Source organism: Streptomyces griseofuscus (assembly GCF_014673495.1).
GTDB lineage: Bacteria > Actinomycetota > Actinomycetes > Streptomycetales > Streptomycetaceae > Streptomyces > Streptomyces murinus.
Window position 1 is genome coordinate 7,750,317 of the sequence record NZ_CP051006.1, and the last position, 56,252, is coordinate 7,806,568.

Consider the following 56,252-nt stretch of genomic DNA (forward strand, 5'->3'; position numbering starts at 1 on the left):
CGCGCCCCCGGGTACACATCGAGCGCCTGCTCAAGGAACTCGATGCCGTTCATCTGCGGCATCCGGTAGTCGGCCAGGATCACCGCCACGAGATCGCCGCGCAGCTTCAGTTCCCGCAGCGCGTCCAGCGCGGACGGCCCGGACTCGGCGCGCACGATCCGGTACGAGGCTCCGTAGCGGCGTCTCAGATCGCGGGCGACGGAGCGGGAGACCCCCGGGTCGTCGTCCACGGTCAGAATGACGGTCCGCGTCGCGTCGGCGGCCGGTGTCATCGGGGCCTGTGTCCTGGGCGCGGCCTGTGTCATGGATCTCCACCCCGAGCGTCGGAATCCCGCGGCGCGGTGGCACGGGCGCCACCGCACCGGTACGCGCCCATCGTATGTTCGATCGCCCGGCTTCGCCCCGGTGTCCAGGCCCGCCCGCGCCCCGGAGGGCCGGGGTCCGGCCGGGGCGCACCGTGTCCGATAGTGGGCATCAGCAGCATGAACGGGCGGTACGACGAGGAGGCCACGGATGACACGGGCGATCACGGCAGGGCTCGACGGCACGGAGGAGAGCCTGGCCGCGCTGGACTGGGCGGCCAGGGAGGCCGTACGCCGGGGGCTGCCCCTGCGGGTCCTGCACGCGTGGCACCACGCCGAGAAGCTCGCCGGGGCCGACCGCGACACCCAGCGGGGCTGGGCCGAGGAGGGCGTCGCACAGGCGGTGCGCCAGGTCGCCGAGCGGCATCCGGAGCTCACGGTGAGCGTCGAGGTGGTCGAGGAGGACGCCGCCCCGGCGCTGGGCCGCGCGGCCCGGGACGCGGAGATGCTGGTGCTGGGCTCGCGCGGGCACGGCCCGGTCGTCGGCTTCCTGCTGGGGTCGGTGGGCCGGCAGGTGATCGCCGAGGCCACCAGGCCCGTGGTGCTGGTGCGCGCCGGCGACCGCCCCGCCCTGGAGGCCGCCGGGCGCGAGGTGGTGGTCGGCCAGCACGGCGACGCCGAGGACAGCGCGGCCGCGCTGCGCTTCGCCTTCGAGACGGCCGCGGCCCGCGGCGCCACCGTGCGTGCCGTACGGGCCTGGACCCTGCCGCCGGTCTTCGCCTACAGCCCCGGCTCGCTCAGGCTGCTGGACGAGGCCGGGGGCCTGGAGCCGTACGAGAAGCAGGCGCTGGCCGACGCGCTGCGGCCCTGGCGCGAGCGGTTCCCCGGGGTGCCGGTGGCCGAGCAGGTGGAGATGGGCAGCGCGGGACAGGTGCTGCTGTCGCTCGTCGGCCGCGCCCAGCTGATGGTCGTCGGCCGCCGGGCCCGCCGCACCGCCGTGGGCGCCCGGATCGGCTCGGTCGCGCACGGGGTGCTGCACCACGCCGACTGCCCGGTGGCGGTGGTCCCGCACGACTGACCGGCGTCAACTCGCTTTCGACGTACGGGCCTTGCGGGTGGCCCGGTCCCGGGCCTGTTCGGCGGCGGCGCGCACCGCGCCCCGGTGGACCGGACCGTGACCGGGCAGCAGGGTGTCGCCGTCGAGCGCCGCGATCAGATCGAGGGAGGCCACGACCCGGCCGCGGTCATGGTCGAAGAAGCCGGGCAAAAGCTGCGGCCCCTTGGTCCAGGAGACCGCGTGCCCGCTGACCAGGGCGTCCCCGGAGATCACGATGCCGGCCGCGGGCAGGTGGTAGACGCAGTGCCCGTCGGTGTGGCCGGGGGTGTGCACGGGCACCGGGCGGCCCGGCAGGTCGAGCGCGCCCTCCCCGGGGAACGGCTCGGGCGCGGTGACCGGGTTGTGCTCCATGCCGCCCACCTTGATGACATGCGCGGCCCACGGCAGCATGCCCGGCCGCCAGACATTGCGGACGACATCGCCGAGGGTGGCCTGGTGCAGGAACTCCCGCCGGGCGTGCGGGACTTCGGCCGGGTGGAGGTAGATCGGAGTGCCGTAGGTGGAGCGCAGGTACTCGGCCGAACCCAGATGGTCGTTGTGCGCGTGGGTGATCAGCACGGCGGAGACCGCCTCGGGTGAACCGCCCACCGCCGCAAGGGACTCCAGGATTCCCGGCCGGTCCCCGGGATACCCGGTGTCGATCAGGGTGAGGTCGTCCCCGTCCTTCAGGATCACCCAGTTGACGTTGTTGCCGTGCACCAGGTAGGTGCCGTCGGCGACTTGATGTACCTCTGCCCGCATGGTTTCTCCGCGCCCGAGTGCCAGTGATCTTCGGGGGACAGCCAACCAGATCCGTCACCGTGCGGCGCAAGGGGGCGGCGAGAGGTCTCAGCGCACGCCGTGCGGGCGGAACTGCACGCTGATCCGGGGCCCCGCCGCCCGTGCCGTCTTGGGCACGCAGTGCTCCCAGGTGCGCTGGCAGGAGCCGCCCATCACGATCAGATCGCCGTGCCCGAGCGGCCGCCGTACGGTCCCGCCGCCCCCGCCGGCCGGGCGCAGCAGCAGATCGCGGGGCTCGCCCACCGAGAGGATCGCGACCATCGTGTCCTCGCGGGCGCCCTTTCCGATCCGGTCGCCGTGCCAGGCCACGCTGTCCCGCCCGTCGCGGTAGTAGCACAGCCCGGCGGTGGCGAACGGCTCGCCCAGCTCCTTCGCGTAATGCCGGGACAGGGCGGCGCGGGCCTCGTCCAGGACGGGGTGGGGGAGGGGGTCCGCGGCGCCGTAGAAGGCCAGCAGGCGGGGTACGGCGACGACGTTGTCGTACATCTTCCGCCGCTCGGCGCGCCAGGGGACCTCCGCCGCCAGCCGTTCGAACAGGGTGTCGGCGCCGGTCAGCCAGCCGGGCAGGACATCGATCCAGGCGCCGGCGCCGAGCACGGTCCGGCGCAGTCCGCGCAGGGGGCCCAGGCGCAGCTCGTCGGTCTGGTCGAACAGGGAGCCCTGGAGGTGCGTGGCCATGGAGCCAGCGTACTCCGTATTCGAAAATTCGTTCCCATTCGATCAGTGCTTCGAGCGCTGCCGTGCCTTGTGAGCCCTTTCGATACATCGCTGTATCGGATACATTCCTGTATCGAACGGGAGGAGCCGTCATGCAGGAGACCGCCAGACGCGTCACCCGGCGCCGCGCGGAGACCCGCGCCCGGCTGCTCGACGCCGCGTTCGGGGTGTTCGCGGCCAAGGGGTTCGGGCGGGTCTCCATCGAGGAGGTCTGCGAGGCGGCCGGGTACAGCCGGGGCGCCTTCTACTCGAACTTCGCCACCCTGGACGAGCTGTTCTTCGCCCTCTACCAGGAGCGCGCCGACCTCATCGCCGCCCAGGTCGCGGACGCCCTCGCCGAGGACGGCCCCGGCCTCGACGTACCGGCCGCCGTGGACCGCGTCACCGAGGTGCTGCTGCTCGACGTGGACTGGCTGCTGGTGAAGACCGACTTCCTGGTGCACGCGGCCCGCGACCCGGAGGTCGCCCGCGTCCTGCTCGGCCACCGCGCCCGGCTCCGCGAGGCCGTCGCCGACCGCCTCTTCCGGGCCAGGGGCCACACCGAGCTGCCCGCCGTGCTCGGTGACACGGCCGGCGCCGCGCACGCCGTGGTCGCGGCCTACGACGGTGTCACCACCCAGCTGCTGCTGGACAAGGACGTCGAGCACGCGCGGAGCTGGCTCAAGCAGCTGCTCACCGCACTGCTCACGGACGGCGGCGCGCCGGCCGCCCCCTCGACAGCGCACTGATCCTCCCGACAACGCACTGAGGAAGGAACCTCCACGCCATGGACGCGGACGTCATCGTCGTCGGAGCGGGCCTCGCCGGCCTGGTCGCGGCTCATGAACTCACCAGCCGGGGACGCCGGGTGGCCCTGGTCGACCAGGAGAACGCCGCCAACCTCGGCGGCCAGGCGTACTGGTCCTTCGGCGGCCTCTTCCTCGTTGACTCGCCCGAACAGCGCCGCATCGGCATCAAGGACTCCTTCGAACTGGCCTGGAGCGACTGGCGCGGCAGCGCGCGCTTCGACCGGATCGAGGACGAGGACTCCTGGGCGGTGCGCTGGGCCCGCGCCTATGTGGAGTTCGCGGCCGGCGAGAAGCGGTCCTGGCTCCAGGGGCACGGCATCGAACTGCTGCCCACCGTCGGCTGGGCCGAGCGCGGCGACCTCAGGGCCGACGGGCACGGCAACTCCGTGCCCCGCTTCCACATCGCCTGGGGCACCGGCACCGGAGTGGTCGAGCCCTTCGTCCGGTACGCCCGGGGGGCCGCCCGGGACGGACTGCTGACCTTCTACCACCGCCACCAGGTGGACGAGCTGGTCATCGAGGACGGCACCGCGCGGGGCGTGCGCGGCACGGTGCTCGCCCCGGACGACGCCCCGCGCGGTGTCGCCTCGGGCCGCGACCGCGTCGGCGACTTCGAACTCACCGCCCAGGCCGTCGTCGTCACCACCGGCGGCATCGGCGCCAACCACGACATCGTGCGCCGCTACTGGCCCGAGCGGCTCGGCACGCCCCCCGCGGAGATGGTCACCGGCGTCCCCGCCCATGTGGACGGCCGCATGCTCGACATCAGCGCGGCGGCGGGCGTCCGGCTGGTCAACCGCGACCGGATGTGGCACTACACGGAGGGGCTCCAGAACTGGGACCCCGTCTGGCCCGGCCACGGCATCCGCATCCTGCCCGGCCCCTCCTCCATCTGGCTGGACGCGCTCGGCCGCCGGCTGCCCGACCCCTGCCTGCCCGGCTACGACACCCTCAGCACGCTCAAGTACCTGCGCACCACCGAGGACATCGCGGGCTACGACCACTCCTGGTTCATCCTCACCCGGAAGATCATCGAGAAGGAGTTCGCGCTCTCCGGCTCCGAGCAGAACCCCGACATCACCGCCAAGGACCGCAAGGCCGTGGTGCGCAACCGGCTCGTCGGCAAGGGCGCGCCCGCACCGGTGCAGGCGTTCCTCGACAAGGGCGCCGACTTCGTGACGGCGGACAGCCTGGAGCGGCTGGTGGAGAAGATGAACGGCCTCGCCGGGCAGCCGCTGCTGGACGCGGCCGGGGTGCGCCGGCAGATCGAGGCCCGCGACCTCCAGATGGCCAACCCGTACAGCAAGGACTCCCAGGTCCAGGGCATCCGCAATGCCCGCCGCTACCTCGGCGACCGGCTCGGGCGGGTGGCCGCGCCGCACCGCCTCCTGGACCCGGCCGCGGGCCCGCTGATCGGCGTACGGATGCATGTGCTGACCCGCAAGACGCTCGGCGGCATCCAGACCGACCTCGACTCACGCGCCCTCGGCGCCGGCGGGGCACCGATCGAGGGGCTGTACGCGGCCGGTGAGGTGGCCGGGTTCGGCGGCGGCGGGGTGCACGGCTACAACTCCCTGGAGGGCACCTTCCTCGGCGGCTGCCTCTTCTCGGGACGCGCCGCGGGCCGGCACGCGGCCCGGCACACCGGCTGAAGCTCAGCCGCCGAGCAGCTCCAGGAGCACCTGGGCGTGGCTGCGCTCCGGGGTCTTCGTCGCCGTCAGCAGGGTCACCGGGCCCTTGCGGACCGACTCCCGCAGGCCGTCGAGCAGCTCGGCGGCCTCGGGGGCGTCCAGCTCCGTCTCGTAGCGGGCACGGAACTCCTCGTACGACCCGCCGCGGTGGAACCAGGTGCGCAGCTCCGCCGAGGGGGTGAGCCCCTTGGGCCACTCGTCCACATGCGCGGCCTCCTTGGCCACGCCCCGCGGCCACAGCCGGTCGACCAGCACCCGCAGCCCGTCATCGGGCTCGGGCGATTCATAGATCCGGCGCACGCGCACGCTCACGACCGGGCCTTCCCTCCACCTCGGCGGCCACTCCCGGCGAGCGTACTGCGCGTGCCACGGGCGCGCCGGTCGACGCCGCGCCCCCGGCCCGGGGCTCGTGGTACTGGCGGCGCGGGCCTTGCTGCCGGCGGTGCGGGCCTCTGCGGGATGCGCGTCGGCCGGGTGGCTCGGGCCTGTTCGGGGGTGTGGTGGCTGGTGGTTCGGGTCTGCCCGTGGCCGGTTCCAGCTGGTGGTTCGGGTCTGCTCGGGGCTGGTGCAGCGAGTGGTGCGGGCCTCTGCGGGATGCGCGTCGGCCCGGATGCTCGGGTCCTTTCGGGCTCGTGTCGCCGGTGGCTCCGTCTGTCCCGGACCCGCGCCAGACGGTAGCCCGGCCCTGCCCAGGGCTCCGTGCCGCTGACGGCGCGGTCCGTGCAGGGCTGGTGTCGGTCGATGGCTCGGTCCGACCATGTTCCGTGCCGACCGGAGCGCCGGGCCGTCGGTGTTCGACCCCGGCCCGGCCCACACCCGCCGAGCAGCGATCTCGCCACCATGTGGCCAGAATGAAACCGGAGACCCGGGGACACCGGCGCCTCTAGTCTGTGGGCCAGTCGACCACCTTCCGAGGAGTGCACGTGACGTCACCCCGCAGACAGCCCGCACGCCGTCGTACCACGGTCCTCGGCCGCAGGGCGGTGCTCGCCACCGTGCCCGTCGCCGTGGCCGCGCTCCTCGGTGCCGCAGGACCGGCCGGCGCGGGCACCACCGGCGCGGCCGGCGCGGGCGACCCCTACTTCCCGCTCAGCGGCAACGGCGGGTACCACGTGCGCCACTACGACCTGACGCTGCGCTACCAGAGCGACGGCCGCCTGGACGGCACCGCGGTCCTCACCGCCCGCGCCACCCAGCCGCTCACCCGCTTCGACCTGGACCTCAAGGGACTGACGGTCGGCGGCGTCAAGGTCGACCGCACCGCCGCGGGCGTCAAGCGCTCCGGGCAGGAAGTCGTCGTCACTCCCCGCCACGCCCTGCGCGCGGGCCAGGACTTCAAGGTCACCGTCACCTACCACGGCACGCCCAAGCCCGTCACCGACCCCGACGGCTCGGCGGACGGCTGGATCCCCACCGACGACGGCGCGTTCGTCGCCAATGAGCCCCAGGGCGCCATGACCTGGTTCCCGGCGAACGCCCACCCCAAGGACAAGTCGTCGTACGACTTCACGATCACCGTGCCCAAGGGCCGCACCGCCGTCGCCAACGGGAACCTGCTCGGACAGCGCACCGTCAAGGGCGAGACCACCTTCCGCTGGCGCGAGAGCCGGCCCATGGCCGCCTACCTCGCCACCGCCACCATCGGCGATTTCAAGGTCACGCAGTACACCACCCGTGACGGCATCCGGGTCTACGACGCCGTCGACCCCCGCGAGGCCAAGGCCGCGACCCCGGTGCTCAAGCAGCTGCCCTCGGTCCTGGAGTGGGAGAGCAAGCTGTTCGGGCCCTACCCGTTCACCTCCGCCGGATCCATCGTGGACCACGCGAAGGTCGGCTACGCCCTGGAGACGCAGACCCGTCCGCTCTACGACTCCGCGCCCGACATCCTCACCCTCGTGCACGAGAGCGCCCACCAGTGGTTCGGCGACTCGGTGTCGCTGACCTCCTGGAAGGACATCTGGCTCAACGAGGGTTTCGCGACCTACGCCGAGTGGCTCTACTCCGAGCAGCACGGCGGCGCGAGCGCCCAGAAGACCTTCGACGAGCTCTACGCCCGCCCGGCGGGCAACGAGCTGTGGGCCTACCCGCCCGGCGACCCGGGCAGCGGCGAGAACATCTTCGGCACACCCGTCTACGACCGCGGCGCCATGGCCCTGCACCAGCTGCGCAAGGCGGTCGGCGACCGGGAGTTCTTCGCGATCCTGCGCGCCTGGGCCGCCGAGCACCGGGACGGACACGGCACCACCGCGCAGTTCGTCCGGCTCGCCGAGAAGAAGTCCGGAAAGCCGCTGGACTCCCTCTTCCACACCTGGCTGTTCACGAAGGGCAAGCCGAACAAGGCCTGAGTTCTTACCAATTCCACATAACTGTCGGCCAAGCTCGACAGCATGATCGACCGCAGAACCGCTCTTCCCCTCCTCGCCTCCCCGCTGCTGCTCACCGGCTGCGGCGGGAGCGGCGGGGAGGCCGGGCACCGGACGCGGCCCACCCGGCCCGCGCCCGCGACCGGCACCACCTCGCAGGCCGAACAGAGCCCCCGTGGCATACCCGGGCTCGGCCCCACCCGGACCGCGGCGATACCGGAGCAGTGCACCCAGGCCGTCGTCGCCACCGGACGCGGCCCCAACTCCCCCCGGTGCACGGTCGTCCTGTATCAGCGCACCGCCGACGGCTGGCAGCCAGGACCGAGTTGGCCCGCGCACAACGCGCTGCACGGCTGGAGCTCCCACCACATGCTGGGCGACCTGCGCTCCCCGCTCGGCGTGTACACCCTCTCCGACGCCGGGGGACTGCTGCCGGACCCCGGCAGCAGACTGCCGTACCACGAGTCCAGCGGATTCCGCTCGCCCGGCACCGGCTTCGAGGGCGAACCCCTGGAGGGCTGCTTCGACTACGTCATCGCCATCGACTACAACCGCAGGCCCGGCACCTCACCGCTGGACTGGACCCGCCCCCTCGGCCCCAAGCGCGGCGGAGGAGTCTGGCTGCACGTCGACCACGGCGGCCCCACCCACGGCTGCGTCAGCGTCGCCAAGGCACACATGAAGGACCTGCTGCGCACCCTCGACCCGGCCCGGCATCCGGTCGTCGCGATGGGGTACGCCGACTGGCTCGCGGTCTGAGCCGCTTAGTATCCGCAACTGTGTGCGCACATGTGCTGGTCGCCGAGGACGACGAGAAACAGGCCGAACTGATCCGCCGCTCCCTGCTGGCCGAGGGACACACCGCGACGGTGGTGCACGACGGCGCGGCCGCGCTCACCACGGCCCGCCGGCTGCGGCCCGACCTGCTCGTCCTCGACCTGATGCTGCCGGTCCTGGACGGCTTCGGCGTCTGCCGTGAACTGCGCGGCGACGACGGCGAGCTGGACGTCCCGGTGGTGATGCTCACCGCCCGCTCCGGCGAGGACGATCTGCTGCTCGGCCTCGAACTGGGCGCCGACGACTACCTCACCAAGCCGTACAGCCCGCGCGAGCTGATGGCCCGCATCCGCACGGTGCTGCGGCGCAGCGGACGGGGCACCGGCGCCCGCGGCGACGACCCGGCGGTGCGGGCCGCCGGGCTCAGCGTCGATCCGGTACGGCACGAAGTGCGCTGCGACGGCGCCCCAGTGGACGTCACCCCGGCCGAGTTCCAGATCCTGCTGGCGATGGCCGCGGAGCCGGAGCGGGTGTTCACCCGGCGCCAACTCCTTCAGTGCACAAGGGGGTTCGACCGGTCTTCCACCGAACGGGCCGTGGACGTCCACATCATGAACCTGCGCCGCAAGATAGAGGCCGACTCCCGGCGTCCGGTACGGCTGCTCACCGTGTTCGGCGTCGGCTACAAGCTCAGCGGCCGACCATGAAGTCCCGTACGGGACGGGGGAGTCGGAGGCAGGGCGCCCGGCGCCGGATCCCGCTGCGCAAGCGGCTCCTGGTCCGGCTGCTGTCCGTGTCCGCCCTGATCGCCGTCTGCTCGGTGGCGGCCACCGCCTGGCTCGCGGTGACCACCACCACCAGCGCCCTCAAGGAGGAGCAGGGCCAGGACCTCGCCGCCGACAACAGCATCCTCGCCCAGCTCAGCGGATACGCGGCCACCCACTCCGACTGGTCCGGGGTCCAGCGCTCCGTGCGGGACCTGGCGGAGCGGACCGGCCGGCGGATCGCGCTCACCACCCCCGACCGGGTCCTCGTCGCCGACTCCGCGCCGCGCGGCACCCCGCTGCCGCCCCGGCCCGCCGCGAGCGTCGACCCGCTGCGCACCGACACCTACAGCGAGACCGGCGCCCAGCTCAGCGGCATCGACCCGCGCGCCGTCGGCCCCTACCGGCTGCCCGCGAAGGAGAGCGCCGCACTGGAGGCGCTGGCCACCCGGGACCGGCAGTGCTACGCCCGCTACGGCCTGCGGACCACGGTGCGGCGCACACCCGGCGGACGCCCCGTGCTCACCGGCTCCGACGGCTCCGACCCGTCCCGCTACGGCGTGGCGGCCTGCGGGACCGACGGGCTCGACGCCCCGACGCCCACCGAGACCCGGGCCCTGGACACGCTGTCCGGGCTGGCCCGCCCCTGTCTGCGGCAGGCGGGCCTCGATGTCGGCGGCGGCCCGCTCTTCCTCGCCTTCGACCCGGGAGCCGAGGACCACTTCGGCGGCGGCCCCCTGCTCGCCAAGGTCGCGGGCAAGGACCGGGAGGCCACCGTGCGTGCGGCCCAGAGCTGTGTGCTCAGCGCGCGCCGCGCCCAGCTGGAGCCCTATGTCACCCCGGCCGCCGACCTGTTCCTCGGCATCGGCGACCAGAACCCGTCCCGTTTCGACATGTCACCGGCGAACAAGTCCAAGGTGGTCTCCGCGGCCGGACTGGTCCTCGCGGTCACCGTCGCGGTGACCGCCGCCGTCGCCATCCGGCTGGTACGGCCGCTGCGCGCGCTGACCGAGGCCGCCCAGGCGCCGCCCGAGCGGCATGTCAGGGTGCCCGTGACCACCCGGGACGAGACGGGCATCCTCGCGGAGGCGTTCAATGAACTCACCGAGCGCCGCGAGCGCCTGGAGGCCCAGCGCAAGGCCATGGTCAGCGACATCGCGCACGAACTGCGCAGCCCGCTCACCAATATCCGCGGCTGGCTCGAGGTGATGCGCGACGGCGTCGTCGACCCGGACCCGGGCCTGCTGGACTCCCTGCACGAGGAGGCGCTCGTACTCCAGCGGATCATCGACGACCTCCAGGACCTGGCCGCCGCCGACGCGGGCACCCTGCGTCTGCACCGCGAGCCGCTGTCCGCGGGCGAACTGCTCGACCAGGTCACCGCCGCCCACCGGGTGGCCGCCGACGCGGCCGGGGTCGCACTGGTGACCGAGGCCGACCCGGCGGTCTGGCTCGACGCCGACCCGGTACGGATGCGGCAGGTGCTCGGCAACCTGGTCTCCAACGCACTGCGGCACACCCCGGCCGAGGGCACGGTCACCCTGAGGGCCCGCCGGGACGGCACCGACGCCGTGCTCACCGTCGCCGACACCGGCTCCGGCATCGCCGCCGAGGACCTTCCGCATGTCTTCGAACGGTTCTGGCGCGCCGAGAAGTCCCGCAGCCGCCGCACCGGAGGCAGCGGCCTCGGCCTCCCGATCGTCCGCCAGCTGCTCGCGGCACACGGGGGCACGGCACATGCCACGAGCGAGTCGGGCGAGGGCGCGGTGTTCACCCTCCGGCTCCCCGCGACGCGGGCGCCGGGGGAGGAGCCGTGGGGGGAGCCCGCCGAGAAGTCGTAGCGCTCCGGGCCCGGTTCAGCCCGAGCGCGGCCGGGAGCGGGCCCGGCGGCGGAGCCTGCGGCGTTCCAGTTCGGTGGTGCCGCCCCAGACGCCGATGCCCTGGCCGGTGTCCAACGCCCAGTCGAGGCACTCCTGTCGGACCGGGCACCGCTGGCACACCTTCTTCGCCTGCTCGGCCTGCACCTGCGCGGGCCCGGTACTGCCGATGGGGAAGAACAAGTCGGGGTCCTCGTAACGGCACTCGGCGTGTTCGCGCCAGTTCTCCATGGAAGCCTCCCGCTCGGATCGAGGTCGTCCGCGCCTGGGCGGACGCGTGTCTCGGGAGCGGGTGACCGGTCGGCGCGGCATGAAACGGCGCATGCCGCAAGAGAGGGGAATTCGGCCACGGCCCAGTGGATTTCGGCCATGACCCCATGGGATTCGGCCACCTCTCGGTCTCAGCCGCGCAGCGCCCCGGCCGCCGTCGCCGTCACCGCCTCGGCCAGCGCGGCCAGCGCCGGGGAGTCGAGCTTCCACTGCTGCCAGTACAGGGTGACGTCCATCCACTCGCCCGGTGCGAGGAGGGACAGCCGGCCGTCGGCCAGCAGGGGGTGGGCCTGGACCTCCGGGACCATGCCCCAGCCGAGGCCCGCGGCGACGGCGTCGAGGAATCCCTCCGAGGTGGGCACATGGTGACGCAGCGGGGCCGCCGAGGTGCCACCCAGCCGGCGGACATAGCCGTCCTGGAAGTCGTCCTTGCGGTCGAAGACGATCACGGGCTCCGTGGCGAGGGCCTCCGGCAGCGGGCGCCCGGCGACCCGGGTGCGGACGAACTCCGGTTCCGCGACCGGGAGATAGCGCATCCGGCCGAGCGTCCGCGCCGTGCAGCCGGGCACCGGGTCCGGCGAGGAAGTCACCGCCGCCATCACCAGGCCCTCGCGCAGCAGGACCGCCGTATGCCCCTCGTCCTCGCGGTGCAGCTCGAAGCAGAGCCCCGGCACCCGGCTCAGCGCGGGCAGGAACCAGGTCGCCAGCGAGTCCGCGTTCACCGCGACCGACACCCGGGTCGGCTCCCCGGCGCCGCTGAGCCCCAGTTCGCCCCACGCGTCCCGCTCCAGCCGGGCGAGCTGACGGGCGTAGCGCACCAGCACCGCGCCCGACTCCGTGGGCCGTACCGGCTTGGTGCGCTGGAGCAGCACCCGCCCGGTGCGCTGTTCGAGGGCCTTGACCCGCTGGCTCACCGCCGACGGCGTCACATGCAGGGCGGCGGCCGCCGCGTCGAAGGTGCCCTCGTCCACCACCGCGAGCAGTGTCCGCACCTGATCCAGGGGAAGGTCCATCACAAGCGCTAAGGATACGTAAGAATCTTTAGCTGTACTTGAGTGGCCGGATGTCCTTAGTTTCGAGCCATGAACCACACCGCCCTGACCGCCGCGGTCGCCGGCTTCGGCACCGGCCTGTCCCTGATCGTCGCCATCGGCGCCCAGAACGCCTTCGTCCTGCGCCAGGGGGTGCGCCGGGACGCCGTACTCGCCGTGGTCGGTATCTGTGCCCTGTCCGACGCGGTGCTCATCGCGCTCGGCGTGGGCGGCGTCGGCGCGGTCGTGGTGGCCTGGCCGGGCGCGGTCCGGGCGGTCGGCATCGTCGGCGGTGTCTTCCTGCTCTGCTACGGCGCGCTGGCCGCCCGCCGTGTCGTACGGCCCACCGGGACCGGTCTGACCGTGACGGGGGAGGCGGCCGGATCCCGGCGCCGGGCCGTGCTCACCTGCCTCGCCATGACCTGGCTCAATCCGCATGTCTACCTGGACACCGTCTTCCTGCTGGGCTCGCTCGCCGCCGACCAGGGCCGACTGCGCTGGACGTTCGGGCTCGGGGCCGCGCTCGCCAGCCTGTGCTGGTTCACCGCGCTCGGCTTCGGCGCCCGGCTGCTCAGCCGCCCTCTGGCCCGGCCCGGCGCCTGGCGCCTCCTGGACGGCCTGGTCGCCCTCACCATGCTCGTCCTGGGCGTCTCCCTGCTCCTCGGAGGCTGAGACCGGTCTCCCGGACCGAGACATCCCCCCCGCCGGTGCGATGAGATAGTTAGGCTCTCGAATCGAAAAGATGTAACGAGCAACCAGGACATCCGTGAACACCAGCGAGAGCAGTACCGAGACCGGCGACGACGCGCCGGCGGCCGACCCGCCGCCCCACCGCGGCTGGCGCCGCTGGGCGATGGACACCCGCCCGCTGCGCATCCCCGCCTACCGGCGCCTGTGGTCCTCGACCATCGTGACCTCCGTCGGCAGCCAGCTCACGGCCGTCGCCGTGCCCAAGCAGATCTACGACATCACGCACTCCTCCGCCTGGGTCGGCTACGCCAGCCTCGCCGGGCTCGTGCCCATGGTGCTGTTCGCGCTGTGGGGCGGCGCGGTCGCGGACACCGTGGACCGGCGCAAGCTGCTGCTGTGGACCAACATCGGGATCGCGGTCACCTCGCTGCTGTTCTGGGTGCAGGCCGCAGGCAAGCTGGACTCCGTCGTGGTCCTGATGGTGCTGCTCGCGCTCCAGCAGGCGTTCTTCGGGCTCAACTCCCCGGCCCGCAACGCCTCCATCGCCCGGCTGGTCCCGGCCGGGGAACTGCCCGCGGCCAACGCGCTCAGCTCCACCGTGATGCAGACCGGCCTGGTGGCGGGGCCGCTGCTCGCCGGTGTGCTCATCCCGGTCATCGGACTGCCCGAGCTGTACCTCATCGACGCGCTCGCGCTGTGCGTCACCGTATGGGCCGTCTTCCGGCTGCCCGCGCTGCCCCCGCTCGGCGACGCCCCCACGCGCCGCGCCGGGGTGCGCGAGATAGCCGAGGGTTTCCGCTACATATCCCGGCACAAGGTGCTGCTGCTGTCCTTCCTCGCCGACATCGTCGCCATGGTGTTCGGCATGCCCCGCGCCCTGTTCCCGCAGCTGGCCGCGCAGACGTACCACTCCTGGGGCTCGGGCCTCGCGCTCGGCGTGCTGTTCGCCGGCATCCCGGTCGGCGCGGTGCTCGGCGGGCTGTTCTCGGGCGCGTTCTCCCGTGCCGGGCGGCACGGCTGGATGGTCATCGGCGCCGTCGTCGCCTGGGGCGTGGCCATCGCCGGGTTCGGGCTCAGCGGCAACCTCTGGATCGCCCTCGCCTTCCTCGCCGCCGCCGGTGTCGCCGACATGGTCTCGATGGTGTTCCGCGGCGCGATCCTGCTGTCCGCCGCGACCGACGAGATGCGCGGCCGGATGCAGGGCGTCTTCACGGTCGTGGTGGCCGGCGGCCCCCGCCTCGCGGACGTGCTGCACGGCACCGCCGGCGCCGTGTTCGGTCCGCGCGCGGCGGTGGCGGGCGGCGGTGTGCTGGTCGTCGTACTGATGCTGGCCCTTGCGGCGGCGGTACCCGCGCTGCGGCGCTACCGGATCTGACGAGGTGCGAAGGCCGCCGCGCCGCGCGCTCTACAGCGGGCTGCGGCGGCCCAGCGCGTACTGGTCCATCAGCTTGCCGCGGGTGGTCTCCAGGCGGTGCGCGAGGATCTCGGCCACCGAGCGCACCAGGGAGAGCCCGAGCAGCGGGTCCTCCACGCACAGCGCGAGTACCGAGGGCCCGTCGAACTCGTAGGCCCGTACGTTGCTGAAGGCCACCGAGCCGAAGTCCCACTGGTAGGGCGGGAAGAGCCAGGACCAGCCGAGCAGGTCGCCCGCGCCGAGCGTGGCCACGGTCACCCGCTGCCGCGAGGTGACCTGCTGGTCCAGATGGACCGCGCCCGAGCGGATCACCCAGAACCGGTCGGCCGTGCCGCCCGCCTCGAAGATGCGGGTGTCCTCCGCGAAGGACACCTCCTTGGCCAGCTCCATCAGGCGTTCACGCTGCGCCTGGGGCAGGGCGGTCAGCAGTTTTATCGCTTTGGTCATGGCGCGGGCTCCTCGCCGGCGACGATTCGGGTGCTGCGGTGCCTCTTCTGTGGGCGGGTACGTCGCGTACCCCCATTTCAGCCGCTGGCGGCGGGCAGGGCACCTCGAAGGAGGCGGATTTCTTCGGGGCGGCCGTCGTCCGGGCAGAAAAAAGCCCTGGCTGGACGGGGGAAGCCAGCCAGGGCCGCTGAGGGTGATGGGGCAGGCTCCGAGGCCCACGCCGCCATTACGTATGGATGAACGATAAACCATTCGGTGTCTGTTCTGGTAATCGGACACTGGTCTAGGTGACCCGTCTCACGCCGTCCCCCTCCGCCGCCGGGTGCTCCACCGGCCGCGCGCCCGGCCGCACGATCTCGTCCAGCACCCGCAGCACGGCCTCGTACGCCCTCGCGCTGGCGGCGGCGTCCCGGGCGCCGTCCGGCTCGGTCGCCGCGAGGTCTCGTGCGAGGTCCGCCCAGCGCGTCCGCTCCTCGGCCGCGCGGTCCCTGCCCCGTCGGATGCGCCGCAGCAGTTCGTCCGCGTCCACGACATCGGTCATGAGGCAGGGGTACCCCGTCCCGGCGCGGTGATGACTTCCGTACACACGGTGTTTGAGGGCGCCGCGGATGGTCAGCCGAAAGGGGAGAGAGCGCGACTTGGGCACCGTTTCAGGGAGGGAAGGGATGCCGGAAACGTACTCCATATCCATCGACGAACCCCACTGCCGACCGCCGCGCCGCCCGGCCGACGCCCGCAGCACCGTACGACGTGTCGTCGCCGAACGCTGCCGGGACCGTCATCAGTCGCTCGGCCCCGGGGCCATGGACGACGCCCTCCTGGTCGCCTCCGAGCTGACCACCAACGCGATCGTGCACGGCGGCGGCATCACCGGCTTCGACGTCGACGTCGACTCCGCCGGTGTCCGGGTCTCGGTGAGCGACCGCAGCACGGAACTCCCGGTCACGCGGACGACCCCGCCCGGCCCCTCCCAGCGCCACGGCCGGGGCTGGCCGATCGTCTGCCACCTCGCCCGCGATGTCCGGGTCAGCGAACTCCCCTGCGGCGGCAAGCGCATCACGGCGGTGGTCCCGCTGGCGTGAGCCCCCCGAGCATCCCCCACTTGTCGCCTCCGTTCCCCTCTGACCTCGGCTTTCACCTCGGTCACCGGATTCCTTGCGACAAGGGTGTTTGCCCACCGGGGCGGCGGGCAGACGGAATCTCGTGCTTCGGACCGGAGGCGCAAGCCCAGCGGGTAGATCGACCGCTGGGGCCCCCTCCGGCGGGCCCCAGCATCCCCGCGGCGAACCCTGACAAGCACCGTTCGGGCCTCGACCGGGATCTCACTTCCGGCAGCGCCCAGACACCACGTTCAGGAGCGATTCCGCATGCTGACCGACATGTCGACAGGCCGTTCCGGCACCCCCGACCCCGCCACCCAGACCTCGCGCCGGAGCCACGACGACGCCCCGGAGACCGCGGAAATGTTCACCCGGCTCGCGGAACTGGACGAGGGTCCCGAGCGCGATTCCGTACGCGATGAACTGGTCGCCGCCTGGCTTCCCATGGCGCACCGCATCGCCGGCCGGTTCCGCGACCGTGGCGAGTCCGTGGAGGATCTGCGCCAGGTGGCGGCGCTGGGTCTGGTGAAGGCCGTCGACCGCTACGACCCCTCGCGCGGCGCGTTCGAGAGCTACGCCGTGCCGACCATCACCGGCGAGGTCAAGCGCCACTTCCGGGACCGGATGTGGGCGCTGCGGGTGCCCCGCCGGGTACAGGAACTGCGCAACCGGGTGCGCGTGGCCCGCCGCGAGCTGACCCAGAACCCGGGCAGCGCCGAACCCACCAACGCCGCCCTCGCCGCCCACACGGGGCTCACCGAGGAGGAGGTCGCCGCGGGCCTGGAGGCGCTGGAGAGCTTCAGCACGCTGTCGCTGGACGCCGAACTGGCCAGCGGCGACGACGGCTACAGCCTCGCCGACACCCTCGGCGCCGCCGACACCTCGTACGACGTCGTGGTCGACCGGGAGGCCGCGAAGGAGGGCCTGCGGCGGCTGCCCGAGCGCGAACGGGCCATCCTCTACATGCGCTTCTTCGAGGACATGACGCAGAGCCGCATCGCCGATCAGCTGGGCATCTCCCAGATGCATGTCTCCCGGCTGATCAGCCGCAGCTGCGCCCGCGTCCGCGACGAGGCGGTGGGCCGCCGCCCCGGCGGCGCCGCGTGAACGCTCGCCGCGTCCGCCGGGCCATCGTCCACCGCGTCGGCGTCCGCGGCGTCCACGTCCGCCGGCCGACCCCTCACCGCTGCTTCTTCGCCGGCGCTGCCTCCGGCCGCAGCCCGAGCGGGCGGGCGAGACCCGAGACCGCCTCGTCGAGACGTTGCAGATGCCGCAGCACCCGGTCGGTGACCCGGCCGTAGCGCGGGGTGCGCAGGGTTCCCGGCTCCAGCATCGAGGCGATGCTGGGGCCGGTCTCGATCTCCCCCTCCGCGCGCGGGTCCGCCACGTGCGCGGCGATCGTCTCGATGTTCCGCACGATCCGCGCGCCCGCCCCGCGCAGCCGGGGATCCGCCGCGATCGAGGGGTGCGTGGGCAGCAGCTCCGCCGTCGCCGCGAGGGACCGCCCGTGGTACGCGCAGGTCTCCAGCAGCGCCACCACATAGCGGGCGGTGTTGCGGCGGGCCCGCATCGGGGTGATGGGATGCGTCAGCGGCTGGGTGGCGGAGCGCAGATCGGCCAGCGCCTGGTCCAACTCCCGCGCCCGCTCCACCAGATCGCCGCCGAAGCCGCCGCTGAGCTGGTCGACCGCTGCCCGGGTGACCTCGGCGAGGCGGTCGAGAACCGTGACCAGCAGCTCGTTCGTACGGCGGTCGGTGTGGATCGGCAGCACCACCGCGGCCGCGATCACCCCGCAGGCCGCGCCCAGCGCCGTCTCCTCGATCCGCAGCACCAGCACGGCCGCGGTGTACGTGTTGAGCAGCGTGTACAGCAGTCCCAGCGCGGCCGTCACGAAGAACGACATCAGCGTGTACGACAGCGGCGCGGTGTAGAACATCGCGAACACCAGCAGCAGCACCAGCGCGAACGCCGTCCAGGTGTGGTGTCCCACCAGACCGGCGAGCCCGATACCGGCGATCACACCGAGCACCGTGCCGAGGAGCCGCCGGTAGCCCTTGACCAGGATCTCCCCGGTGGACGCGGTGTTGATGAACACGATCCAGCAGGTCAGCACCGCCCAGTACCAGCGCTGGCTGGACAGCAGCTCGCCGCCGAGGATGGCCAGCGAGGAGCCGACGGCGATCTGCACGGCGGCCCGGGTGGTGGGCCGGCGCAGCCCGCCCGGCTCCGTGTCCTTGGGCTCGGTCTCCTCGCTGACCTCGATCGCGGCGTCCTCCGCGTCCAGCTCCTCGCGCGAGCGGGCGGTGGCGGGGGAGTCCTCGGACTCGTCCTGCGGCCCGTCGAGCGCGAGCCGCAGGCCCAGCGCGGCGCGCGCCGTCTCACCGAGACCGCGGAAGACGTCCTGCACGGCCGGGGCGGCCTGCGGCAGGTTCTCCTCCTCGCGATAGCCGAGCAGCCGGTTGCGCACATGCGCGAGCGCGGTGCCCGCGGCCTCGCCCGCCGGGCGCAGCGCCAGCAGCCGCAGCGCCTTGAGGTCCCGGCGCAGTTCGGCCCTGGCCTCGTCGCGCACCGGCAGCTCGCCGCCCGAGGGCAGCGGGGCACCCGGCAGATGCAGGGTGAGGGTGTCGGTGCGCTCGGCACTGCGCGCCGTGAGCAGCAGCAGTCCGAGCCGCTCGGCGGCGACCTCCGCGTCCGCGATCCGGCGCTGGAGCAGCCGGGCCACCGCCTCGTCGGAGGTGCCGTCCTCCAGCCGGCCCTGGATCAAAAGCGCCGTCTCGTGCAGGCGCGCGGTGCCGGTGCGCAGCTCCTCCAGCACCTTCTCCACGTCCTCGGGCCCCGCGTCCAGCAGCTCGATCTGGGTGTCGATCAGCTGCGCGAGCCGGGCCCGGAACGCCTGCCGCAGCCGGTCCAGGGTGCCCGCCGGCGTCTGCGGCAGCAGCACGAACCGGGCCAGGGCGGCACAGCCGAACGCGACCGCAACGACGCCGTACAGCTTCGGCAGCAGGGCCGGGGTCGCGTGTACGAACAGGGAGAGGAAGTACGTCTGGAAGCCGATCAGCCCGAGTGCGTGGCCGCGGTCCCCGAACCGCCGGCTGTAGACCGCGCTGAACATGAGCGCGACGAAGAACAGGTCACCCGCGACGACGTACTGGCTCAGCAGGGTCCCCAGGGTGACCGAGACGAGCGCCACCGGCAGGCCGATGGCGAGGGTGAGGGCCTGCTGGTGGCGTTGCTTCTCGCGGATCGCGAACGTCGCGACCATCGCCGCGATCGCCCCGGCGACCAGCAGGGGCACCGGGGCGCCCAGCGCGGCGAGCACGGCGAGGGTCAGCGCGATCGAGACGACCGTGCGCAGCCCCGCGGTGAGCCTGAGCAGTCCGGGATCCCATGCCGCGACCCGGTCCCATATCCTTACCCGCCCCGACCGTCCCGCTGCCCTCACGCCGCCGCGCTCTCCCGTCCGTGCACCCGTGCCAGAAATCGATCTTTGCTCCAGCATCGCACGTGAGTCCGGTCTATCCATCCGCCCTCGGCCAAGGCCGCCGATCACATGTGCACTGATCGGCGGCCCTCGGTGATCCGGGTCACGTCAGGGGCTGTTGACGCCGCCCTCCGCGCGGGCCCGTACCTGCTCCGGCGTCAGATACGAGTCCGTGAACTCGAAGTCCTTCAGCCGGGCGGGCTTGCGGGCCTGGAAACCGGTGCGTACGAAGTCGTCCCCGGCCAGCGCGTTCAGCGTCCAGTTGGTCATCACCCGGGCCTTGGCCACGCCCGTGCGCAGCGCCGACCAGTGGTAGCCGCGGGCCACCGCCTGCGCCGCCATCCCGCGCAGCTCGATACCGAGCGGCTTGGACACCGCGTCCTTGCCGCCGAGGTCCACGACCAGGCCCAGATCCTTGTGGCGGTACGGCTGGAGGGGCTCGCCGCGCAGGGTCGCGATGACGTTCTCGGCGACCCGCTTGCCCTGGCGCGAGGCGTGCTGCGCGGTCGGCGGGCAGATCGCGCCCTCCTGGCCCTTGGCGAGATCGGGCACGGCGGCCGAGTCGCCGAGCGCGAACACCCCGTCCTGCCCCGGCACGGTCAGCTCGGGATCGACGGCGAGCCGGCCGCGGACCGTCTCCGCGCCCAGCGTGGCGATCAGCGGACTGGCCACCACACCCGCGGTCCAGATCAGGGTGTGCGTCGGCACCACCCGGCCGTCCGTGAAGGTGACCTCCTCCGCACCGGCCTTCTCGATCGACACCCCGAGGGACACATCGATGCCGCGCCGCCGCAGGATCTCCTGCGCGCTGCGGCCCAGCTTCTCGCCCAGCTCGGGCATCAGCTTGGGCGCGATGTCGATCAGATGCCAGCGGATCAGCCCGGGGTCCAGACGCGGATAGCGCCGTACCGCGGCGTGTGTGAGCCGCTGGAGGCAGGCGGCGGTCTCGGTGCCGGCGTAGCCGCCGCCGACCACCACGAACTGGAGCCGCGCGGCCCGCTCGGCCGGGTCGTCGCTGGCGTCGGCGAGGTCCAGCTGGGAGATGACGTGGTCGCGGATGTACGCCGCCTCGGCGAGCGTCTTCATGCCGAAGGCGTGCTCGGTCAGGCCCGGGATGTCGAAGGTGCGGGTCACGCTGCCCGGGGCCAGCACGATGTAGTCGTACGGCTCATTGACGATCTTGTCTGTGATGGTGCGTACGACACAGACCTTGGCTTTCAGGTCCACGCCGATCGCGCCGCCCGGCAGGATCCGGGTGCGGTACCGCCTGCTGCGGCGCAAGGAGAGCGCGATCGACTGCGGTGTCAGCACACCGGAGGCGACCTGGGGCAGCAGCGGCAGATAGAGCTGGTAGGAGACGGGCGTCACCAGGGTGACGTCGGCCTCGTCGGGGGCGAGTTTCCGCTCCAGACGGCGGACGCACTCGACTCCGGCGAAGCCTGCGCCGACCACCAGAATCCTGGGTCGTGTCACGGTGTCCATCCCTTTCCGCGGTTCCGGGCGGTGGTCCGACTCGACGCCGTTCGCCTACCCCGGAGCGCTGCGCACCAACTCCGATACCACCGCGACCCGGGCCGCTGCGCCAGTCGGGTGCGGCACGCGGTGGAGTAACCGGTTCACGCCGGGTTACACCTCGCGGGCCCTCACCAGGGCAGGAACACATGGATGTCCTTGCCCTCGTCGTGCACCACCACACTGACCTGGCTGCACAGCGTGTGCACCAGATGCCAGCCGATGCCACCGCCGCCCGTGCGCGGATGGAAGGGCCGGGGCTCCGGCCTGGTGGTGCTGGAGTCGCGCATCGTCACGTGCACCCCGTCGAAGGTGCGCCGCATCCGCAGGTCGAACGGGCCGGGCGCGTACTGGATGACGTTCGCCGCCAGCTCGGTCACCACCAGCAGGATGTCGTCCCAGTACTCGTGCTCGCCGGGCGGCGCGACCCGGGCCAGGGCGCCCAGGAAGTCCTCCGCGGCGAGCCGCGCCTCCGTGACGTTGCGCAGCTCACCCGCGAAGGAGAACTCACGCTCGTACGTCTCCTCCGAAGGCGGTGTCTCGTCCCCACGCGGCTCCGTCGTCATCTCCGCATCCCCCGGCCTCGGCCACGAGGGGCTCCTGTGCTGCCCCTGCGGCCAGGACGGTCGTCGTCGCTGATCTCTCGCTGCGCTGCGGGTTCCCACAGCCGGGCCGGATATCCGTCCGACTGATCGCCTCCTGGCACGGCCTCACCGGCTGCGAGCAGCCCGTCGCGCGGCGCGAACGGCTCCGCAGGACACCGTAGACCCTGGGACACCCGGTGCGGCACACCGCCCTGTCGGCCCGCTTCGGCGGCCCGCGGAAAGACCGGTGAGGTGGGCGCCCGCGGGGGACTCGGGGGACATGAGTCCTGACATGAGCCATGTGAGCCCCGACCCGGAACCCGAGAGCACCACCGGACTCGAACCCGGCGGCTCGGTGCCGCCCGGCGAGACCCCGCCCGCGGAGAGCAGCATGCCCCAGGCCGCGGTCCGCGAGCCGGGCGCGACACAGCGCGGCTGGGGGAAGGCGCCGCTGGCGCTGATCCTGGTCCTCGTGGTGCTGTTCGCCGCGTTCTTCCTGGTGTACGCCCTGGTCCTGATCCACTGACCGCCCCGACCCCATCGACAGCCCGGCATCGACAGCCGGCTCGGTGGGCCGGACGGATCACCCCTGTGTGTGCCGCACGCACTCCGTGACGACGTCCCGCAGGGTGCCGCCGCCCTCCATGATCCGGCGCTGCTCGCGCGCGCCGTTGCCGTGCCGGAGCAGATCCTCGACGCCCTTCTCGGCGCGGTCCGTGTCCCCGCAGGCGTCGAGCGCGTCCCCGACCGTGTCGAGCAGTGAGTACAGCACCCGCGCGGCGGGCCGGGGCCGCAGGCTCACGGGGTCCAGCAGCTTCTCTTCGAGCCCCGAACGGGCCGCCTGCCAGGAGGCGAGCCGGAGCAGGCTCACGCTGTGGTCGGGCGCCGGCCGGCCGGCCCGCCAGTCGCGGGCGGCCGTCTCCACCAGGCCCCGGGCCAGGGTCGCGACGAGCAGCGCGGTGTCCGCGGACAGACATACGTCCGAGACCCGCACCTCGACCGTCGGATAGCGCGCGGAGAGCCGCGCGTCGAAGTACACCATCGCCTCGTCCAGGATCACCCCGGTGCCCACCATGTCCGCCACCCGCCGGTGATAAAGCTCGGGCGAGCCGAACAGCTCGGTCGGTCCGGCCGACGGCCAGCGCGACCACACCCGGCTGCGATAGCTCTCGTAGCCGCTGTCATGGCCTTGCCAGAAAGGGGAGTTGGCGCTGATCGCGGTGAGCACCGGGAGCCAGGGCCGCAGCCGGTCCAGGACCGCCACGCCCTCCTCGTCGGACTCCACCGACACATGCACATGGCAGCCGCAGACCAACTGGTCCCGGGTGCCGATGCCATAGCGCTCGGACAGCCACTGATAGCGCTCGTTCACGGTGAGCGAGGGGCTCACTGGCAGCGGCGAGGTGGCCAGCGCGGCGACCGCGCAGCCGATCTGCCCGGCGTGCCGGGCCGCCTCCTTGCGGCAGCGCACGATCTCGTCGCCGAGGTCCGCCATGTCCGACTGCGGATGGGTGGCGAACTCCAGCATCTGCCCGAACAGTTCCTTCTCGAACACCTGCTGCCCGGGATCGTCCCGGTCGGCCCGTGCGAGCACGGGCGCCGCCAGCGCCTTCGGGTCGCCGCTGTCCGGATCGACCAGAAGGAGCTCCTCCTCCACTCCGACCGTGCGCACTCGATGCCGCCTCTCCGCCCTGTGACCAGGGGCAGCCAGGATTCTGTATGAACCCCGACTGCCCCTGCGGCGGGCGCCGACACCTGCGGCTTCAGCGCAGCGGGCCCAGGAACACCGTGGCCAGCGGCGGCAGTGTGAGCCGCAGCCCGCCGTCGGCCGGTTTCAGCGCCCCCGGGGCGCCGACCGGGATGCCGCCGCCCCCGTAGCCGATGTCGTCGGTGTTCAGCAGCTCCCGCCAGGCCGGGACCTCCGCGGGGACCGCCAGCCGGTAGTCCTCGCGGACCACGGGCGAGAAGTTCGACACCGCGAGCAGCGGGGTGCCGTCGGCCGCGTGGCGCAGGAACGCGAAGACGTTGTCCTCCGCCGCGTCGCCCAGCACCCAGCGGAAGCCGCCCGGGTCGGTGTCCCGCTGCCACAGCGCGGGCGTCGCCCGGTACACCGCGTTCAGGTCCCGCACCAGTGCCTGTACGCCCCGGTGGTCACCGGCGGAGTGGTAGTCGTCCGCGAGCAGCCACCACTCGGGACCCTGCTGCTCCGCCCACTCGGCGCCCTGCGCGAACTCCTGTCCCATGAAGAGGAGTTGCTTGCCCGGGTGGGCCCACATGAAGCCCAGATAGGCGCGGTGGTTGGCCCGCCGCTGCCACCAGTCGCCCGGCATCTTCGACACCAGCGCCTGCTTGCCGTGCACCACCTCGTCGTGCGAGATGGGCAGCACGTAGTTCTCGCTGTAGGCGTACACCATCGAGAAGGTCATCTCGTTGTGGTGGTACTTGCGGTGCACGGGCTCCTTCTGGATGTACTGGAGCGAGTCGTGCATCCAGCCCATGTTCCACTTCAGTCCGAACCCGAGCCCGCCACTGTCGGTCGGCCGGGTCACCCCGTCCCAGGCGGTGGACTCCTCGGCGATGGTCACCACACCCGGGCAGCGCCGGTAGACGGTGGCGTTCATCTCCTGGAGGAAGGCCACCGCGTCCAGGTCCTCGCGCCCGCCGAACACATTCGGCTCCCACTGCCCGGAGTCCCGGGAGTAGTCGAGGTAGAGCATGGAGGCGACGGCGTCCACCCGCAGACCGTCGACATGGAACTCCTGGCACCAGTAAACGGCGTTGGCGACAAGGAAGTTGCGCACCTCGATACGGCCGTAGTCGAACTCGTACGTCCCCCAGTCGGGGTGCTCGGCGCGCGTCGCGTTCCCGGGCTCGTACAGCGGATCCCCGTCGAACCGGGCCAGCGCCCAGTCGTCCTTGGGGAAGTGCGCCGGCACCCAGTCCATGATCACGCCGATGCCCGCCCGGTGCAGCGAGTCCACCAGGTACCGGAAGTCGTCCGGCGAACCGAGCCGGGGGGTCGGCGCGTAGTACGAGGTGACCTGGTAGCCCCAGGAGCCGCTGAACGGATGCCCGGCCACCGGCATCAGCTCCACATGCGTGAAGCCCATCTCCTTGACGTACGCGGGCAGTTCGTCCGCCAGTTGACGATATGTCAATCCGGGGCGCCAGGAGGGGAGATGCACCTCGTACACGGAGAACGGCGCCTCGTGCACCGGGGTGTCACCGCGGTGCGCCATCCACTGCTCGTCTCCCCACGCGTAGTGCGAGACCGTCACCACCGAGGCGGTGTCCGGCGGCACCTCGGTGCGCCTGGCCATCGGGTCCGCCTTGAGGAACCGGTGACCGTAGCGGGAGGTGATCTCGAACTTGTAGCGGTCGCCCTCGCCGATCCCGGGCAGGAACAGCTCCCACACCCCGGACGCGCCGAGCGAGCGCATCGGGTACTGCGTGCCGTCCCAGTACGTGAAGTCCCCGGCCACCCGCACCCCTTGGGCGTTGGGCGCCCACACGGTGAACCGGGTGCCGGCCACGCCCTCATGGGTCATCGGCTCGGCGCCGAGCGCCTGCCACAGCTGCTCGTGCCGGCCCTCGCGGATCAGATGCAGGTCCAGCTCGCCCAGGGCGGGCAGGAAGCGGTACGGATCGTGCACCTCCCGCTCTTCCTCGTCGTACGTCACCAGCAGCGTGTACGGCGGGATCTCCGGGTAGGGCAGCACGGCCGCGAACAGCCCGCCGCCCTCGGAGACGAGCGGGTTGGCCATCCCGTCGACCAGGACGCTCACCGCCCGCGCGTTCGGTCGCAGCGCCCGGAACAGGGTGCCGCCCGGCACCGGGTGGGCGCCCAGCAGGGCGTGCGGATCGTGGTGCGCCCCGGCCAGCAGCCGGTCGCGCTCGGCGGGGTCCAGTGCGGTGGCCGCGGCCTGGCCGGGGCCCGCGGACTCGGGCGGCGAAGTGTCGCGCAGTGCCATGCCCTCAGCCTCCCCACACCGCGAGCCGCTTGATCGCCGCCATCGGTACCGGCAGCCAGTCCGGCCGGTGTCTCGCCTCGTACAGCACCTCGTACACCGCCCTGTCCGTCTCGTGCGCGCGCAGCAGCGCGTGCTTCTTGCGTGGATCCCAGCCCGCGCGGGCCGCGTAGCCCGCGCAGAACGCCTCCCGGCAGCGGCGCGCCCACTCGGGTCGCCAGGGGCGGCGCTGCCGGGCCGCGTAGTCGAAGGAGCGCAGCATCCCGGCCACGTCCCGCACCGGGGACTGCGGGATCCGCCGCTCGGCCAGCGGCCGGGACGGCTCGCCCTCGAAATCGATGACGAACCAGTCGCGGCCCGCCCGCAGTACCTGCCCGAGGTGCAGATCGCCGTGGACGCGCTGGGCGGGCGGCCCGGTGTCGCAGGTGGCGAGCGCCCCGAACGCGGCCCGCAGCCCGGGCACGAAGGGCTTGAGCCCCGGCACGGCGTGCGCGGCGGCCTCCAGACGTGCGCACATGGCGTCGGCGGTACGGCCGTTCTCGCCGGGTCCGGCCGGCGGGAACGCCTCCGCCAGGGCGAGGTGCACCTCGGCCGTGGCGCGGCCCAGCTCACGGGCCTCGGCGGTGAAGTCGTCGCCCGCGGCGAGCGCGCCCAGCGCCAGCGTCCAGCCGTCGGTGGCGTCCGGCAGGAACGGCTGGAGCACCCCGAGCGTGGCCGGACGCGGTGCGCTGGTGGTGAACCAGGCGACCGGCGCGGGCACCCGGGTGCAGCCCTGCGCGGCGAGCGCCGCCGAGACCTCCAGATCGGGGTTGACGCCCGGCTGGATGCGGCGGAAGAGCTTGAGGATGTACGCGTCGCCGTACACCAGCGAGGTGTTGGACTGCTCGGCGTCCAGCAGCCGCGGCGGCAGGCTTCCGGGCACCGGGGCGGTGGGGTCCGCCTCGAAGCGCAGCGGGCCCGCGCTGCCCGGCCGGCGCAGCCGCTCCAGGAGCAGGCTCGCCGCGCGCGGGTCGTAGAGCGCGTCGTAGACCGCGAGCCCGGCCAGCGGACCCGCGGTGGCCCGGCCGATGAACGCCCGTTCCAGACGCGGCGCGAGCTGTTCGCGCACCCCGAGCAGCAGCTGGTAGCAGTCGCCCGGCGGCGGAGTGCCGCCGGGGGTGGGCACCGGCGCGTGCGAGGCGTGCACCAGCAGATGCAGACACCCGGGGAACAGCTCGGTCACACTGAGCACCGACAGATCGGTCACGGGCCGGTCCTTGCCCGCGAACCAGCGCTGGCGCGGCAGCCACTCGCGCAGCAGCCCGCCGAGCGAGGCGAGGGGGCCGTCGGCTCCGGTCGCGGTTCTCGGCCGGAGGGTGATGGTCTTCGGCATGGTGACGCGTCCTTTCCTCGGCGCCGTGCGCTCAGCGGCGGCGGCCGATGCGGGATGCGACTCGGGTGAGCCGGAACCAGTAGAAGCCGTGGCCCTGGAGGGTGAGGAGGTAGGGCAGTTCACCGATGGCGGGGAAGCGCACCCCGCCGATCAGCTCCACCGGGTGGCGTCCGTCGTAGGCCCGCAGGTCCAGCTCGGTGGGCTGGGCGAAGCGGGAGAAGTTGTGGACGCACAGCACCAGGTCGTCCTCGTACTCGCGCAGGAAGGCGAGCACCGCCGGGTTGGAGGACGGGAGTTCGTCGTAGGAGCCGAGTCCGAAGGCGGGGTTCTGCTTGCGGATCTCGATCATGCGCCGGGTCCAGTGCAGCAGCGAGGACGGCGAGGACATCGACGCCTCGACATTGGTGACCTGGTAGCCGTACACCGGGTCCATGATCGTGGGCAGGTACAGCCGTCCCGGATCGCATGTGGAGAAGCCGGCGTTGCGGTCGGGGGTCCACTGCATGGGGGTGCGGACGGCGTCGCGGTCGCCGAGCCAGATGTTGTCGCCCATGCCGATCTCGTCGCCGTAGTAGAGGATCGGCGAGCCGGGCAGGGACAGCAGCAGGGCGGTGAACAGCTCGATCTGGTTGCGGTCGTTGTCGAGCAGCGGCGCGAGGCGGCGGCGGATGCCGATGTTGGCGCGCATGCGGGGGTCCTTGGCGTACTCCGCCCACATGTAGTCGCGTTCCTCGTCGGTGACCATCTCCAGGGTCAGCTCGTCGTGGTTGCGCAGGAAGATCCCCCACTGGCAACCGGACGGGATGGCCGGGGTCTTGGCGAGGATCTCGGAGACCGGGTGGCGGGACTCGCGCCGCACTGCCATGAAGATGCGCGGCATGACGGGGAAGTGGAACGCCATGTGGCACTCGTCGCCGCCGCGTCCGTAGTCGCCGAAGTAGTCGACCACGTCCTCGGGCCACTGGTTGGCCTCGGCCAGCAGCACCGTGTCCGGGTACATCGCGTCGATCTCCCGGCGCACCCGCTTCAGGAACTGGTGCGTGGCCGGCAGGTTCTCGCAGTTGGTGCCCTCCTGCGCGTAGAGGTAGGGGACCGCGTCGAGCCGGTAGCCGTCGATGCCGAGGTCCAGCCAGAACTTCAGGGCGGCCAGGATCTCCTCCTGCACCGCCGGGTTCTCGTAGTTGAGGTCCGGCTGGTGCGAGAAGAAGCGGTGGAAGTAGTACTGGCCCCGCACGGGGTCGTACGTCCAGTTCGACGCCTCGGTGTCCACGAAGATGATCCGCGCGTCCTCGTACTGCTTGTCGTCGTCGGCCCAGACGTAGTAGTCCCCGTAGGGGCCGTCGGGGTCCTTGCGCGACTCCTGGAACCACGGGTGCTGGTCGCTGGTGTGGTTCATGACGAAGTCGATGATCACGCGCATGCCGCGCTGATGGGCCGCGTCCACGAACTCCACGAAGTCGGCGAGGTCACCGAACTCCGGCAGTACGGCGGTGTAGTCGGCGACGTCGTAACCGCCGTCTCTCAGCGGGGACTTGAAGAAGGGCGGCAGCCACAGGCAGTCCACGCCGAGCCACTGGAGATAGTCGAGCTTGGCGGTCAGGCCCTTGAGGTCGCCGACGCCGTCGCCGTTGCTGTCCTGGAAGGAGCGGACCAGGACCTCGTAGAAGACGGCACGCTTGAACCACCGCGGGTCCCGGTCCCGGGCAGGGGTGTCCTCGAAGGTGTCCAGTACGGGTTCGTTCACGGTCATGACGCTGCGGGCCCTCCGTTCCGGTGCGTCGATCGCTGGACATGGAGCACATGCGCCGGCGCGCGGCCCGGCGTGAGGCGCACGAAGTTGGTCCTGCCCCAGTGGTACGCCTCGCCCGACAGTTCGTCGTGTACGGGCACTTCGGCGTCCCAGTCCAGGCCGAGTTGCGGCATGTCCAACGAGACCGTGGCCTCCTGGGCGTGATGCGGGTCGAGATTGACGACCACGATGACCGTGTCCGGCCCCGTGCTCTTGCTGTAGGCGAGCACGGCGTCGTTGTCGGTCCGATGGAAGCGGAGGTTGCGCAGGCGCTGTAGCGCCGGGTGTGCACGGCGGACGGCGTTCAGCCGGGTGATGAGCGGCGCGATCGTACGGCCCTCACGCTCGGCCGACTCCCAGTCCCGGAGCCGGAGTTGGTACTTCTCGGAGTCGCGGTACTCCTCGCCGCCTTGGCGCAGTGGCGTGTTCTCGCACAGCTCGTAGCCGCTGTAGATGCCCCAGGCGGGGGAGAGGGTGGCCGCGAGCACGGCGCGGATCTCGAAGGCGGGACGGCCGCCGTGCTGGAGGTGGCCGGGCAGGATGTCGGGGGTGTTCGCGAAGAAGTTGGGCCGCATATAGGCGGCCGCCTCCCCCGACAACTCGCCCAGATACTCGGTGAGTTCCTGCTTCGTCTCACGCCAGGTGAAGTAGGTGTACGACTGCTGGAAGCCGATCTGCGCGAGCGTGTGCATCATGGCGGGGCGGGTGAAGGCCTCCGCCAGGAAGATCACGTCCGGGTCCTTCTGGTTGATCTCGGCGATGACCCGCTCCCAGAACACCACCGGCTTGGTGTGCGGATTGTCGACGCGGAAGATCCGCACCCCGTGGTCCATCCAGTGCCGCAGCACCCGGACCGTCTCCGCGATCAGCCCGTCCATGTCGGCGTCGAAGGCGATCGGAAAGATGTCCTGGTACTTCTTCGGCGGGTTCTCGGCGTAGGCGATCGTCCCGTCGGGGCGGTGATGGAACCACTCCGGGTACTTGTGCACCCAGGGGTGGTCAGGAGAGCACTGAAGGGCGAAGTCCAGGGCGACCTCAAGGCCCAACTTCCGTGCCTCGCCGACGAAGTGGTCGAAGTCCTCGATGGTGCCGAGGTCGGGGTGGATCGCGTCGTGGCCGCCCTCGGGGGAGCCGATCGCCCAGGGCACGCCGACGTCGTCGGGACCGGCGGTGAGGGTGTTGTTGGGGCCCTTGCGGAAGGTGCTGCCGATCGGGTGAATCGGCGGCAGGTAGACGACGTCGAAGCCCATCTCCGCGATCGGCTTCAGCCGCCGCGCCGCCGTACGGAACGTGCCGTGCGGCCTCTCCGCGGTCCCCTCGCTGCGCGGGAAGAACTCGTACCAGGACCCGTACAGGGCCCGCTCCCGCTCCACGAGCAACGGCATCGGGTCCGAGGCGGTCACCAACTCCCGCAGCGGATAACGGTCCAGGACCTCCCGCACCCGGGGGGACAGCGCGGGCCGGAAGCGCTCGTGGACCGAGAGGGAGTCGTCGCCGAGGGCGCGGGCGGCGGCCGCCACCAGTTCGCGCTCCGGACCCTTGGGCACTCCGGCGGCGGCGCGTTCGTACAGCTCGGCGCCCTCCTCCAGGACCAGCCCGGTGTCGATCCCGGCCGGCACCTTCACCGAGGCGGTGTGCCGCCAGGTCGCCAGCGGATGACTCCATGCCTCCACCCGGAAGGTCCAGCGGCCCGTCAGGTCCGGGGTGATCTCGGCGCCCCACACATCGCTGCCGGGGGACACCTCGCGCATCGGGGTCCAGGGGCCGCGCCGGCCCCTGGGATCGCGCAGGACCACATTGGCACCGACGGCATCGTGCCCCTCCCGGAACACGGTCGCGGTGACCTGGAAGGTCTCCCCGGTCACCGCCTTCGCCGGGCGCCTGCCGCACTCCACGGCCGGCCGGACGTCACGTACCGGTACACGGCCGATGGCCGGAGTCCTGCGCATGTAATCACCTCCGCCGTGCGCGAAGCCGGGCACCGGCCCGGCTTCGCGATCCGAGAGCGGGGCCGGCCCGTGCCGGTCCCCGAAGGGAACGCCTTGTACGGTGCCAGCTCAGGAGCTCGGCGCCGTGGAACGCCGCTCCGAAGCCGGCGCCCTTCGCACCGAACGGCGCGACATCGGCCGTGCGTCCTGCTCGCGCAGATAGCTGACCTGACTCGTGCGCAGATACCGTTCCGCCGCGTCCGCCGCCTCGCGGGCACAGCGTTTGCCCATCAGAACGCACAAGGTGTACCCCGAGTCCTCGAACGTGGCCCGGACCGTGCGGTCGTACGGCGAGGCGAGCATCGCGCGCTCCCACGCCCGGTAACGCCGCAACTGCCGGGCCACTTCGGCCTTGGCGGGTAGCAGCATGGCCCTGTTCACCCTCCACGCTCTCGACTGGGCGCGTTCCCGACGGTCGGGTGGCGTCCGCGCAGGGGTGGGCGCGGCACCGTTACGGCGATCGAGGCTTTCACTCATGGTGCACGCGCGCGGACGCAGCGTCTTGTTGGAGCTTCAACCATTGGGAACGGTGTGTACTCGTGTTGCACGAATGGCGTAGCGCCTGCACCGTTGGAGATGACTCAGAAGCGATCACCGCTCACGCTGTGTGTCCGGGATCCCTCCCGGACAGGGCGAGGGGAGCGAGAGCTTCGCCGGTGAGGAGTAAGCGACGATGAAGACCGCAGTGCCCTGCTACTACCACCTCGACGTGGAAGTCAGCCCGGAACGGGTGGGACAGGTCAGCCGCATCCTGGCCGCCCATCTCCGCCACTGGGACCTCGACAATCTCGTGGCCCCCGTCTGCCGCGGCGCCGAACTGCTGCTGCGGGCGATCGACCAGCACGCCCGTGACAAGCACACCTCCATCGAGATGTGGTGGAACGGCCAGCACCTCATCACCGCCTTCGGTGACGAGGACCCCGAACTGCGCCCGGACCAGGATCTGCGCGCCTGCCTCGCGGACATCGCCGCCATGAGCGACGGCTGGGGCTGCTGCGCCGCCGAGACCGGAGCCAAGATCATCTGGTTCTCGCAGCGCGCCCGGGCCGGTGAACGGGTGCCGCTGGTGCCGCTGCCGCCGGAGCCGTTCCTGAGCACCGGACTGAAGGAGCCGCGGCGGCACCAGGTGGCCGTCCTGGCCGCGCCCGCACCCGCCGGCGACAGCCTGGAGGGCAGCCGGTGAGCGCCCGCACCACCAGGAAAGGGCTGCCCGTCTGGAGCGGGCAGCCCTACCCGTTGGGCGCCTCCTTCGACGGACAGGGCACCAACTTCGCGCTGTTCAGCGAGGTCGCCGAGCGGGTCGACCTGATCCTCGTGGACGACACCGGCAAGGAGACCTCCATCCGGCTGCACGAGGTCGACGGCTTCGTCTGGCACGCCTATCTGCCCGGCATCGCGCCCGGTCAGCGCTACGGCTACCGGGTGCACGGCCCCTGGCAGCCCTCGCTCGGCCACCGCTGCAACCCGAGGAAGCTGCTGCTCGACCCGTACGCGCGCGCCGTTGACGGCCAGATCGACAACCACGCCTCCCTGTACGAGCGTTCACCGGACGGCCCGGCCCCCGCCGACAGCGCCGGGCACTCCATGCTGGGTGTGGTCACCGACCCGTACTTCGACTGGGGCGACGACCGGCCGCCGCGCACCGCGTACGCGGACTCCGTGATCTACGAGGCCCATGTGCGCGGACTGACCCGCGCCCACCCGGACGTCCCCGAACGACTGCGCGGCAGCTACGCGGGTCTCGCCCATCCCGCCGTCATCGAGCATCTGACCGCGCTCGGGGTGACGGCGGTCGAGCTGATGCCGGTGCACCAGTTCGTCCAGGACGGGGTGCTCCAGGACCGGGGCCTGTCCAACTACTGGGGCTACAACACCATCGGCTTCTTCGCGCCGCACAACTCCTACGCCGCCTTCGGCACCCGGGGCCAGCAGGTCAACGAGTTCAAGGCCATGGTGAAGGCGCTGCACGCGGCCGGCCTCGAAGTCATCCTCGACGTGGTCTACAACCACACCGCCGAGGGCAACGAGTTCGGGCCCACCCTCTCCTTCCGGGGCATCGACAACGCCTCCTACTACCGTCTGGTGGACGGGGACTGGGCGCACTACTACGACACCACGGGCACCGGCAACAGCCTGCTGATGCGGCACCCGTACGTACTCCAGCTGATCATGGACTCGCTGCGCTACTGGGTCACCGAGATGCATGTCGACGGCTTCCGCTTCGACCTCGCGGCCACCCTGGCCCGGCAGTTCCACGAGGTGGACCGGCTCTCGGCGTTCTTCGACCTGATCCAGCAGGACCCGGTGATCAGCCGCGTCAAGCTGATCGCCGAGCCCTGGGACGTGGGGGAGGGCGGCTACCAGGTCGGCAACTTCCCGCCGCTGTGGTCGGAGTGGAACGGCAGATACCGGGACGCCGTACGGGACTTCTGGCGTACCGAGCCCGGCTCGCTGGGCGAGTTCGCGTCCCGGCTGACCGGCTCCTCCGACCTCTACCAGCACAGCAGGCGCCGGCCGCGGGCGAGCGTCAACTTCGTCACCGCGCACGACGGGTTCACGCTGCGGGACCTGGTGTCGTACAACGACAAGCACAACGAGGCCAACGGGGAGGACAACCGGGACGGCGAGAGCCACAACCGGTCCTGGAACTGCGGGGCGGAGGGGGACAGCACCGATCCCGCCGTGCTCGAACTGCGGGGGCGCCAGCAGCGCAACCTCCTCGCCACCCTGCTGCTATCGCAGGGCATTCCCATGCTCTGCCACGGGGACGAGCTCGGGCGCACCCAGCGGGGCAACAACAACGCGTACTGCCAGGACAACGAGATCTCCTGGGTCGACTGGGAGCTCACCGACGAGCAGCGGAACCTGGCGGACTTCACCCGCAACCTCATCGCGCTGCGCGCCGCGCACCCCGTGCTGCGCCGGCGCCGCTTCTTCCGCGGCGAGACCGCGACGAACGCCGCGCAGCCGCTGCCGGACCTCATGTGGCTGCGGCCCGACGCCCGCGAGATGACCGGGCGGGACTGGCAGCGCGGCGACGCGCACTCCGTCGGCGTCTTCCTCAACGGCGACGCGATCGCCGAACGGGACCCGTACGGGGGGAAGTTGACCGACGACTCCTTCCTGCTCCTGCTCAACGGGTACTGGGAGCCGGTGGACTTCAGGCTGCCCGACGAGACGTTCGGGGAGCGCTGGACGACACTCGTCGACACCGCGGACGCGGAGGGCGTACCGGACGAGCGCGAGCGCAAGGCGGGAACACGGCTGCGGGTGGAGGCCAGAAGCCTCATCCTGCTGACCCGCCCCTCGCGGGCGGCGGATCAGAGCGGATGAGAGAAGCTCAGCGCACGCGCCGCGACATCACCGTGAACTGGGCGCCGTCGGCGTCCCGGAGGATCGCCTCCGTGTCGTCCTCCTTCAGGACGCTGCCCCCGTGCTTCTCCGCGGCCCGTGCGCACCCGGGTACGTCCGCCACCGCGAAGTGGACCTGCCAGTGCGGCCGTACCGAGGGGTCCGGGGCGGCCTCCACCGCGCCCGAGTCGATCCGGGCCACCGCGTCACCCTGGCTGCGCAGCACGACCTCGTCGCCGTCGTACTCGACCTCGCAGCACCCCGGCTTCCCCGACGCCCAGTCGAGGATCTCGCCGTAGAACATCGCGGAGTCGAAGGCGTTGCGGGTGTGCAGCCGGATGAACGTGGGCGCCGCCCGCCGCCACGCCTCCCAGTTGGAGACCAGCTCGCCCTGCCAGATCCCGAACGTCGCCCCGTCGCGGTCGGCGAGCAGCGCGGCCCGGCCCGGCGAGAAGGAGAGCGGTCCGACCGCCGCCGTACCGCCCCGCTCCCGTGCCCGCGCCACCGCGACATCCGCGTCCGGCACCGCGAAGTACGGCGTCCAGGCCACCGCCATCTGCCACATCGTGGCCACCGCGGCGATCCCGGCCACCGGCACCCCGTCGGCCAGCGCGACCCGGAAGTGCTCACCGAGCTTCGCGCCGCGCCAGCGCCAGCCCAGCACGGCCGTGTAGAAGTCCATGGTGGCCTGGAGGTCGCGGCTGGTCAGGCTCACCCAGCAGGGTGCGCCGAAAACGGAGTGCGTGGAGACGACCGCACGTGTGCGCGGCCCGTGCCCGGTGCCGTTCGCTCCGTCGCTGACAGGGTCTTGTCGGTTCATGTTCGGTAACGTCCTGCTCTCGGGGCCGGGGGTCACCGCTCTGGCTCCAGTGTCCAACCGGAAGCGGGTGGGGCGCCTGTCGAGTACCCCGGCGGCAGGGGGGCAGGCCGCCGCACAGGATGGGTCACCGCGTCTCCGCCAGCAGTTCCTCCCGCAGCCGGTCGAAGCACCCGCTGAGCAGCCGTGACACGTGCATCTGCGAGATGCCCAGCTGCTGTGCGATCCGGTTCTGCGTCATCCCCCGGAAGAACCGCAGGTAGAGAATGGTCCGCTCGCGTTCCGGCAGCGCCGCGAGGCAGGGCTTGACGGCCGCCCGGTCCACCACGAGGTCGTACCCGGGGTCGGGGCCGCCCAGCGAGTCCCCGAGGGCGTAGCCGTCCGTGCCCGCCACCTCGGCGTCCAGGGACAGCGCGGAGAAGCACTCCAGCGCCTCCATCCCGGTGCGCACCTCGTCCTCGTCCAGCCGGGCGTACTCGGCTATCTCGGCGACCGTGGGCGGCCGGCCCGGCGTGGACTGGGACAGCTCCTTCACGGCCGTACGGACCCGGTTGCGCAGGTCCTGGACCCGGCGCGGCACATGCAGCGTCCACATGTGGTCCCGGAAGTGGCGCTTGATCTCACCGGTGATGGTGGGCACCGCGTACGCCTCGAAGGCGCGGCCGCGCTCGGGGTCGTAATGGTCGACGGCCTTCACCAGGCCCAGCGCGGCCACCTGGTACAGGTCCTCCAGGGACTCCCCGCGGCCGCGGAACCGTACGGCGATCCGCTCGGCCATGGGCAGCCACAGCCGCACCAGTTCGTCCCGCAGCGCCTGGCGCTCGGGGCCGTCGGGCAGCTCCGTGAGCCGCACGAAGGACTCACCCGTGTCGGGCGCGTCGTCATGGGGATGGGGGTGGGATCTGGGCTTGGTGCTGGTGCTGCCAGTGACACGCATCGCGCGCACCTCTCTCGCCGGTGCCGGATGGGACACCGTGGGAGGGGCGCGCGCTCGGTCACGGGATAGGACTCGGGGGCGTCAGGCCGCTCTGGTGGCCAGCTCCCACGGAAGTGCCTCCTGTCCGAAGCACATACGTGAGTTTTCCCGCTCTCGGACATCACAAAACAATTCACCTGATAACTGGAAAAATGGTACAGCGGTCTTGACCGCATCTTGGGGCCGCCCGAGGGGTGATACCTCTGTAGCAGAGGTAATCTTCAAACGTGGAAGACGAAGCGATACGCGGGCCCGGCGGCGACGCGCCGCCCGGGCCGCCGGGGACCTTCCCGGCGGAACTGACCGACGCGCTCGTCGGCATCCAGCGGCTGATCCGGCGCCGGCTGCGCGGCGGCCTGACCGGGCCCCGGCTGCGCGGTGCCGAGGTGGAGCTGCTGCGGCTGGTCGAGTCCCGCCCGGGGATCGGTGTCTCGGAGGCGGCCAAGGAACTGCACCTGGCGAGCAATTCCGTCTCGACGCTGGTCAACCAGCTCGTGCGGGACGAGTACCTGGTCCGGGAGACCGACCCGGCCGACCGGCGGGCCGCGCGGCTGCGGCTGACCGGGGCCGCCGAGAAGCGCCTGGAGGACTGGCACCGCCGCCGTGCCGAGCTGGTCGGCGGCCGGCTGGCCCGCCTCGACGGCGCCGACCGCGACGCCCTGCGCGCGGCCCTCCCGGCCCTGCGCAGGCTCGCCGACCTGCTGCACGAGGACCCCGAGGCGGACGAGGACCCGGTGGCGCCCGTGAGCGCGCCGGCCGGGGCGGCAGCCGCCCCCGAAGGACCCTGGACGGAGGGCACGCCATCATGACGACCGACCCGGCGGACATGTCCGCCACCCCGGCCGCGGCGGCCACCGCCACGGCCGAGGCCGCCGCAGCCCACGCCGAGGCCGTCAGCTGCACCGGGCTCACCTACGCCTTCGGCGAGACCAAGGCCGTCGACGACCTCGACCTGGGCGTCCGCGAAGGCGAGGTCTTCGGGCTGCTCGGGCCGAACGGCGCGGGCAAGACCACCGCCATCCGCTGCATCACCACCCTGCTTCCGGTCCCCGCCGGCATGGTCCGTGTCTTCGGGCACGACGCCGCCAAGGAGCGCATGGGAGTACGCCGCATGCTCGGCTACGTCCCGCAGCAGCTGTCCGCCGACGGCGGGCTCACCGGGCGTGAGAACGTCGCCCTGTTCGCCCGGGTGTTCGATGTGCCGCGCCGGGAGCGCGCCGCACGCGTCGATCTGGCGCTCTCCGCCGTCGACCTCTCCGACGCCGCCGGACGGCTCGCGAGCACCTACTCCGGCGGCATGATCCGCCGCCTCGAACTCGCCCAGGCCCTGGTGAGCGCCCCCCGGCTGCTGATCCTGGACGAGCCGACCATCGGCCTCGACCCGATCGCCCGCACCGGCGTGTGGGAGCACATCAACGCCGTACGCGAGGCGACCGGTATGACCGTCCTCGTCACCACGCACTACATGGACGAGGCCGACCAGTACTGCGACCGGGTCGGCCTGATGCACCGCGGCCGTATCCGCGCCCTCGGCACCCCGGAGGAGCTGCGCCAGGGCCTCGCCGAACGCAAGGGCACCGACACCCTGCCCACGCTGGAGGACGTCTTCCGCGACATCGCCGGCAGTGGCCTCGACGACAACACCGGAGGAGGTTTCCGTGAAGTCCGAAGCACCCGCCGCACCGCACGCCGCGTCGGCTGACCGCGCCCTCGGCAAGGACACCGCGCTGCTGCTCACCCCTCCGGTGCCGCGCGCCGGCTGGCGGCTGCTGCCCGCCCGGGTGCTCGCCATGTGCACCGTGGAGCTCCAGAAGCTGCGCCACGACCGCACCGAGCTGTACACCCGCGCCGTCCAGCCCGCCCTGTGGCTGCTGATCTTCGGTCAGACCTTCACCCGGATCCGGGCGATCCCCACCGGCGGCATCCCGTACATCGACTACATGGCGCCCGGCATCATCGCCCAGTCCGCCATGTTCATCGCGATCTTCTACGGCATCCAGATCATCTGGGAGCGGGACGCGGGCATCCTGAACAAGCTGCTCGTCACCCCGACCCCGCGCTCGGCGCTGATCACCGGCAAGGCGTTCGCGGCCGGGGTGAAGTCGCTGGTGCAGGCGATCGTGGTGATCGTGATCGCCGCGCTGCTCGGTGTCGCCCTCACCTGGAACCCCCTGAAGCTGCTCGGTGTCGCCCTCGCGGTGATCCTCGCCTCGGTGTTCTTCTCCTGCCTCTCGATGACCATCGCGGGCATCGTGCTCAGCCGCGACCGGCTGATGGGATTCGGGCAGGCGATCACCATGCCGCTCTTCTTCGGCTCCAACGCCCTGTACCCCGTCTCCGTGATGCCGGGCTGGCTCCAGGCCGTCAGCAAGGTCAATCCGCTGAGCTATCAGGTCGACGCGCTGCGCGGGCTGCTGCTGGGCACCCCCTCGCATCTCGGCGCCGATTTCGGGGTGCTGGCGATCGCCGCCGCGCTCGGCATCACCGCGGCCTCCTCACTGCTCGGCCGACTGGCCCGGTGATCTTGCCGGGAACGTGATGTGCGGCACGCACCGTGGCCCGTCCGAACCGGGCCCGGGGGGATTCTTCCTGGGCAGCGCTTGATCAACGATCAAAGCGGGCGAACCCCCTGGCCACGGTGCATTCCGCTCATTTGACAGTGCGCTGAGCCCACAGATAGACACTCGGGGGTCGAGAGGGGCACTGTGTACGAGCCGAACGTGGTCGGTGACTGGCAGGAGTACGAGGAGCATGCCGGTCTGCGGGTCCGCGTCCACCGCCTGGAGGCCGCCGAACCCCCGCGCGGACGCGACGACGCCGCGGCCGGTCTGACGTACTTCAGTGTCCGGGTGACGATCGAGAACCGCGGCACGCGGCACTTCGGTATCCACCTGGAGGACGGCCAACTCGACGTCCGGGTCGGACCGGACGGCGAGGGCGCGTTCATCGACTGGCGCAACTCGCAGTTCATCGAGGGCTTCGACGTCTATCCGCTGCGCCGGGCCACCGCCGTCCTCTACGCCGCCGCCCCCGAGGCCGCGCTCACCCATGTGGACATCCAGGTGCAGCTGCGGGTGGACGAGGAATGGACCGAGCGCCGGCTGTGGGCCGGCGGCACCGACGTCCAGGAGGCGACCGCGCAGACCGCCCCCGTGGGCTCCGCACAGGGCGACCTGGCCCACCAGGTCAGCGTCTTCCTCAAGGAGCAGACGGAGCCCGGCACCGCCTGAGCCCCGGCCGCCCCCCGGCCCCGCTCAGTGCGGGATGCCGTCGATGATCTCCCGCGCCCCCTGCCGCAGCAGCGCCACCGCCACCGAGGTGCCGAGCGTGGCCGGATCGAGCCGGCCCGCCCACTCGTGGGCGTTCAGCCGGGTCTTGCCGTCGGGCGTGAACACACAGGCCCGCAGGGAGAGTTCACCGCTGGCGTCCACCTGTGCGTACCCGGAGATCGGGCTGTTGCAGTGGCCCTGGAGCACATGCAGGAACATCCGCTCGGCCGTCGCCTCCCGATGGGTGTCCGGGTCGCCGAGCCCGCTGACCGCGTCGATCAGCTCGGTGTCGTCCTCCCGGCACTGCAAGGCGAGGATGCCCGCGCCGATCGGCGGCATCATCGTCTCCGGGGACAGCACCTCGCTGATCACATCGGTGCGCCCGATGCGCTCCAGGCCGGCCACCGCGAGCAGCAGCGCGTCCGCCTCGCCGTCGGCCAGCTTCTGGAGCCTGCGGTTGGCGTTGCCGCGGAACGGCACACACTCCAGATGCGGGTGGGTGGCGGCCAGTTGGGCGATCTTGCGCACCGCGGAGGTGCCGATCCGGGTGCCGGCCGGCAGCTCGTCCAGGGTGAGGCCGCCCGGGTGCACCAGCGCGTCGCGGATGTCGTCCCGCTTCAGGAACGCGGCGAACACCGTCCCGGCGGGCAACGGCCGGTCGGCGGGCACGTCCTTCACACAGTGCACCGCGAGATCCGCCGCCCCGGCCAGCAGGGCCGCGTCCACCTCCTTGGTGAACGCCCCCTTGCCCTCGACCTGGGCCAGATCGCCGAGCCACTTGTCGCCGGTGGTCTTCACGGGGACGACCTCGGTGCGCACCCCCGGGTGCAGGGCGGCCAACTCGGCGCGGACCCGATCCACTTGGGCCAGGGCCATGGGCGAGTCACGGGAGACGATTCGGATCAGTTCGGGAACCGGCATGCGCACACGATAGACCCACCCGCCTCATGCCAGGTCCCCGGGCAGCTCCGCCGCCGAGTCCTGTGGCGAAAGATCGGGACGCAGCCTTAGCCAGGACGGCTGACGCAGCAGCCCGGACCGGGTACGGGTGCTGTAAGCGACCTCGCCGACCAGCCGGGGCAGCACCCAGCGCGCGCCCGGGACGCGGGGCACCGGCTCGAAGGGGCAGCGCCCGCTCGCCGCGTCCGTGAGCAGCTCCGCGAGCCGGATCCGCTCCGCCTCGCTCCAGCCGGTGCCCACCCCGCCGACGTAACGCAGCCGGCCGGCCGAGTCCCGCTGGCCCACCAGCACCGCGCCGGGCAGCCCCGTGAGCCGCCCCTTGCCGGGCAGCCAGCCGCCCACGATCACATCCTCGGCCCGCAGGTTGCGGATCTTGATCCAGGCGCGCGAGCGCACCCCTGGCTCGTACACCGAGTCGAGCCGCTTGCACACCAGGCCCTCGAGCCCGTGCTCCCGGGTGGCCGCGAGGGCCTGGGCGCCGTGCCCGGTCACCGCGCCGGGCGTCGACCAGTACGGCCCTGACAGTCCCAGCTCCAGCAGCCGCGCCCGGCGCCGTGCATACGGCTCCCGCAGCAGCGGCCGCGCCAGATACGGCACATCGAACAGCACCAGATGCACCGGCACCTGCGCGGCCCGGCGCGCGGCCCGCGCGGGCGCGTGGGCGAGGCCCATCCGGCTCTGGAGCAGCTGGAAGTCGGCCCGGCCGTCCGGGTCCAGGGCCAGCACCTCGCCGTCGAGGACCGCTGGGGTGGCACCCAGCGCGCCGCCCAGCGGCGCCAGTTCGGGATACGCCCCGGTGATCACCTCGCCCGAACGGGCGCGCAGCACCAGGGTGCCGTCCCCGGGCAGATAGACCATCACCCGCTGCCCGTCCTGCTTGGTCTCGTACGCCCAGCGCGCGTCCTGCGCGGCGGGCGGCAGCGAGCCGGGGGTGGCGAGCATCGGCGCGATGAGCGGCAGGGCGGTGGCGGTCACGGGGGAAGATGTCGACCGATCCGGGCCCCGGCACGCGCCTTCGGCCGTCGGTTCCCCTGAACGGGGTGCCCCGCCGGGCCGCCGCCCGGCCCCTGCGTCAGTCCACCGGCGCCGGTGGAGCGTCCGCGTCCAGGCCCGTGCACGCCACCTTCCCGCCCACCTCGGCGCACGCCTCCACGCCCCAGGGCGAACCCACCGACAGCATCGGGCTGTTGACGCCGGTCACATCATCGGCCGGATAGCTCGCGGAGAGGATGTCGTCGCCCGCGCGCACCGACACCTCCCGGGCCAGCCGGCCGCGCACCCGTACCTCCGACCAGGCGGTGCGGCAGGACGGCGAGTAGCGCAGCCGTACGGCATAGGCGTGGTCGGCGACCCGGCTCCTGGTCTGCGCGTCCCGGGCGCACACCGAGGCGTCGGGCAACTCGCCCTGGCAGGAGGACCCGTGACAGCGCGGCACCTCGCTCAGCGGCTGGGCCACCGGAGCGGAGTCCGGGCGCCCGGACAGGGCCACGGCCGCGGCCACCGCCGCGGCCGCGCCGAACAGCGCGAGCACCGACACCGGGATCCACAGCGGGAGCCGGGGGGAGCGGCGGCCACCGGGGCGCTCCTCGGGCGGCTCCGGGGGCGCGGGCTCCTCGGCCGCCTCCCACAGCGCCAGTACGGCCGTGGCGTCGGCCTCGGCCAGCCGGCACAGGGCCTCCACCGCGGGCCGCGGCGGCCGCTTGCCGCCCGAAAGATAGCGGTGCCAGGCGGACTTGCTGTACGGGGTGCGCGCGGCCAGCGCCGCCAGGCTCAGACCTGTACGGTCCTTCAGCTCGCGCAGTGTCACCACCAGCGACTCGTCCGGCGCGGTCGATCCTTGGGGGTGCCGCATCGTGCGTTCCTCGACTCCCATTCCCCTATGGGCGTTTCGCCCCTGATGCCGGGATGGTTTCCCTGTCGGACGGCCGCTGCAACACCGGACGAGGTATGGGCCGGGTCAAGCGCCCTCATGCCGAAGGCCTGTTCGGGACGCGGCTCCCGGACAGGCCCTCGGCGGTCAGTGGATGATGCGGCGGACGCCCGTCAGCACCAGGGGACGTACCGGCGGGTGGTCACGTAGTGGGCGGAGACGTAGCCCCGGTGCTGGGGGAGCCGGTACCAGACGTGGTTGCCGTGCACCCGGGAGCCGTAGGTCTTGCAGCTGACCGAGATGAGCCGGTTGGTGTGCCGGCTGCCGACCACCCGGTAGCCGGTGCCCGGGCCGGAGCGGACGTTGAGCCGGATGCCGCGGGTGGCGACCCGGCCGGTGTGGTAGGGCTGGGTGTGGACGGGGTGTTGCGGGGCGGCGACGGCGGCCACCGGGTGGGCGGTGACGGTGCTCGCCGCGGCGGCACCGGCCGACGCGGGGAGCAGGGCGAGCACCGCGGCCGCGGCCGGCAGAACGCTCTTGAGGGCCCGACGGATCATGGAAACCTCCGGCTGTCGATCTCGTGACCACGAACCGTGATCACGCCGCCCAGCCTTGCCGTGCGAACCCCTCACCATGCCGTTTCGCTGTCCCGTGGGACGGCCTGGGACGTCCCGGGGCGCGGGCCGCACGGCCTGATCTCGCGGGAGGCGCGGAGCCGGGCGGACGTACCGGAGCGACTCGGTCCGTGCCCTGTGCGCCGCTGGGACGAAAAGGTTGAGTCATGCAATGTCCGCGTAGACTCGAAGGCATGCCCGCGCCCTCGCCGCCCGGCCCGAACGCGGCCTCCCCGGAGGTCGCCGAGATCGAGCGCGCCCTCACCCGCATCACCTACCTCGGCACCCGCACCCGGCACCACGACCGGCTGCGAGCCCTGGCCGACGTACCGCTGGACCGGGCCGCGGTGGCGCTGCTGCGGCAGATCGCGGACTGCGAGCCGATGCGGCCCGGCGAGGTGGCGCACCGCCTCGGGGTCGAGGCCTCCCATGTGACCCGGACCGTGCAGCAGCTCCATCGGGCGGGGTACGTCACCCGGGTGCCCGACCCCGACGACGGGCGCGCCCAGCGGATCCGGCTCACTGACGCGGGCCGCCTCGCCGTCGGCCGGATCCGGGAGGCCGGGGCGGGGGAGATGCAGCTGGCGCTGGCGGACTGGCGGCCCGAGGAACTGCGGCAGCTGGCCACCCTGTTCCATCGGATGGTGGACGACTTCCTCGCGTACTCCGCCGAGACGGAGGGCGAGCCGGGCGCGGCGGCGGTGGCGGGGCACGAGGAGCCGGAGAAGTAGTCCCGCGAACGGGCCACCCGGCGGCTTACCGTCCAGTAATATCCGGCGGCAGGCCACCAGAGGAGGAACCGGTCATGAGTGAGCGTGTCGAGGTCGGGGACAAGGCGGAGGACTTCGCCCTCCCCGACGAGTCCGGGACGGTCCGAAGCCTCGGCGAACTGCTCGCCGAGGGACCCGTGGTCCTCTTCTTCTACCCCGCGGCCCTCACCCCGGGCTGCATCGCCGAGGCCTGCCACTTCCGCGACCTCGCCGCCGAGTTCGCCGCGCTCGGCGCCCGGCCCGTGGGCATCAGCGGCGACGACGTCGACAAGCAGCGGGAGTTCGCCGGACGGCACACGCTCGGCATGCCGCTCCTGTCCGACGCCGACGGCGCGGTCCGCGAGCGGTTCGGGGTCAGGCGCGGCTTCACCCTCGCCCCCACCAAGCGCGTCACCTTCGTCATCGCCGAGGACCGCACCGTACTGGAGATCGTCCGCAGCGAGCTGCGCATGAACACCCACGCCGACAAGGCCCTCGCCGCCCTGCGCGCCCACCGGGCCTGACCCGGCTCGCGGTCCCCGCGCTTGAGGAGCCGCGACAATCGGATCATTCTGGGCCTTATGGACCGTGTCGCCGCGGTGGCGATCATCGACACTCGGGGCTGGGTGACCGGGTGGAGCGAGGGTGCGCGTCTGCTCATGGGCCACCCGGCCGAGGCGGTGGTGGGCCGCCCCGCGACGGAACTGCTCGCCGCCGAACTTCCCGCGGCAGCCCTCGCCGCGCGGACGGGCACCCGGCACGGCACCGTCGCCCTGCGGCACCGCGACGGCCACCGCCTCGACCTCGCCGTCACCGCCTGCCCCCTCGAAGGCGGCGACGGGCGCCCCGCGGGCTACGCCGTGACGGCCGAACCACCCGGCGTCGCGTTCGCCGCACAGGCTTTCGAGCAGGCGTCCATGTCGATGTCCGTCTTCGACCTCCAGCAGCGCTATCTGCGTCTCAACGCCGCCGCCTGCAAGGTCATCGGCGTCCCCGAGGAGGGGCTGACCGGCCGGTTCTTCCTCGACACCGTGGCCGACACCGAGTCCAACCGGGGTTTCGTCCGCCATCTGCGCGAGGTCGCCGAGACCGGTCTGCCCGTGCGCTACGAGAGCTTCGCCGCCGCGCCCGCGCTGAACCGGGAGCACTTCTGGAGCCTGGAGATGTGGCCGCTGCGCGACGCCTCAGGTACGCAGACCGCGGTCGCCCTGGCCGCCTACGACAGCAATGAGCAGTACTGGGCCAGACGCCGGCTCGCCCTGCTCAATGAGGCCGCCGCCCACATCGGCACCACCCTGGACGTGGTGCGCACCGCCGAGGAACTGATCGAGATCCTCGTCCCGCGCTACGCCGACTTCGCCACCGTCGACCTGCTCGACTGGGTGCTCGGTGCCGACGAGCCCCCCATGGTCGCCGCGGACGACGTCGAGCTGCATCGCGTCGCCTACAAATCCACCCGGCCCGGCAGTCCCGGGGTCGCCGTCCGGGTCGGCGAGACCCAGACCTACCGGCCCCCCGCGCCGCCGGCCTGCGCGCTGCGCGAGGGCCACGCGATCCTCAGCCAGGCGGGCGAGCCCGGATTCCGGGCCTGGCTCGCGGACCGCAACGAGCGCGCGCCCCAGGGCGCCCCCTTCCGGGAGGGCGTGCACTCCATGATCGCCGTACCGCTGCGCGCCCGCGGCACCACGCTGGGCGTCGCGGTCTGCGTGCGGCTGGCCCATCCGGAGGACTACGGCCCCGACGACGCCGTCTTCGCCGAGGAGCTGGCCAGCCGCGCCGCCGTCTGCATCGACAACGCCCGCCGCTTCGCCCGTGAACGCAGCACCGCCCTCGCCCTCCAGCACAGCCTGCTGCCGAGCGGACTGCCCGGACAGGCCGCGCTCGACGTGGCCCACCGCTATCTGCCGTGCGGCTCGCAGGCCGGGATCGGCGGCGACTGGTTCGATGTCATCCCGCTCTCCGGGGGCCGGGTCGGACTGGTCGTCGGCGATGTGGTGGGCCACGGCATCAGCTCCTCGGCCACCATGGGCCGGCTGCGCACCGCCGTGCGCACCCTCGCCGATGTTGATCTGCCGCCCGACGAACTCCTCACCCACCTCGACGACCTGGTGACGCACCTGGCCGCCGAGAACGGCCGCGAGGAGGTCGCCGAGATCGGCGCCACCTGCGTGTACGCCGTCTACGACCCCGTCTCGCGCCGGCTCACGCTCGCCACCGCCGGCCATCCGGCCCCGTTCCTGATCCTGCCCGACGGCGACGGCGCCGAGCTGGTGCCCCTGACCGCGGGGCCGCCCCTCGGCATCGGCGGACTGCCCTTCGAGGCAACGGAGTTGGAGCTGCCCGAGGGCTCCGTGGTGGCCCTGTTCACCGACGGCCTGGTCGCCCACCGCGCCGGGAACCCGGACGGCGCCGACGACGAACTGCGCCGCGCCCTCGGGGCGTCCGCCGACTCCCTCGACGCCCTCGCCGACGGCGTCCTCAAGGCCGTACTGCCCGATCAGCCCGGCGACGACGTGGCCCTCCTGCTGGTGCGCACCCGCGCCCTCGGCGCCGACCGGGTCGCCACCTGGGACGTACCCGCCCACCCCGCCCAGGTCGCCGTCGTGCGGCAGGCCGCAGGAGAGCAACTGGCCGCCTGGGGGCTGGAGGAGACCGCGTTCGTCACCGAACTCGTCGTCAGCGAACTCGTCACCAACGCCATCCGCTACGGCGAACCCCCCATCCAGCTACGGCTGATCCGCGACCGCGCCCTCATCTGCGAGGTCTCCGACGCCAGTTCCACCTCCCCGCATCTGCGCCGGGCGCACGCCTACGACGAGGGCGGCCGGGGACTGCTGCTGGTCGCGCAGCTCACCCAGCGCTGGGGGAGCAGGCAGACGGCCGCGGGCAAGACCATCTGGGCCGAACAGCCGCTCCCCGACGCCTGATCGCCCGCTACTGGAAGGCGCAGCCCGGGTTCGGAGCGTCCTCGGAGAACGGGGAGCCGTGCGGCAGCACGTACAGCACATCGAGCACCACCGGGGTGTCCCCGAGGTTGCGCCCTATGTGCACGTTCCCGGGTCCGGCGGGCTCCTGTATCGGCGCGCCCGCCTGGTACACCCCGTCCGGGGCGCAGGCGGAGTCGAAGTGGCTCAGGGTGCCCTGGCGCACCACGCCGTACAGGGGGCCGTCGTGGTAGTGCCAGCCGGTGCTCTGGCCGGGCGGGACGGTGATCTCCCGCAGGGTGTAGTCGGTGTCGCCGACGGTCCGTTCACTGATCGTGCGGGCCGTCACCCCGGGGCCCGCCGGGGTCGCCCCCGCGGGCTGGCAGGTGAGTACGGTTGCGGCGGTCACGGCGCCGATGAGGGCGGCGGCGCGCGGTGCTGTGCGCATGGGGATGCCTCCAGGGGAGCGAAGGATTTCGGCGCGAACATAGGCTCCTCGCACACCAGTTGGGGCCGGAATCAGGGAATCCGGATTGTCGGCGCTTGCCCGGTCGGCCCGCGCCCGGTCGGCCCGTAATCGGTCAGCTCGCGCCGCTGTCCGCCGCGACCTGGGCGAGGGTGCGCCCGGTGCGCACCGAACGGGCCCGCCGGGGGTCGGGGGACCCGTGCCCGGCCCGGTGCGCCGCGCCCTTGCGCACCAGCAGCCAGTGGTCCTCCCCGTCCCGGCCCCGGAAGCGGGTCAGGGCGTACTCGCCGCGCAGCTTGGTGCCGTGCAGCCGGAACGTGGCATGTCCGCGCTCCAGCGACTCGGCGAAGTCCACCGGCCGCCCCTGCCGGTCATGGCTCAGCGGCTCGTACGTCCCCCGGTCCCACACGATCACCGTGCCGCCGCCGTACTCGCCCTTCGGGATCACGCCCTCGAAGTCCTCGTACGCCAGCGGATGATCTTCCGTCGGCACGGCGAGCCGCTTGTCGCCGGGGTCGGCGGACGGGCCCCTCGGCACGGACCAGGACTTCAGGACGTCGGCCACCTGGAGCCGGAAGTCGAAGTGCATCCGGCGCGCGTCGTGGATCTGCACCACGAACCGGGGACGCCCGCCGCCCCGGCCCCCGGCATCCTCTCCGGCCGAGGGCCTTCGGCCCTCGTCCGCCCGCCCTTCGGCCGCGGGTTCCCGGGTCCGCTCGAAGTCGCGCTTGCCGCGGTACGTCCGCAGCCGGTCCTCCGCTGCCACGTGCGGCTCCTTCCGTGCGTCCGCCTCACCGGGCCCCGGGTACCCCGCTCACCCCGGTCTCAGAACTCCTCGTGCGTCTCCGGGTCGCCGCCGAGCCGGGTCGGGGCGTGCCGGGCGATCGCGGCCATCTGGTCCGAGTCCAGCTCGAAGCCGAAGACGTCCAGGTTGGCGCGCTGCCGCTCGGGATCGGCGGATTTCGGGATGGGCAGCGCGCCCAGCTGGACGTGCCAGCGCAGCAGCACCTGCCCGGGACTCACCCCGTGCTCGTCGGCGATCCGGCCGACGTGCGGGTCGCCCAGCAGATGGCCGCCCCGGCCCAGCGGGCTCCAGCTCTCGGTGAGGATGCCCTGGTCCGCGTGGAAGGCGCGCAGCTCCTCCTGCGGGAACAGCGGGTGCAGCTCGATCTGGTTCACCGACGGCAGCACCCCGGTCTCCTTCTCCAGCCGCATGATGTGCTCCGGGGTGAAGTTGGAGACGCCGATCGAGCGGATCAGACCGTCCTCCCGGAGCTTGATCATCGCCTTCCAGGAGTCGACGTACTTGCCGACCCGGGGGTTCGGCCAGTGGATCAGATACAGGTCCACGTACTCCACGCCGAGCCGCCGCCGGGACTCCTCGAAGGAGGCCAGGGTCTCCTGGTAGCCGTGGTGGCGGCCCGGGAGCTTGGTCGTCACCACCAGCTCCTCGCGGGGCACCCCGGCGTCTGCGAGGGCACGGCCCACGCCGGTCTCGTTGCGGTAGTTCACCGCGGTGTCCACCAGCCGGTAGCCGAGGCCGAGCGCCTCGCGTACGGCCCGCTCGGCCGCGGTGTCGTCCAGCGGCCAGGTGCCGAGGCCGAGGGCGGGGATCGTCGTTCCGTCGTTGAGCGTGTGCACCGGTATGCCGTTCACGAGGAGACCTTCCGCTCGACAGTGTCGTGCCACCAGCCTCATGGATAGGGTGAGTGGTGATCAACCGGACGGGCGCGACGTGGCCGGCGGACGGCACGGGCCCCGGGGCCGGTACGGACGAGCAGCGGAGCGCGCGCATGACGACGGACAGGGCCGCCGCGCAGCAGCAGGAGCGGCCGAAACAGCCGGAGCGGCCGGAGCGCCGGGAGCGGTCGGAGCGGCGGGAAGGACCGGCGCGGCCCGCACGCACGGACCGGCCGGATCCGGTCACCAGCGTGGACCTGCGGGTCGGGGGCGTCGAGGTGCGGCCGGTCGCCGGGCACATCGGCGCCGAGATCACCGGGGTCGACCTCGCCGCACCCCTCGACGACGCGGTGGCCGACCTGATCCGGCGGGCCGTGCTGCGCTGGAAGGTGGTGTTCTTCCGGGACCAGCGCCTGGACCACGCCGGGCAGGTCGCCTTCGCCCGCCATTTCGGCGAACCGGTGGTCCTCGGCCGCCGCGGCGGCGCCTCGCCCCCGGACTTCCCCGAGGTGGAGACCACGGCCGACCGGCTGGAACTGGGCGGCCGCTACGGCATGGACCACGAGGAGTGGCTCGCCCGCCGCCGCCCCCATCTGCTGCGCGGCTGGCACTGCGACCACGGCGCCCGCGTCGACCCGCCCGCCGCGACCGTCCTGCGCGCCGAGTCCGTCCCGCCCTACGGCGGCGACACCACCTGGGCCAATCTGGCCGCCGCCTACGCGGGCCTGTCCGCGCCGGTGCGCGCCTTCGTGGACGGGCTGCGCGCCGAGCACCGGCTCGGCGTCGGCTACCAGCCACGCCCCGGCGACGACGCCTATCTGCGCCACCTCCTGGACCACCAGATGGCCTGCGAGCACCCCCTGGTGCGGGTGCACCCGGAGACCGGGGAGCGGGTGCTGTTCGTCAACGGCTACTACATCGAGCAGATCACCGGCGTCTCCCGCCCGGAGAGCGCCGCGCTGCTCCAGATGCTTCTCGACCAGGCGGTCCGCCCCGAGTACACGGTCCGCTTCCGCTGGGCGCCCGGCAGCGTCGCCTTCTGGGACAACCGGGCCACCATCCATCTGGCCCCCAGCGACCACACCGGGCTCGACGTGCCCCGGATCATGCACCGGGTGATGCTGCACGGCGAGGTGCCGGTCGGGGTGGACGGCAGGCCCTCCACCCCGGTGACGGGCACCGAGGCGGGCCGCTGGTAGCAGCCGGTACGACGGTCAGACCGCAGGGCGCCAGCCGAGCGCCGGACCGAGCTTCGTCGCCATGTCGGTCAGGATCTGCACATAGTCCTCGTGCGCGAAGGTGAACGGCAGCGCGAAGGCCACCTCGTCCACCTCCCGGAACGCCGGGTCCGCCCGCAGCCGCTCGGCCAGCTCCGCCGAGGTGCCGACCAGGTCCGGCGCGAACAGCAGCCGCGCCGGGCCCTGCGGGGCGGTGGTGCGCGGCAGCCTCTTGGCGGCGAACTCGGCGTACCGGGCGCGCTGTTCGGGACTCGCCGAGTCGGTGGGTATCACCACCAGGCCCTGCGAGACCCGGGCCGCCGCGCCGTCGGGGTGGTGCGCCCGGAACTCCCGGATGAGGGAGCGCTGTATCTCCGCGAAGTCGTACGGCTCCTCGTCCGGGCCCGCCGCCTTGACGACGCTGCTGGTCAGGAAGTTCATCCCGTGCTCGCCCGCCCAGCGCGCGGAGCCGAGGCTGCCGCCGCCGTACCACAGCCGGCCGCCGAGCCCGGGGGAGTGCGGCTGCACCACATCGCTGAACACCTCGAAGCCCTCGACCCCGCTGAAGTCGCTGGCGGGCTTGCCGCGCACGAGGTCCAGGAGCCGCCGCACCCGCTCGTGGCCGAAGTCCTCGCTGTCGCCGGTGTCCGGGTACAGGGCGTCCCTCACCTGGTCGTAGTGCATCGGCGGGCCCACGCTGAGCCCCGGGTTCAGCCGGCCGCCGGACAGCAGGTCGACGGTCGCCAGGTCCTCGGCGAGGCGCAGCGGGTTCTCCCAGCCGAGCGGTATGACCGCGGTGCCCAGTTCGATACGGCGGGTGCGCTGGGAGGCGGCGGCGAGGACGGCGACCGGGGACGAGATGCCGTACTGGAGGTGCCGGTGGCGGACCCAGGCGCTGTCGAAGCCGAGCCGTTCGCCCAGTTCGATGATCTCCAGCGTGGACTCGTGCCCCCGGGCCGGGTCCGCCGGATCGAACAGGCCGATGGTGAGGAAGCCCAGCTTGCGCAGGGGGCGTGGGGTGGACGGCACGGGCTCCTCCAGCGGTCGTACTGCGGTTCCCCATCGAGTGTGGCAGCCGAGTGTGACAACTGTGTGATCGGTTTTCGGCGCGGGGCCCGGACCGTCCTGCGGGGTCGCTTCGGAGGGTCCGCTTCAGGGGGTCACTTCAGCGGGATGACGACCTCGTCCTCCACCGGCGGGTCCAGTTCCTGCGGGCGGTTGCCGGTCGCGGCGAAGCAGCGGACGCGGATCTCCTGCGCGCCGACGTCCAGGCGCAGGAAGGACTTGAAGAAGGGCGGGGTGTAGGTGACGGAGGACGGCGAGAACAGCTGGGTGTACATCTTGCGCACCGGCAGCCGGACCCGTGAGGTGCGGTCGGGGCGGCCGCCGGCACCCAGCAGGCCGGCGACCAGACGGGTGCGCCGGGTGACGCGGGTGTCGGGGCCGGGGGCGCGGCCGGGTTCGATGCCGAGGCGTTCGGCGATCACGGCCGTGGCCTCCGACTCGCTGAGCCCGAGGCGCGGCAGGCGCAGCCGGCGGGCGTAGAGGTGGCTGTAGAACGCGAGCGAGTCGCCGCGCAGCGGGTAGCAGCGGAAGTCGCGCTCGGTGACCCCGCCGATCGACACCCGGGGGATGGTGTGGGTGGCGTGCATGAACGCCCCGCCGCCGCCCGAGACGATGTACTGGATGGTGCGGCCGTCCACCTGGACCGGGTAGCGCTGGTAGTTGTGGATGTCACCGCCGATCGCGGCCACGTAGTGGTGCTCCGGGTCCCGGACGATGTCGTCCACGGTGCCGCCGCCGTCGATGGGGCACGGGTGGTGCTCGCCGTCGACGTACAGCGGTGACCCGGTGATGAGGATCTTCGGGCGGGTGCCCTTGGACACCTCGCGCAGCCAGGCCCCCTGTTCGGCGTCGAGGGTGCCGAGCAGTCCGGTGTCGATGCCGATCAGGCGCACCGGTCCTGCGTCCAACGCCCAGTAGGGGCCGGGCTGTTCGGCTTGCTGGCCGGGATCCGACCGCAACTTCCGTGCCTCGTCTAGGTGTTGTCCGTCCGCCGGGCGCGGCCGGTGCCACAGCAGCGCCTGCCACCAGGCCCGGCCGAGCGGGCGGGGCCGGGGCGCGGGGTCCGGTGGCGGGGTGTCGGCGCAGAAGACCCGCATGAAGGCGCCGAGATCCTCGTACCAGTCGTGGTTGCCGGGTATCGCGTAGATCGGCGCCGGGTAGTCCCGGTACGGCCGGAAGAACTTGTTCTCGTAGTCGTCGGCGCTGCCCACCGGGTAGATGACATCGCTCGTGATCACCGCGAACTCGGTGCCCTGGCCGGTCTTCAGGAACCCCGGTACGGCGGCGTACTGGGACTCGCCGCCCTCCCCGGTGTCGCCGATGACCATGAAGGAGAACCGGTCCGGCACCTCCCGCCGGAACACCTTGTCGGCGGGCACCCCGGCGGACTGCCGCCGGGCCACCCACCGGCCGCGGGTACGGCCGGTGGGGTCGCCGAACCAGGAGGCCAGCACGCCGTTGCGGGCCGCCCACAGCGTTCTGGGGTTCAGCCAGGACACCTTCCGGACGTGGGGTGGCATCAACTGCTTGTAGGCACCCGGCTCGGCCGAGCCCCAGCCGGCGCCCTGTGCGGTATCGCGTGAGGAGTCAGACACGCCAGGCACCGTAACAACGCCCCGACCAGCGGCGGGATACCGGGGCTCGGGTCAACGCCCCACGACGGCGGGCACGTTCGGCAGCCTTCCCGCGCGGGCACGGATCCCCCCGGAACTCAGGCGGGCAGCTCGGCCAGCCAGTCGAGGAGCAGGCGGTTGGTCTCCTCGGGACGCTCCTGCTGGATCCAGTGGCCGCAGTCGTCGAGCAGCTGCGAGGAGACCAGGTTCGGCAGGGTGTGGGGGAACGCCTTGATGGCGTCCGACAGCCAGGACACGGTGACGTCCAGGGCGCCGCCGATGAACAGGGACGGCTGGGTGAGGGGAGCGCCCTCATGGGCGGCGAGGTCCGCCCAGTCGCGGTCCATGTTCCGGTAGCGGTTGAGCGCTCCGGTCAGCCCGGTCCGCTCGAACTCACCCGCGTAGAAGTCGAGTTCGGCCTCGCCGAGCCACCCGGGCAGCGGACCGTCGGGGCACCGGTCGCGCAGGGTGCCGCCGGGGCTGACGAAGTACGGGACAGGGTCGCCGGGTCCGGGCATGGTCCCGGCGGACAGGGCCCGGTAGAAGGCCGCGAGCCAGCCGCGTACATCGGGCTCGATCTCGGCCTCGGCACGGCCCGGCTCCTGGAAGTAGGAGATGTAGAACTCGTCGTCCCCGCCGCCCATATGGGCGAAGACCTCGGTCGGCCGGGACGCACCGCGCGGGGTGTACGGCACGCTGAGCATGCCCACCGCCCGGAAGACCTCGGGGCTGAGCAGGCCCGAGCCCGAGGCGATGGCGGAACCCCAGTCGTGGCCGACGACCACGGCCGACTCCTCGCCGAGCGCGTGCACCACCGAGACGTTGTCCGCCACGAGTTCGGTCAGCCGGTACGCGTCCGTCGCCACCGGCTTGGCGGACCGGCCGTAGCCGCGGACGTCGATGGCCACCGCCCGGTACCCGGCCGCCGCGAGGGCCGGCAGCTGATGGCGCCAGGAGTACCAGGACTCCGGGAAGCCGTGCACCAGCAGCACCAGCGGCCCGCTGCCCTGCTCCACGAGATGGATCCGCCCCGCCTCGGTGGGCACCAGCCGGTGCCTCGGTTCGCTGATGTGTGTCATGAGCCCTCCCATGGGCTGTCGAGTGAACATGAGCTGTCGGGTGAAGGGGATTTCAGGCCGTTTCGCGGTGCAACGAGGCGACGGCGTGCGCGGTCGCGGCGCCGATCGCGGCATTGATCGCGGCGTCGTCCGCGCCCGGCCGCGATCTGGTGAAGACCGCGGCGGCGTACTGACGGCCGTCCGGATACGAGACGACGCCGACCTCATTGCGTACGATCCCGGCGAGCCCGCCGCTCTTGGCCGCCACCCGCACGGGCGCCCGGAACCCGCTCGCGATCCGGTGCCGGGTGAGCTGGCGGCCCATCACCGCCCGCACCCGCGCGCAGGCCGCCGCAGGCCCCGCCTGCCCGCTCCAGAGGAGCCGCAGCAGCCGCACCATGTCGCGCGCTGTCGTGCCGGTGCCCGCACCGGGGGTCAGCGCACGCGTCCCCGGCAACTCCTCGTCGACGCCCGCTGATTCGGCCGCCGAGGCGCGAGCCGACCAGTCGACGAGGTCCGCCCAGCCCGCGCGGCCGAGGTCCTGGCCGATGGAGTCCAGCATGGTGCGCAGATCGGACCGGACGACCGTGTTCCGCAGCCCGAGCCGCGCGGCCGTCGCGTTCAGGGTGTCGACACCGAGCCGGTTCATCAGCGCGTCCGTGCACGGGTTGTCGCTGATGGTCAGCATCAGGACGACCATGTCGCGCAACGACAGCGCGACCTCGTCCTCGAACAGCGACACCCCGACCGAGCCGGGTGTGCGCCGCGCGGCACCCAGCACCATCCGCTCTCGCGGATCCAGCCGGCCCTCGGCGAACCAGGTCTCGGCCGCCAGCGCGACCAGCACCTTCACCACCGAGGCGGGTACCACGAGTTGATCGGCGTCCAGCCCGAATTCCCCTTCGCTGTCCAGGGGTTGGACGAGCAGCGTGCCCGTGCACCCCGCCCGCTCGAAGATCTCTCCCACCGTGTCGACCGTCATGAAGACGATCTTCCCAGGGCGGTCCCTGCTGTCACAGGCACCCCAACAGTTGTTTCATGAACGTGAATTGGCCGCTGGGGGAGCGCACAGCGACGTCATAGGGAAAACCCTCGATTGGTTCCCACGCTGGTGACATGGACGGTTCAAGACTGTCATTCTCCCAGCGCACGCTGATCCCCCACGAGCGCACCACGGATCACGGTCTTGTACACAGCACCACCCACCGGACAGCAGACCCGGCTGTCCGGTCTCTCACAGGCCGCGACCCGGCGGCCTCCGCAGGAGGAGTAAGAGTGAGACCCCACAGACCCCTTTCTCACGGACGTCTTCCCCAGGGACGTCTCTCCAAGCGGGCCACGGTCGGAGCCGCGCTGCTCTCCACCGCGGCCCTGTTCGCCGTCGGTATGCAGGCCGGCCCGGCGACGGCCGCGCCCGCCGCGCACCACCTCAGCCCCCTGCGCGTCGGCGCCCTTGAGGCCAAGCTCAGCCCGGCCCAGCACAAGGCCCTGATCCAGAGCGCCCAGGACAAGACGACCGACACCGCCCGCACCCTCGGCCTCGGCGCCAAGGAGAAGCTGGTCGTCAAGGACGTCACCAAGGACGCCGACGGCACGCTGCACACCCGCTACGAGCGCACCTACGACGGCCTGCCCGTCCTCGGCGGCGACCTGATCGTGCACACCCCGCCCGCCTCGCTCGCGGCCGGCACCGTGAGCGCCACGTACAACAACAAGAACAAGATCCGGGTCTCCTCGACCACGGCGACCTACACCAAGGCCGCGGCCGAGAGCAAGGCGCTGAAGACCGCCAAGGCCCTGGACGCCGCGAAGCCCGCCGCCGACAGCGCCCGCAAGGTGATCTGGGCCGGCAGCGGCACCCCGAAGCTTGCCTGGGAGACCGTGATCGGCGGCTTCCAGGACGACGGCACGCCGAGCCGGCTGCACGTCATCACCGATGCCACCACCGGCAAGGAGCTGTACCGGTACCAGGGCATCGAGACCGGCGTCGGCAACACCCACTACAGCGGCCAGGTCTCGCTGACCTCGACCCAGTCGGGTTCGTCGTACAACCTGACCGACGGTACGCGCGGCGGTCACAAGACGTACAACCTGAACCACGGCACCTCCGGCACCGGCACCCTGTTCTCGCAGACCAGCGACACCTGGGGCGACGGCACCAACTCCAACGCCGCCACGGCCGGCGCGGACGCCGCCTACGGCGCGCAGGAGACCTGGGACTTCTACAAGAACACGTTCGGGCGCAGCGGCATCAAGAACGACGGTGTCGGCGCCTACTCCCGGACGCACTACGGCAACTCGTACGTGAACGCGTTCTGGGACGACAGCTGCTTCTGCATGACGTACGGCGACGGCTCCGGGAACAACGACCCGCTGACCGCGCTGGACGTCGCCGGCCACGAGATGAGCCACGGTGTCACCTCCAACACCGCGGGCCTCGACTACTCCGGCGAGTCGGGCGGCCTGAACGAGGCCACCTCCGACATCTTCGGCACGGGCGTGGAGTTCTACGCGAACAACAGCTCGGACCCCGGTGACTACCTCATCGGTGAGAAGATCAACATCAACGGTGACGGCACCCCGCTGCGCTACATGGACAAGCCGAGCAAGGACGGCGGTTCGGCGGACAGCTGGTACTCGGGCGTCGGCAACCTCGATGTGCACTACTCCTCGGGTCCGGCGAACCACATGTTCTACCTGCTCTCCGAGGGCAGCGGCAGCAAGGTCATCAATGGTGTGACCTACAACAGCCCGACCTCCGACGGCGTCGCCGTCACCGGCATCGGCCGGGCCGCCGCCCT

53 protein-coding genes (2 of these 53 cut by a window edge) are annotated in these 56,252 nt (G+C 72.3%); 23 read left to right on the forward strand and 30 right to left on the reverse strand.

Features of this window, described 5'->3' with window-relative positions:
* On the reverse strand, positions 1-272 hold the beginning of the coding sequence (locus HEP81_RS35070; protein ID WP_037655592.1) for an FAD-dependent oxidoreductase. Its footprint begins 1,405 nt before the window's first position; the window shows 272 of its 1,677 coding nt (coding positions 1-272); it begins with the start codon at positions 270-272; its stop codon lies beyond the left edge, outside the window.
* 241 nt (positions 273-513) lie between these two features.
* Between HEP81_RS35070 and HEP81_RS35075 the strand changes: the two genes are divergently transcribed.
* Entirely contained in the window at positions 514-1,380 is an 867-nt protein-coding gene (locus HEP81_RS35075; protein ID WP_037655589.1) for a universal stress protein, read from the forward strand.
* A gap of 6 nt (positions 1,381-1,386) precedes the next feature.
* Here HEP81_RS35075 and HEP81_RS35080 read toward each other — a convergent pair whose 3' ends face one another.
* Positions 1,387-2,160: an MBL fold metallo-hydrolase gene (locus tag HEP81_RS35080; RefSeq protein ID WP_037655586.1), complete on the reverse strand. Its 774-nt coding sequence runs from the start codon at positions 2,158-2,160 to the stop codon at positions 1,387-1,389.
* An 87-nt stretch (positions 2,161-2,247) separates the two neighbouring features.
* Positions 2,248-2,877 (reverse strand): alpha-ketoglutarate-dependent dioxygenase AlkB, encoded by a 630-nt coding sequence (locus HEP81_RS35085; protein ID WP_037655584.1) that lies wholly within the window; start codon positions 2,875-2,877, stop codon positions 2,248-2,250.
* Between the two features lie 131 nt (positions 2,878-3,008).
* Here HEP81_RS35085 and HEP81_RS35090 point away from each other — a divergent pair, with 131 nt between their 5' ends.
* Both HEP81_RS35090 and HEP81_RS35095 read left to right on the forward strand, forming a co-directional pair.
* A complete protein-coding gene (locus HEP81_RS35090; protein WP_037655583.1) occupies positions 3,009-3,644 on the forward strand; it encodes a TetR/AcrR family transcriptional regulator in 636 nt (211 codons plus the stop codon).
* A gap of 38 nt (positions 3,645-3,682) precedes the next feature.
* Positions 3,683-5,356 carry an FAD-binding dehydrogenase gene (locus HEP81_RS35095; RefSeq protein ID WP_037655581.1) on the forward strand — a complete coding sequence of 558 codons (1,674 nt, stop codon included), beginning with the start codon at positions 3,683-3,685 and terminating at the stop codon, positions 5,354-5,356.
* 3 nt (positions 5,357-5,359) lie between these two features.
* On the opposite strand, the gene HEP81_RS35100 is transcribed toward HEP81_RS35095, so the two are convergent.
* Entirely contained in the window at positions 5,360-5,707 is a 348-nt protein-coding gene (locus tag HEP81_RS35100; RefSeq protein WP_172637035.1) for a DUF488 domain-containing protein, read from the reverse strand.
* 611 nt (positions 5,708-6,318) lie between these two features.
* Here HEP81_RS35100 and HEP81_RS35105 point away from each other — a divergent pair.
* The 4 genes from HEP81_RS35105 to HEP81_RS35120 are packed head-to-tail and all read left to right on the forward strand — an operon-like array spanning position 6,319 to position 11,140.
* Positions 6,319-7,740, forward strand: coding sequence for a M1 family metallopeptidase (locus HEP81_RS35105; protein ID WP_037655580.1), 1,422 nt, complete (start codon positions 6,319-6,321; stop codon positions 7,738-7,740).
* 42 nt (positions 7,741-7,782) lie between these two features.
* Positions 7,783-8,517, forward strand: coding sequence for a L,D-transpeptidase family protein (locus HEP81_RS35110; protein WP_037655579.1), 735 nt, complete (start codon positions 7,783-7,785; stop codon positions 8,515-8,517).
* Between the two features lie 20 nt (positions 8,518-8,537).
* Entirely contained in the window at positions 8,538-9,242 is a 705-nt protein-coding gene (locus HEP81_RS35115; protein WP_037655578.1) for a response regulator transcription factor, read from the forward strand.
* Positions 9,239-11,140 carry a sensor histidine kinase gene (locus HEP81_RS35120; protein WP_051850151.1) on the forward strand — a complete coding sequence of 634 codons (1,902 nt, stop codon included), beginning with the start codon at positions 9,239-9,241 and terminating at the stop codon, positions 11,138-11,140. Before HEP81_RS35115 ends, HEP81_RS35120 begins: the two co-directional genes overlap by 4 nt.
* 15 nt (positions 11,141-11,155) lie before the next feature.
* On the opposite strand, the gene HEP81_RS35125 is transcribed toward HEP81_RS35120, so the two are convergent.
* Both HEP81_RS35125 and HEP81_RS35130 read right to left on the reverse strand, forming a co-directional pair.
* Complete coding sequence (locus HEP81_RS35125; RefSeq protein ID WP_037655577.1) at positions 11,156-11,407, reverse strand: WhiB family transcriptional regulator; 252 nt, start codon at positions 11,405-11,407, stop codon at positions 11,156-11,158.
* A gap of 170 nt (positions 11,408-11,577) precedes the next feature.
* A complete protein-coding gene (locus tag HEP81_RS35130; protein ID WP_037655574.1) occupies positions 11,578-12,459 on the reverse strand; it encodes a LysR family transcriptional regulator ArgP in 882 nt (293 codons plus the stop codon).
* A gap of 69 nt (positions 12,460-12,528) precedes the next feature.
* On the opposite strand from HEP81_RS35130, the gene HEP81_RS35135 reads away from it, so the two are divergent.
* Both HEP81_RS35135 and HEP81_RS35140 read left to right on the forward strand, forming a co-directional pair.
* The gene (locus tag HEP81_RS35135) at positions 12,529-13,149 is read left to right on the forward strand and encodes a LysE/ArgO family amino acid transporter (RefSeq protein WP_037655571.1); all 621 of its coding nucleotides are present in this window, start codon (positions 12,529-12,531) and stop codon (positions 13,147-13,149) included.
* A 94-nt stretch (positions 13,150-13,243) separates the two neighbouring features.
* Positions 13,244-14,542, forward strand: a complete 1,299-nt coding sequence (locus HEP81_RS35140; RefSeq protein ID WP_037655569.1) for an MFS transporter — start codon at positions 13,244-13,246, stop codon at positions 14,540-14,542.
* Between the two features lie 30 nt (positions 14,543-14,572).
* On the opposite strand, the gene HEP81_RS35145 is transcribed toward HEP81_RS35140, so the two are convergent.
* Positions 14,573-15,028: a cyclic nucleotide-binding domain-containing protein gene (locus tag HEP81_RS35145; RefSeq protein ID WP_037655566.1), complete on the reverse strand. Its 456-nt coding sequence runs from the start codon at positions 15,026-15,028 to the stop codon at positions 14,573-14,575.
* Between the two features lie 283 nt (positions 15,029-15,311).
* Complete coding sequence (locus HEP81_RS35150; RefSeq protein ID WP_037655564.1) at positions 15,312-15,569, reverse strand: hypothetical protein; 258 nt, start codon at positions 15,567-15,569, stop codon at positions 15,312-15,314.
* A gap of 124 nt (positions 15,570-15,693) precedes the next feature.
* Here HEP81_RS35150 and HEP81_RS35155 point away from each other — a divergent pair, with 124 nt between their 5' ends.
* Both HEP81_RS35155 and HEP81_RS35160 read left to right on the forward strand, forming a co-directional pair.
* A complete protein-coding gene (locus HEP81_RS35155) occupies positions 15,694-16,110 on the forward strand; it encodes an ATP-binding protein (RefSeq protein ID WP_037655562.1) in 417 nt (138 codons plus the stop codon).
* Between the two features lie 285 nt (positions 16,111-16,395).
* Positions 16,396-17,235, forward strand: a complete 840-nt coding sequence (locus HEP81_RS35160; RefSeq protein ID WP_037655560.1) for a SigB/SigF/SigG family RNA polymerase sigma factor — start codon at positions 16,396-16,398, stop codon at positions 17,233-17,235.
* A gap of 73 nt (positions 17,236-17,308) precedes the next feature.
* Here the strand turns inward: HEP81_RS35160 and HEP81_RS35165 are convergent, their stop codons facing one another.
* The 3 genes from HEP81_RS35165 to HEP81_RS35175 all read right to left on the reverse strand — a co-directional run bounded on the left by HEP81_RS35165 (position 17,309) and on the right by HEP81_RS35175 (position 21,687).
* Complete coding sequence (locus HEP81_RS35165; RefSeq protein ID WP_037655872.1) at positions 17,309-19,537, reverse strand: FUSC family protein; 2,229 nt, start codon at positions 19,535-19,537, stop codon at positions 17,309-17,311.
* Positions 19,538-19,717: 180 nt separating this feature from the next.
* Positions 19,718-21,091 (reverse strand): NAD(P)/FAD-dependent oxidoreductase, encoded by a 1,374-nt coding sequence (locus tag HEP81_RS35170; protein ID WP_037655559.1) that lies wholly within the window; start codon positions 21,089-21,091, stop codon positions 19,718-19,720.
* Positions 21,092-21,252: 161 nt separating this feature from the next.
* Complete coding sequence (locus tag HEP81_RS35175) at positions 21,253-21,687, reverse strand: ATP-binding protein (protein ID WP_037655557.1); 435 nt, start codon at positions 21,685-21,687, stop codon at positions 21,253-21,255.
* A gap of 310 nt (positions 21,688-21,997) precedes the next feature.
* Between HEP81_RS35175 and HEP81_RS35180 the strand changes: the two genes are divergently transcribed.
* Positions 21,998-22,231, forward strand: coding sequence for a DUF6480 family protein (locus HEP81_RS35180; protein WP_037655556.1), 234 nt, complete (start codon positions 21,998-22,000; stop codon positions 22,229-22,231).
* 57 nt (positions 22,232-22,288) lie between these two features.
* On the opposite strand, the gene HEP81_RS35185 is transcribed toward HEP81_RS35180, so the two are convergent.
* The 6 genes from HEP81_RS35185 to HEP81_RS35210 form a co-directional block, all read right to left on the reverse strand.
* Entirely contained in the window at positions 22,289-23,377 is a 1,089-nt protein-coding gene (locus HEP81_RS35185; protein WP_037655553.1) for a glutamate--cysteine ligase 2, read from the reverse strand.
* A gap of 91 nt (positions 23,378-23,468) precedes the next feature.
* Positions 23,469-25,676, reverse strand: a complete 2,208-nt coding sequence (gene glgB / locus HEP81_RS35190) for a 1,4-alpha-glucan branching enzyme (RefSeq protein WP_037655552.1) — start codon at positions 25,674-25,676, stop codon at positions 23,469-23,471.
* 4 nt (positions 25,677-25,680) lie between these two features.
* Entirely contained in the window at positions 25,681-27,045 is a 1,365-nt protein-coding gene (locus HEP81_RS35195) for a maltokinase N-terminal cap-like domain-containing protein (RefSeq protein WP_037655551.1), read from the reverse strand.
* 31 nt (positions 27,046-27,076) lie between these two features.
* Positions 27,077-28,795, reverse strand: a complete 1,719-nt coding sequence (gene treS, locus HEP81_RS35200; protein WP_182786469.1) for a maltose alpha-D-glucosyltransferase — start codon at positions 28,793-28,795, stop codon at positions 27,077-27,079.
* Complete coding sequence (locus HEP81_RS35205; protein WP_190276065.1) at positions 28,792-30,783, reverse strand: alpha-1,4-glucan--maltose-1-phosphate maltosyltransferase; 1,992 nt, start codon at positions 30,781-30,783, stop codon at positions 28,792-28,794. Before HEP81_RS35205 ends, treS begins: the two co-directional genes overlap by 4 nt.
* Positions 30,784-30,891: 108 nt before the next feature.
* Positions 30,892-31,191 carry a DUF5133 domain-containing protein gene (locus HEP81_RS35210; protein WP_037663721.1) on the reverse strand — a complete coding sequence of 100 codons (300 nt, stop codon included), beginning with the start codon at positions 31,189-31,191 and terminating at the stop codon, positions 30,892-30,894.
* Between the two features lie 304 nt (positions 31,192-31,495).
* Here HEP81_RS35210 and HEP81_RS35215 point away from each other — a divergent pair, with 304 nt between their 5' ends.
* Positions 31,496-32,005 (forward strand): hypothetical protein, encoded by a 510-nt coding sequence (locus HEP81_RS35215; protein ID WP_037663723.1) that lies wholly within the window; start codon positions 31,496-31,498, stop codon positions 32,003-32,005.
* On the forward strand, positions 32,002-34,155 hold the full coding sequence (glgX, locus tag HEP81_RS35220) for a glycogen debranching protein GlgX (protein ID WP_106980102.1): 2,154 nt from the start codon (positions 32,002-32,004) through the stop codon (positions 34,153-34,155). The genes HEP81_RS35215 and glgX overlap by 4 nt, the downstream gene beginning before the upstream one ends.
* Before the next feature lie 7 nt (positions 34,156-34,162).
* Here the strand turns inward: glgX and HEP81_RS35225 are convergent, their stop codons facing one another.
* Positions 34,163-34,993 (reverse strand): VOC family protein, encoded by an 831-nt coding sequence (locus tag HEP81_RS35225; RefSeq protein ID WP_037663726.1) that lies wholly within the window; start codon positions 34,991-34,993, stop codon positions 34,163-34,165.
* 124 nt (positions 34,994-35,117) lie between these two features.
* Positions 35,118-35,927, reverse strand: a complete 810-nt coding sequence (locus tag HEP81_RS35230) for an RNA polymerase sigma factor SigF (protein WP_037663729.1) — start codon at positions 35,925-35,927, stop codon at positions 35,118-35,120.
* A gap of 281 nt (positions 35,928-36,208) precedes the next feature.
* Here HEP81_RS35230 and HEP81_RS35235 point away from each other — a divergent pair, with 281 nt between their 5' ends.
* The 4 genes from HEP81_RS35235 (at position 36,209) to HEP81_RS35250 (ending at position 39,196) form a co-directional block, all read left to right on the forward strand.
* Positions 36,209-36,775, forward strand: a complete 567-nt coding sequence (locus tag HEP81_RS35235; protein WP_078967780.1) for a MarR family winged helix-turn-helix transcriptional regulator — start codon at positions 36,209-36,211, stop codon at positions 36,773-36,775.
* 17 nt (positions 36,776-36,792) lie between these two features.
* Positions 36,793-37,668: an ABC transporter ATP-binding protein gene (locus HEP81_RS35240; RefSeq protein WP_037663768.1), complete on the forward strand. Its 876-nt coding sequence runs from the start codon at positions 36,793-36,795 to the stop codon at positions 37,666-37,668.
* Entirely contained in the window at positions 37,625-38,488 is an 864-nt protein-coding gene (locus HEP81_RS35245; protein ID WP_037663731.1) for an ABC transporter permease, read from the forward strand. Before HEP81_RS35240 ends, HEP81_RS35245 begins: the two co-directional genes overlap by 44 nt.
* A gap of 183 nt (positions 38,489-38,671) precedes the next feature.
* The gene (locus tag HEP81_RS35250) at positions 38,672-39,196 is read left to right on the forward strand and encodes a hypothetical protein (protein ID WP_037663733.1); all 525 of its coding nucleotides are present in this window, start codon (positions 38,672-38,674) and stop codon (positions 39,194-39,196) included.
* Positions 39,197-39,220: 24 nt separating this feature from the next.
* On the opposite strand, the gene hemC is transcribed toward HEP81_RS35250, so the two are convergent.
* From hemC to HEP81_RS35270, 4 genes are all read right to left on the reverse strand, one after another.
* On the reverse strand, positions 39,221-40,162 hold the full coding sequence (gene hemC / locus HEP81_RS35255) for a hydroxymethylbilane synthase (RefSeq protein ID WP_190276066.1): 942 nt from the start codon (positions 40,160-40,162) through the stop codon (positions 39,221-39,223).
* 18 nt (positions 40,163-40,180) lie between these two features.
* Positions 40,181-41,137, reverse strand: a complete 957-nt coding sequence (locus HEP81_RS35260; protein ID WP_078967781.1) for an ATP-dependent DNA ligase — start codon at positions 41,135-41,137, stop codon at positions 40,181-40,183.
* A 130-nt stretch (positions 41,138-41,267) separates the two neighbouring features.
* Positions 41,268-42,047 (reverse strand): helix-turn-helix domain-containing protein, encoded by a 780-nt coding sequence (locus HEP81_RS35265; protein WP_051850712.1) that lies wholly within the window; start codon positions 42,045-42,047, stop codon positions 41,268-41,270.
* Between the two features lie 191 nt (positions 42,048-42,238).
* Positions 42,239-42,622: an SH3 domain-containing protein gene (locus HEP81_RS35270; RefSeq protein WP_037663741.1), complete on the reverse strand. Its 384-nt coding sequence runs from the start codon at positions 42,620-42,622 to the stop codon at positions 42,239-42,241.
* Positions 42,623-42,873: 251 nt separating this feature from the next.
* Between HEP81_RS35270 and HEP81_RS35275 the strand changes: the two genes are divergently transcribed.
* From HEP81_RS35275 to HEP81_RS35285, 3 genes are all read left to right on the forward strand, one after another.
* Positions 42,874-43,410 carry a MarR family winged helix-turn-helix transcriptional regulator gene (locus HEP81_RS35275; protein WP_037663742.1) on the forward strand — a complete coding sequence of 179 codons (537 nt, stop codon included), beginning with the start codon at positions 42,874-42,876 and terminating at the stop codon, positions 43,408-43,410.
* 74 nt (positions 43,411-43,484) lie between these two features.
* Positions 43,485-43,952 carry a peroxiredoxin gene (locus tag HEP81_RS35280; RefSeq protein ID WP_037663744.1) on the forward strand — a complete coding sequence of 156 codons (468 nt, stop codon included), beginning with the start codon at positions 43,485-43,487 and terminating at the stop codon, positions 43,950-43,952.
* A gap of 57 nt (positions 43,953-44,009) precedes the next feature.
* Positions 44,010-46,355 (forward strand): SpoIIE family protein phosphatase, encoded by a 2,346-nt coding sequence (locus tag HEP81_RS35285; RefSeq protein WP_037663746.1) that lies wholly within the window; start codon positions 44,010-44,012, stop codon positions 46,353-46,355.
* 7 nt (positions 46,356-46,362) lie between these two features.
* On the opposite strand, the gene HEP81_RS35290 is transcribed toward HEP81_RS35285, so the two are convergent.
* The 3 genes from HEP81_RS35290 to HEP81_RS35300 form a co-directional block, all read right to left on the reverse strand.
* On the reverse strand, positions 46,363-46,800 hold the full coding sequence (locus HEP81_RS35290; protein WP_037663749.1) for a cupin domain-containing protein: 438 nt from the start codon (positions 46,798-46,800) through the stop codon (positions 46,363-46,365).
* 133 nt (positions 46,801-46,933) lie between these two features.
* Positions 46,934-47,584, reverse strand: coding sequence for a DNA polymerase ligase N-terminal domain-containing protein (locus HEP81_RS35295; protein WP_037663750.1), 651 nt, complete (start codon positions 47,582-47,584; stop codon positions 46,934-46,936).
* A 59-nt stretch (positions 47,585-47,643) separates the two neighbouring features.
* The gene (locus HEP81_RS35300) at positions 47,644-48,474 is read right to left on the reverse strand and encodes an aldo/keto reductase (RefSeq protein ID WP_037663753.1); all 831 of its coding nucleotides are present in this window, start codon (positions 48,472-48,474) and stop codon (positions 47,644-47,646) included.
* 137 nt (positions 48,475-48,611) lie between these two features.
* Here HEP81_RS35300 and HEP81_RS35305 point away from each other — a divergent pair, with 137 nt between their 5' ends.
* Positions 48,612-49,697, forward strand: coding sequence for a TauD/TfdA dioxygenase family protein (locus HEP81_RS35305; protein ID WP_078967782.1), 1,086 nt, complete (start codon positions 48,612-48,614; stop codon positions 49,695-49,697).
* Positions 49,698-49,712: 15 nt separating this feature from the next.
* Here the strand turns inward: HEP81_RS35305 and HEP81_RS35310 are convergent, their stop codons facing one another.
* From HEP81_RS35310 to HEP81_RS35325, 4 genes are all read right to left on the reverse strand, one after another.
* The gene (locus HEP81_RS35310) at positions 49,713-50,744 is read right to left on the reverse strand and encodes an LLM class flavin-dependent oxidoreductase (RefSeq protein WP_037663754.1); all 1,032 of its coding nucleotides are present in this window, start codon (positions 50,742-50,744) and stop codon (positions 49,713-49,715) included.
* Positions 50,745-50,875: 131 nt separating this feature from the next.
* Positions 50,876-52,375, reverse strand: a complete 1,500-nt coding sequence (locus tag HEP81_RS35315; RefSeq protein ID WP_037663756.1) for a metallophosphoesterase family protein — start codon at positions 52,373-52,375, stop codon at positions 50,876-50,878.
* A 116-nt stretch (positions 52,376-52,491) separates the two neighbouring features.
* On the reverse strand, positions 52,492-53,472 hold the full coding sequence (locus HEP81_RS35320) for an alpha/beta fold hydrolase (protein ID WP_037663758.1): 981 nt from the start codon (positions 53,470-53,472) through the stop codon (positions 52,492-52,494).
* 52 nt (positions 53,473-53,524) lie between these two features.
* The gene (locus tag HEP81_RS35325; RefSeq protein WP_037663761.1) at positions 53,525-54,433 is read right to left on the reverse strand and encodes a serine hydrolase; all 909 of its coding nucleotides are present in this window, start codon (positions 54,431-54,433) and stop codon (positions 53,525-53,527) included.
* Positions 54,434-54,837: 404 nt separating this feature from the next.
* On the opposite strand from HEP81_RS35325, the gene HEP81_RS35330 reads away from it, so the two are divergent.
* On the forward strand, positions 54,838-56,252 hold the 5' portion of the coding sequence (locus HEP81_RS35330) for a M4 family metallopeptidase (protein ID WP_182790048.1). Its footprint extends 907 nt past the window's final position; only the first 1,415 of its 2,322 coding nucleotides appear in the window; the start codon lies at positions 54,838-54,840; the stop codon falls past the right edge of the window.

Bases quoted from the DNA above. Each gene is read 5' to 3' on its own strand.
- HEP81_RS35075 (WP_037655589.1), top strand. From the start codon at position 514: ATGACACGGGCGATCACGGCAGGGCTCGACGGCACGGAGGAGAGCCTG.
- HEP81_RS35080 (WP_037655586.1), bottom strand. From the start codon at position 2,160: ATGCGGGCAGAGGTACATCAAGTCGCCGACGGCACCTACCTGGTGCAC.
- HEP81_RS35085 (WP_037655584.1), bottom strand. From the start codon at position 2,877: ATGGCCACGCACCTCCAGGGCTCCCTGTTCGACCAGACCGACGAGCTG.
- HEP81_RS35090 (WP_037655583.1), top strand. From the start codon at position 3,009: ATGCAGGAGACCGCCAGACGCGTCACCCGGCGCCGCGCGGAGACCCGC.
- HEP81_RS35095 (WP_037655581.1), top strand. From the start codon at position 3,683: ATGGACGCGGACGTCATCGTCGTCGGAGCGGGCCTCGCCGGCCTGGTC.
- HEP81_RS35110 (WP_037655579.1), top strand. From the start codon at position 7,783: ATGATCGACCGCAGAACCGCTCTTCCCCTCCTCGCCTCCCCGCTGCTG.
- HEP81_RS35120 (WP_051850151.1), top strand. From the start codon at position 9,239: ATGAAGTCCCGTACGGGACGGGGGAGTCGGAGGCAGGGCGCCCGGCGC.
- HEP81_RS35125 (WP_037655577.1), bottom strand. From the start codon at position 11,407: ATGGAGAACTGGCGCGAACACGCCGAGTGCCGTTACGAGGACCCCGAC.
- HEP81_RS35130 (WP_037655574.1), bottom strand. From the start codon at position 12,459: ATGGACCTTCCCCTGGATCAGGTGCGGACACTGCTCGCGGTGGTGGAC.
- HEP81_RS35135 (WP_037655571.1), top strand. From the start codon at position 12,529: ATGAACCACACCGCCCTGACCGCCGCGGTCGCCGGCTTCGGCACCGGC.
- HEP81_RS35145 (WP_037655566.1), bottom strand. From the start codon at position 15,028: ATGACCAAAGCGATAAAACTGCTGACCGCCCTGCCCCAGGCGCAGCGT.
- HEP81_RS35150 (WP_037655564.1), bottom strand. From the start codon at position 15,569: ATGACCGATGTCGTGGACGCGGACGAACTGCTGCGGCGCATCCGACGG.
- HEP81_RS35155 (WP_037655562.1), top strand. From the start codon at position 15,694: ATGCCGGAAACGTACTCCATATCCATCGACGAACCCCACTGCCGACCG.
- HEP81_RS35160 (WP_037655560.1), top strand. From the start codon at position 16,396: ATGCTGACCGACATGTCGACAGGCCGTTCCGGCACCCCCGACCCCGCC.
- HEP81_RS35170 (WP_037655559.1), bottom strand. From the start codon at position 21,091: ATGGACACCGTGACACGACCCAGGATTCTGGTGGTCGGCGCAGGCTTC.
- HEP81_RS35175 (WP_037655557.1), bottom strand. From the start codon at position 21,687: ATGACGACGGAGCCGCGTGGGGACGAGACACCGCCTTCGGAGGAGACG.
- HEP81_RS35180 (WP_037655556.1), top strand. From the start codon at position 21,998: ATGAGCCATGTGAGCCCCGACCCGGAACCCGAGAGCACCACCGGACTC.
- glgB (WP_037655552.1), bottom strand. From the start codon at position 25,676: ATGGCACTGCGCGACACTTCGCCGCCCGAGTCCGCGGGCCCCGGCCAG.
- HEP81_RS35195 (WP_037655551.1), bottom strand. From the start codon at position 27,045: ATGCCGAAGACCATCACCCTCCGGCCGAGAACCGCGACCGGAGCCGAC.
- treS (WP_182786469.1), bottom strand. From the start codon at position 28,795: ATGACCGTGAACGAACCCGTACTGGACACCTTCGAGGACACCCCTGCC.
- HEP81_RS35205 (WP_190276065.1), bottom strand. From the start codon at position 30,783: ATGCGCAGGACTCCGGCCATCGGCCGTGTACCGGTACGTGACGTCCGG.
- HEP81_RS35210 (WP_037663721.1), bottom strand. From the start codon at position 31,191: ATGCTGCTACCCGCCAAGGCCGAAGTGGCCCGGCAGTTGCGGCGTTAC.
- HEP81_RS35215 (WP_037663723.1), top strand. From the start codon at position 31,496: ATGAAGACCGCAGTGCCCTGCTACTACCACCTCGACGTGGAAGTCAGC.
- HEP81_RS35225 (WP_037663726.1), bottom strand. From the start codon at position 34,993: ATGAACCGACAAGACCCTGTCAGCGACGGAGCGAACGGCACCGGGCAC.
- HEP81_RS35230 (WP_037663729.1), bottom strand. From the start codon at position 35,927: ATGCGTGTCACTGGCAGCACCAGCACCAAGCCCAGATCCCACCCCCAT.
- HEP81_RS35240 (WP_037663768.1), top strand. From the start codon at position 36,793: ATGTCCGCCACCCCGGCCGCGGCGGCCACCGCCACGGCCGAGGCCGCC.
- HEP81_RS35260 (WP_078967781.1), bottom strand. From the start codon at position 41,137: ATGCTCGCCACCCCCGGCTCGCTGCCGCCCGCCGCGCAGGACGCGCGC.
- HEP81_RS35265 (WP_051850712.1), bottom strand. From the start codon at position 42,047: ATGCGGCACCCCCAAGGATCGACCGCGCCGGACGAGTCGCTGGTGGTG.
- HEP81_RS35270 (WP_037663741.1), bottom strand. From the start codon at position 42,622: ATGATCCGTCGGGCCCTCAAGAGCGTTCTGCCGGCCGCGGCCGCGGTG.
- HEP81_RS35275 (WP_037663742.1), top strand. From the start codon at position 42,874: ATGCCCGCGCCCTCGCCGCCCGGCCCGAACGCGGCCTCCCCGGAGGTC.
- HEP81_RS35280 (WP_037663744.1), top strand. From the start codon at position 43,485: ATGAGTGAGCGTGTCGAGGTCGGGGACAAGGCGGAGGACTTCGCCCTC.
- HEP81_RS35285 (WP_037663746.1), top strand. From the start codon at position 44,010: ATGGACCGTGTCGCCGCGGTGGCGATCATCGACACTCGGGGCTGGGTG.
- HEP81_RS35290 (WP_037663749.1), bottom strand. From the start codon at position 46,800: ATGCGCACAGCACCGCGCGCCGCCGCCCTCATCGGCGCCGTGACCGCC.
- HEP81_RS35305 (WP_078967782.1), top strand. From the start codon at position 48,612: ATGACGACGGACAGGGCCGCCGCGCAGCAGCAGGAGCGGCCGAAACAG.
- HEP81_RS35320 (WP_037663758.1), bottom strand. From the start codon at position 53,472: ATGACACACATCAGCGAACCGAGGCACCGGCTGGTGCCCACCGAGGCG.
- HEP81_RS35325 (WP_037663761.1), bottom strand. From the start codon at position 54,433: ATGACGGTCGACACGGTGGGAGAGATCTTCGAGCGGGCGGGGTGCACG.